The sequence below is a fragment of the Streptococcus mitis bv. 2 str. SK95 genome, from assembly GCF_000222705.1.
Classification (GTDB): domain Bacteria; phylum Bacillota; class Bacilli; order Lactobacillales; family Streptococcaceae; genus Streptococcus; species Streptococcus mitis_AY.
In genome coordinates, this window is the sequence record NZ_AFUB01000040.1 from 57,672 (window position 1) to 99,271 (window position 41,600).

General features: G+C 38.1%; 35 protein-coding genes and 2 pseudogenes (1 of these 37 only partly in view). 6 read left to right on the forward strand and 31 right to left on the reverse strand.

Annotation, left to right across the window (positions count from 1 at the left end; translation table 11 throughout):
- The 21 genes and pseudogenes from HMPREF9965_RS08315 to efeO form a co-directional block, all read right to left on the reverse strand.
- Nucleotides 1-1,572 carry the 5' portion of a lactose-specific PTS transporter subunit EIIC gene (locus HMPREF9965_RS08315; protein ID WP_001037316.1) on the reverse strand. The gene continues 123 nt to the left of window position 1, outside the view, so 1,572 of the gene's 1,695 nt are visible here — the first part of the coding sequence; the start codon lies at nt 1,570-1,572; its stop codon lies off the left edge, out of view.
- Entirely contained in the window at nt 1,572-1,889 is a 318-nt protein-coding gene (locus tag HMPREF9965_RS08320; RefSeq protein WP_001078334.1) for a PTS lactose/cellobiose transporter subunit IIA, read from the reverse strand. The genes HMPREF9965_RS08315 and HMPREF9965_RS08320 overlap by 1 nt, the downstream gene beginning before the upstream one ends.
- A 35-nt stretch (nt 1,890-1,924) precedes the next feature.
- A complete protein-coding gene (locus HMPREF9965_RS08325) occupies nt 1,925-2,761 on the reverse strand; it encodes a PRD domain-containing protein (protein WP_000285739.1) in 837 nt (278 codons plus the stop codon).
- Nucleotides 2,762-3,000: 239 nt separating this feature from the next.
- Entirely contained in the window at nt 3,001-3,981 is a 981-nt protein-coding gene (gene lacD / locus HMPREF9965_RS08330) for a tagatose-bisphosphate aldolase (protein ID WP_001219107.1), read from the reverse strand.
- A 1-nt stretch (nt 3,982) separates the two neighbouring features.
- Nucleotides 3,983-4,912 (reverse strand): tagatose-6-phosphate kinase, encoded by a 930-nt coding sequence (locus HMPREF9965_RS08335; protein WP_000604254.1) that lies wholly within the window; start codon nt 4,910-4,912, stop codon nt 3,983-3,985.
- A 10-nt stretch (nt 4,913-4,922) separates the two neighbouring features.
- Nucleotides 4,923-5,438, reverse strand: coding sequence for a galactose-6-phosphate isomerase subunit LacB (lacB, locus tag HMPREF9965_RS08340; RefSeq protein ID WP_001216904.1), 516 nt, complete (start codon nt 5,436-5,438; stop codon nt 4,923-4,925).
- 30 nt (nt 5,439-5,468) lie between these two features.
- A complete protein-coding gene (lacA, locus tag HMPREF9965_RS08345) occupies nt 5,469-5,894 on the reverse strand; it encodes a galactose-6-phosphate isomerase subunit LacA (RefSeq protein ID WP_000029278.1) in 426 nt (141 codons plus the stop codon).
- A 291-nt stretch (nt 5,895-6,185) separates the two neighbouring features.
- Complete coding sequence (locus HMPREF9965_RS12820; RefSeq protein WP_000234160.1) at nt 6,186-7,082, reverse strand: aldose 1-epimerase family protein; 897 nt, start codon at nt 7,080-7,082, stop codon at nt 6,186-6,188.
- Nucleotides 7,083-7,189: 107 nt separating this feature from the next.
- Nucleotides 7,190-8,665, reverse strand: coding sequence for a PTS galactitol transporter subunit IIC (locus HMPREF9965_RS08355; RefSeq protein ID WP_000382509.1), 1,476 nt, complete (start codon nt 8,663-8,665; stop codon nt 7,190-7,192).
- A gap of 44 nt (nt 8,666-8,709) precedes the next feature.
- Nucleotides 8,710-9,015: a PTS sugar transporter subunit IIB gene (locus tag HMPREF9965_RS08360; protein ID WP_000590563.1), complete on the reverse strand. Its 306-nt coding sequence runs from the start codon at nt 9,013-9,015 to the stop codon at nt 8,710-8,712.
- Nucleotides 9,016-9,052: 37 nt separating this feature from the next.
- Nucleotides 9,053-9,529: a PTS sugar transporter subunit IIA gene (locus HMPREF9965_RS08365; RefSeq protein WP_000522766.1), complete on the reverse strand. Its 477-nt coding sequence runs from the start codon at nt 9,527-9,529 to the stop codon at nt 9,053-9,055.
- A 217-nt stretch (nt 9,530-9,746) separates the two neighbouring features.
- Complete coding sequence (locus HMPREF9965_RS08370) at nt 9,747-10,436, reverse strand: sugar phosphate nucleotidyltransferase (RefSeq protein ID WP_000643953.1); 690 nt, start codon at nt 10,434-10,436, stop codon at nt 9,747-9,749.
- Between the two features lie 11 nt (nt 10,437-10,447).
- A complete protein-coding gene (locus tag HMPREF9965_RS08375) occupies nt 10,448-11,326 on the reverse strand; it encodes a DMT family transporter (RefSeq protein ID WP_000791834.1) in 879 nt (292 codons plus the stop codon).
- Between the two features lies 1 nt (nt 11,327).
- Entirely contained in the window at nt 11,328-12,185 is an 858-nt protein-coding gene (locus HMPREF9965_RS08380; protein WP_000413089.1) for a phosphotransferase family protein, read from the reverse strand.
- 16 nt (nt 12,186-12,201) lie between these two features.
- Nucleotides 12,202-13,224 carry a ribitol-5-phosphate dehydrogenase gene (locus HMPREF9965_RS08385; RefSeq protein WP_000609899.1) on the reverse strand — a complete coding sequence of 341 codons (1,023 nt, stop codon included), beginning with the start codon at nt 13,222-13,224 and terminating at the stop codon, nt 12,202-12,204.
- A gap of 4 nt (nt 13,225-13,228) precedes the next feature.
- The gene (locus HMPREF9965_RS08390; RefSeq protein WP_000638510.1) at nt 13,229-13,936 is read right to left on the reverse strand and encodes an IspD/TarI family cytidylyltransferase; all 708 of its coding nucleotides are present in this window, start codon (nt 13,934-13,936) and stop codon (nt 13,229-13,231) included.
- Between the two features lie 284 nt (nt 13,937-14,220).
- Entirely contained in the window at nt 14,221-14,391 is a 171-nt protein-coding gene (locus HMPREF9965_RS08395) for a twin-arginine translocase TatA/TatE family subunit (RefSeq protein WP_000512108.1), read from the reverse strand.
- Nucleotides 14,375-15,106: a twin-arginine translocase subunit TatC gene (gene tatC, locus HMPREF9965_RS08400; protein WP_000379848.1), complete on the reverse strand. Its 732-nt coding sequence runs from the start codon at nt 15,104-15,106 to the stop codon at nt 14,375-14,377. Before tatC ends, HMPREF9965_RS08395 begins: the two co-directional genes overlap by 17 nt.
- On the reverse strand, nt 15,107-16,795 hold the full coding sequence (locus HMPREF9965_RS08405; protein ID WP_000252113.1) for an FTR1 family iron permease: 1,689 nt from the start codon (nt 16,793-16,795) through the stop codon (nt 15,107-15,109).
- Nucleotides 16,770-17,984 (reverse strand): iron uptake transporter deferrochelatase/peroxidase subunit, encoded by a 1,215-nt coding sequence (gene efeB / locus HMPREF9965_RS08410; RefSeq protein ID WP_000161917.1) that lies wholly within the window; start codon nt 17,982-17,984, stop codon nt 16,770-16,772. The genes HMPREF9965_RS08405 and efeB overlap by 26 nt, the downstream gene beginning before the upstream one ends.
- 5 nt (nt 17,985-17,989) lie before the next feature.
- Nucleotides 17,990-18,739: pseudogene (gene efeO, locus HMPREF9965_RS08415) on the reverse strand (iron uptake system protein EfeO); the annotation flags it as partial.
- Nucleotides 18,740-19,097: 358 nt separating this feature from the next.
- Between efeO and HMPREF9965_RS08420 the strand changes: the two are divergent.
- Complete coding sequence (locus tag HMPREF9965_RS08420; protein WP_000137594.1) at nt 19,098-19,793, forward strand: VIT1/CCC1 transporter family protein; 696 nt, start codon at nt 19,098-19,100, stop codon at nt 19,791-19,793.
- A gap of 40 nt (nt 19,794-19,833) precedes the next feature.
- On the opposite strand, the gene HMPREF9965_RS08425 is transcribed toward HMPREF9965_RS08420, so the two are convergent.
- Nucleotides 19,834-21,822 carry an FtsX-like permease family protein gene (locus tag HMPREF9965_RS08425; protein ID WP_000489333.1) on the reverse strand — a complete coding sequence of 663 codons (1,989 nt, stop codon included), beginning with the start codon at nt 21,820-21,822 and terminating at the stop codon, nt 19,834-19,836.
- Nucleotide 21,823: 1 nt separating this feature from the next.
- Complete coding sequence (locus HMPREF9965_RS08430; protein WP_000173369.1) at nt 21,824-22,582, reverse strand: ABC transporter ATP-binding protein; 759 nt, start codon at nt 22,580-22,582, stop codon at nt 21,824-21,826.
- Nucleotides 22,583-23,026: 444 nt separating this feature from the next.
- Here HMPREF9965_RS08430 and HMPREF9965_RS08435 point away from each other — a divergent pair, with 444 nt between their 5' ends.
- On the forward strand, nt 23,027-25,021 hold the full coding sequence (locus HMPREF9965_RS08435) for a DUF1430 domain-containing protein (protein WP_000832035.1): 1,995 nt from the start codon (nt 23,027-23,029) through the stop codon (nt 25,019-25,021).
- A gap of 1 nt (nt 25,022) precedes the next feature.
- A complete protein-coding gene (locus HMPREF9965_RS08440) occupies nt 25,023-25,673 on the forward strand; it encodes an ABC transporter ATP-binding protein (RefSeq protein WP_000571611.1) in 651 nt (216 codons plus the stop codon).
- Nucleotides 25,674-25,777: 104 nt separating this feature from the next.
- Here the strand turns inward: HMPREF9965_RS08440 and HMPREF9965_RS08445 are convergent, their stop codons facing one another.
- From HMPREF9965_RS08445 to HMPREF9965_RS08460, 4 genes are all read right to left on the reverse strand, one after another.
- Complete coding sequence (locus tag HMPREF9965_RS08445) at nt 25,778-26,050, reverse strand: PspC domain-containing protein (protein WP_001092790.1); 273 nt, start codon at nt 26,048-26,050, stop codon at nt 25,778-25,780.
- A 59-nt stretch (nt 26,051-26,109) separates the two neighbouring features.
- Complete coding sequence (locus HMPREF9965_RS08450) at nt 26,110-26,553, reverse strand: SprT family protein (protein ID WP_001054540.1); 444 nt, start codon at nt 26,551-26,553, stop codon at nt 26,110-26,112.
- The gene (locus tag HMPREF9965_RS08455) at nt 26,540-28,669 is read right to left on the reverse strand and encodes a Tex family protein (protein ID WP_000359112.1); all 2,130 of its coding nucleotides are present in this window, start codon (nt 28,667-28,669) and stop codon (nt 26,540-26,542) included. Before HMPREF9965_RS08455 ends, HMPREF9965_RS08450 begins: the two co-directional genes overlap by 14 nt.
- Before the next feature lie 117 nt (nt 28,670-28,786).
- Entirely contained in the window at nt 28,787-32,968 is a 4,182-nt protein-coding gene (locus HMPREF9965_RS08460) for an NACHT domain-containing protein (protein ID WP_000790890.1), read from the reverse strand.
- Nucleotides 32,969-33,163: 195 nt separating this feature from the next.
- Here HMPREF9965_RS08460 and HMPREF9965_RS13365 point away from each other — a divergent pair, with 195 nt between their 5' ends.
- Genes HMPREF9965_RS13365 through HMPREF9965_RS08475 form a run of 3 tightly spaced genes read left to right on the forward strand, consistent with a single transcriptional unit; the run spans nt 33,164 to nt 35,016 of the window.
- A complete protein-coding gene (locus HMPREF9965_RS13365) occupies nt 33,164-33,295 on the forward strand; it encodes an SPJ_0845 family protein (protein WP_000268696.1) in 132 nt (43 codons plus the stop codon).
- Nucleotides 33,296-34,201, forward strand: a complete 906-nt coding sequence (locus HMPREF9965_RS08470; RefSeq protein WP_000151871.1) for a permease — start codon at nt 33,296-33,298, stop codon at nt 34,199-34,201. It begins immediately after the preceding gene.
- Nucleotides 34,198-35,016: a TIGR03943 family putative permease subunit gene (locus HMPREF9965_RS08475; protein WP_000617744.1), complete on the forward strand. Its 819-nt coding sequence runs from the start codon at nt 34,198-34,200 to the stop codon at nt 35,014-35,016. The genes HMPREF9965_RS08470 and HMPREF9965_RS08475 overlap by 4 nt, the downstream gene beginning before the upstream one ends.
- Before the next feature lie 670 nt (nt 35,017-35,686).
- Here HMPREF9965_RS08475 and HMPREF9965_RS08480 read toward each other — a convergent pair.
- From HMPREF9965_RS08480 to HMPREF9965_RS08495, 4 genes and pseudogenes are all read right to left on the reverse strand, one after another.
- Complete coding sequence (locus tag HMPREF9965_RS08480) at nt 35,687-36,298, reverse strand: tetratricopeptide repeat protein (protein WP_001070704.1); 612 nt, start codon at nt 36,296-36,298, stop codon at nt 35,687-35,689.
- Between the two features lie 17 nt (nt 36,299-36,315).
- A pseudogene (locus tag HMPREF9965_RS08485) lies at nt 36,316-37,365 on the reverse strand (hypothetical protein).
- 8 nt (nt 37,366-37,373) lie between these two features.
- A complete protein-coding gene (locus HMPREF9965_RS08490) occupies nt 37,374-38,147 on the reverse strand; it encodes a nucleotidyltransferase domain-containing protein (protein ID WP_001194458.1) in 774 nt (257 codons plus the stop codon).
- Between the two features lie 17 nt (nt 38,148-38,164).
- Nucleotides 38,165-41,515, reverse strand: coding sequence for a DEAD/DEAH box helicase family protein (locus HMPREF9965_RS08495; protein WP_000526357.1), 3,351 nt, complete (start codon nt 41,513-41,515; stop codon nt 38,165-38,167).
- Nucleotides 41,516-41,600 lie beyond the last annotated feature (85 nt).

Below are 41,600 nucleotides of genomic sequence, written 5' to 3' on the forward strand. Positions count from 1 at the left end.
GTCTTCAAAGTTTGAAGCAACTTGAGGAGCAAGGATAACCAGATCAAACTCAGGCAACATTTCACGGTGAGCTCCATAGCCACCAGCTGCTGCTTTAACAGGAACCTTGTACTCCGCAGCTGCCTTGTTTAGAGCATTTGCAAGGAGACCACTTGTACCTCCTCCTGCACAGAGAACGAGAACATTTGTTTCTTCTGTGATTGTGTTTTGCGCTGCTTCTACACCTGCTTTTTCAAGAATAGCATCTGCTTTGGCAGTATTGAAGTTTGCTGCTACTTTTTCTTTCAATTCATCATTGACTTTACCAGAACGCTCTTCTTCAAGGATTTGTTCATCATAGACTTTAAGGAATGGATAGTAAATGACAATGTCAACAACGATTAGAAGGGCAGCAAGAATGAACGATAGAACTTGGAAGTTTGTACCGAGAACAATACCGAGCGGACCTGGTGTTGTCCAAGGAAGGTTGGCTGTAAATGAGTTCATGCCAAGCGTCTCAATGAAGAATTTAAAGATCCATACGTTGGCAATTGGCGCAAAGATAAATGGAATAAAGAAAATCGGGTTCAATACAAGCGGTGCACCAAACAGAATTGGTTCATTTACACCAAAGAAAGTTGGAACTACTGAAGCACGTCCGATTGCACGGTTACGTTTTGATTTTGTTAACCACATGAACATGAATGGAACAACCAGTGTCGCACCCGTACCACCCATGGTAACGATAAACATTTGTGTACCTGAAGTAAGGATCTTGTCTGCATGCATCCCTTGTTGAAGAAGGTTTAAGTTGACTTCAGCATTTGCATAGGTAATAGCTGCGATTGCTGGCTCGACGATTGAAGGACCGTGGATACCAACAAACCAGAAGAAGGCAAAGGCACCAAAGATAATGGTAATACCTAGATAACCATCAGCAGCAGAGAATAATGGTGCAAAGAATTTACCGATTGATTCAGCTACGCTTGCACCAACAAAATGACGAGCTAGTAAATCAAGAGCATAAAGAGAAACCACTGATAGAGTGAATGGAATCACATCTTTAAAGACTTGTGAGATATTTGGTGGAACTTCGTCAGGCATACGAATAGTGACGTTGTTCTTAACACAAACCTTATAGATGGCTACAGTAACAAAGGCAGCAAGGAAGGCTGAAAGCAAACCTTTTGTCCCCAAGAATCCAGTAGCTAGGCCATTTTCGATAGGATCAGCTGCCAACATCAACAAACCAACAATTGCTGCCAACAATGTTGACATATAGTTGACTTGGTTGGTTTTTTCCATGCTACGGTTAACTGAGTCGGTCAATGACTTAGCTGTTGTACCAGCTACCAAGAGAGCTAGAATCCCCATTGAATAGCTATAAGGTTTCATGAGGAGATTAACAACATCATCAGACCATTTAAAACCCCATGAGTTTGGTACAAAGGCAATCAAGATAAAGATACTTGAGAAGAGAATAACTGGCATTCCAGCAATGAAACCATCACGAATAGCACGAAGGTAGATATTACGAGACAGTTTTTCAAAGAAAGGTTTCCCTTTCTCGATAAAAGCAATTAGTTTGTTCATTACTTAACTCCTCTCTTGTAAAGTTCGATTAAATGGTGCATCAAATCTTTGAGCAAGATAGTTGTCATCAAGTGGTCTTGGCCATGCATCATGGTTACACTATAGGCCAAATCTTCACCAGCTGCTTCCTTAGTCAAAAGGCTTGTTTGCGCGTGGTGAGCCTCTGCAATGCAAGAACCAGCTTCCTCGACTAAGCTATCTGCTTTCGCAAAATCGCTAGCCTCAGCAGCCTTCAAGGCTTCCAATAGTTTTGAACGAGCATCGCCAGCATAGGCTACGATTTCAAAACCTAACAATGTTACTTCTTCTCTATTCATGATAGAATGCTCCTTATGTATTTTTAATTAAATTTTTATGACAATAAACGTTGGATATGTAGAACTAGATAAACTCGTTCACTTTTATACAAATCAAGACCCGTATGTTGCGTAATCACATCATAGATCTTGGAACCGACCTCAAATGCCTTTGGATAGGATTGTTTGATATGATCTTCCATATCCAGAAGAGATTGATTATCATCTCTGGAACGGTCTAAATAATCCAAAAAATAGTTGAGATGAATCATAAAGCGATCATAGAAATGATTATTCTCTTTAGTTCGCTGAATAGCGTAACTTTTCATCACTTCTTCAACATTCCTGAGAATTTCTTTTCTCTTATCTATCGACTCCACAACTTCCACTTCATTCTCTCCTTCGGCATTGATGAAATGATAAGCAATCCGAATAATTTCATCCTCAGGGAAATGATCCGCTAGCTTCTGACGGTAAATTTCAAATGCTTCATTTGCGATTTGAAAAGCAACAGGATACTTGGCAGAAATATCTGGCAGATTGCTATCCTTGTACCTTCCTTGTGTTAGAGCTTGGTAAGAACAGTAAATATGATCTGTCAAGGTTACGTAGAGATACTCTTGAATCGGATAATGATATTTCTTTGATAGCTTATCAATGATTTCATAAGTCACTGTGATAAAATCAAGCGGAACATCTTTGAGGAGAGCCATAAAGTTTTCTCTGGACTCTTCTGTCTTCATCCGAAAGATTTTCTCAACCTGATTTTCAGCAATCAAATCCCCCTTCTTCTTTCCAAATGTAATCCCTTTACCAATTACAATCACCTCTTCTCCTTTATCATTTCTGACAAGTGAAACATTGTGATTCATTGGATTTAGAATTCGATACATGGCAACCTCCTTTTGTATCTTAAAGGTATATGAGTATAAAAAATGACCACAAATGAACTAGAAAATCTATCGATTTCTAATCCACCTGTGATCATGCCTAATATTACTTAGTAACACTCACCTTGTATTAACTTGTGATTTAAGTATAGCACAAGTAAGTTTTTTTGTAAACCTTTACATTAAACTTTTTTAAAAATTTTTATTTAGATCAATGTTCCTAAGATTAGGAGGGGGAAAACTTATACACGTTCAGTCCATGAAGTCGCTGTTGTTTGAAGAACCTTGTTGAGTTCGTCAATGTTCTCAAACCCTGTTGTACGCAACCATTCACGAGCTGCTGCTTCACCGTCTTTGATGTAGGCTTCAACTGATCCAGCCCATGTAGCACGGCCACAAAGAACTCCATTGAAGTTTGCGCCTGATTCGTGGGCAAAGACAAGTGTTTCTTGGAAGAGTTTTGCTGACACTCCTGCACTCAAGTAGATGTATGGCAAGTTAGTTGCTTCATCTTGCGCTTTGAAGAAGGCTGCTGCTTCTTCACGTGTATGAACGATTTCACCATCACCAAATCCTTCAACGTATTTAACATTGACTGGAACTTCCACTTTCAAAACATCGATGTTGAAGCGTGGGTCTGAGAAGACCTTCATGGCACCGATAACCTTGTGTGGTTTCACTTTTGCGTATTCTACAGAGCCAGCGTCAGCGATTTTTTCATCATAAGCCAAGATTTCAAGGAAGAATGGAATATCTTCCGCCACACACTCAGAACCGATGCGTTCGATGTAGGCTTGTTTTTCTTGGTTGAGTTCGTCAGCGCTGTCTACGTCATAGTAAAGCAAGAATTTGACAGCGTCAGCGCCTTGTTCCTTGATGCGTTTTGCAGACCAAACATCCAAACAGTCAGGCAAGCGTTTGGTGCTTGTTGTGTCGTAGCCAGTTTTCTCATAAGCAAGGAGAAGACCAGCATTGGCATCAAGCGCTTTTGTAGCTGGAAGTCCATACTCAGGGTCAAGAAGCATAGATGAAGCGTATTTTGTCAATTCATCTGCAACCAAGACTTTGAGTTCTTCCATTTGAGCAACAGTTGGCTCTTCCGTTTGGTATTGAGCCATAAGGCGTTTCAAAGCACCACGTTGGTCAAAGGCAAGAGCTGAGATAATACCATTTTCATCTGAAAGTTTTTCTAAGCATGCACGTTTTTGTTCTGTTAAAGCCATTTTATACCTCTTTTACTATTAATTGATCATATAGAGCTTGATAGTTGGCCATGTTGACATGACCAGTCATTTTTTCTTGAGCATTGAGCATACCAAGGACATTTGCCTTGATAAGAAGTTCTTGATCAGTTTCCTTATGAAGAAGGCCTGATGAAATACCTGCAACAGTAGAATCACCAGATCCGACAGGATTGACTACCTGAATTCTAGGAATATCTACCTTGTAGAAAGTGTCATCATGTTTTGCAAAAGCACCATTTGCACCAAGTGAAACGATTATCCACTCAATACCTGCAAATAGAGGCTCTTGAAGAACTTCCTTTAATTCATCTAAATCCTCAGAAACTTCTCTGCCTAGAAGCTGAGACAATTCTTCGTTATTTGGTTTAATTACTGTTGGTTTGTGCGGTGATTCAAGGACAGCCTGAAGAGCTGCACCTGAGCAGTCCAGAACAACTGGTTTGCCTGCTTGATTAGCAAGTTCTACCAAGTTTGCATAGTAGTCAACTGGAAGGCCAGCTGGAAGACTACCTGAGATGGCTACTACTTCTACAGTGTCAAGAAGATTTCCGAAATGAGCCAAGAAATCTTGCCCTTCTTGTTCCAATACTTCAGGTCCTTTTTCAAGGATTTCTGTTTGGTTATCTCCGTGCAGAATAGCGATACAGTTACGAGTCTCTCCTTGAATTGAGAAGAAATCTTTCGTTACTTTATCATCGATATGTTCTACCAAAAATTCACCAAGTTTGCCACCGACCAAACCAGTAGCAGCAACAGAATCACCAAATTCTGAAAGAACTCGCGTAACATTGAGCCCTTTACCACCAGCTGTCTTGGTCACGTCCACCACACGGTTGACAGTATCAATTTTCAATTCATCCAAAGGATAAGAAATATCAATGGATGGATTCATTGTGACTGTTAAAATCATGCGTTACCTCTTAGTCGTGGTATTCACCGCGATCCCATTTTTCAAGGAATTCTGTAAAGAAGTTTGCATCTGCTTGATGAGCATTGTGAGTTTCAACGTGCTCAATTTTCGCAATCAATTTTTTATTTTCTTCTGACGGTTTGTATTCAGCATTGATGAAAGCTTCAATGATATCGCACATAAGCAATTCACCAGTGATTTTACCACCAAAACCAATAACGTTGGCGTTCAATTGTTCTTTAGCATAAAGAGCTGTTGTCATATCACGAACTAAGGCAGAACGGACACCAGGAACTTTATTTACAGCGTTGTTGATACCAACACCAGTACCACAGATACATACCCCAAGATCAGCTTGACCGCTTGTAACAGCTTCACCAACTTTTTTACCAAAAATTGGGTAGTGTGTACGAGCATGATCGTAAGTACCAAAGTCAATGACTTCATGTCCTTTTGATTTCAAAAATTCTGAAACCGCCATTTTTTCATCTGTTACGATGTGGTCACATCCAATTGCAATTCTCATTTTTAATTTACCTTTCTTACTGTAATCTAATTAGCACATTTTGTTCAACATATCAACCCGAATTTGGTGACGACCACCGTCGTATTTACCGTTAACAAAACCTTTAGCAATATTTTTAGCCAATTCATTACCGACAAGTTGTGCACCCATAGTAATCATACGTGAGTTGTTGTGGCCACGAGTCATATAAGCTGAACGTTCGTCAGAAACTTCTGCAGCAACCATTCCTTTGATCTTAGTTGCGACCATGAATGGACCAGCTCCATAAGCATCAATCACGATACCAAGATTTTGTTCTTCTTTGTTTACTTCTGCAGCAACAGCAAGAGTCACATCAACAAAGTCTTGACCTTCAGCTGTAACATCCACAACGTGGAAGTTTTCTTTTTCCAAGAAGTCTTTCACAACTTCTTTCAATCTCAAACCTGCAGCATCTGCACCAATAACAATAGACATATTGTTTACTCCTTTTTATTATTCTAGGCCAGTAAAGACTTTTATAACTAGCAGTTTACCTACAAAAGACTTTCTAGCAGTTTATTGACAAATTTGATTGAATGAGATGAATAACACCTTATCCAAGTCTAGGAAATCAATTTCCTAGAAACAAACTTTCTCCGCGAAAGAGAATATAACAAGTGATTATTTGTTTGTTGCAAACATCATTTGTTGTTTACAAACATAATATACTCCTATTTTCAGAAAAAGTCAACAGTAAATGTTTGTTTTTGTGTTTTATTTTTTAATCTAAAAGATTTCAATATCAAAACAAATTTGATCCACTTGACCGGGTTCCAAGAGACGAACGTTTTTCTTATCTTCTAAATGATCTCCTTCTTCAAGAGATGTTGACAAGCCAGACCATGGTTCAAACGCAATGAAAGATCCCTTATTCAAAGTTGACCAAATGATGAGATTTGAGAACTCTTGGAAGTGTACTTTTAATCCCTTCTCATGCTTGCGCGAACGAAGCGAAATTGTTCTGGATTGCAACTCATCCAAAGTCACTGCATCAACACTAAACAGATCGTAACTGAGGTCCACTTCCTTTTGTGAATCCAACCATGGACTTCTATCTTGGAAGTCTAACATTCCCGTTTCTGGGAAAGGACGTGGAACAGAGCAAGTCTCTTCTTTTTCAAACTCTAAATAGTAGTCTTCATAGACTTCGTCATCAAGTAGAGGACAATTAAATCCTGGATGTCCTCCTATAAAGAATGGCATTACTTTATTGTTTTCTTTATTAAAGACTTTGTATTGAGTACGAACAGTCTTGCCAGTCACTAGATAAGTGATTTCAAGGCGGAAATGATAAGGATAGTTTTGATAAGTATTCTCATCATCTTCGATAGCAAAGGTTACACTGTTTTCTGTTTGATCAACTAATTCAAATTCTTTTTTACGGACTAAACCATGACGCGGAATGCTTCCTTTCGTCTCCGTTCCATCTTCGTGGCTATAGAAGGCTGTATCCTCTCTCAAAGAGCCACAGATTGGAAAAAGTACTGGAGCTTGCCCACTCCAATAGGTGGCATCTCCTTGCCACAGATACTCAATGCCTTCTCGATCCTTGAGCGACGACAAGGCGCCACCTAAGGTTTTAAACTGGACCGTTAACTGATCTGATTTGATTTCAATTACCATAATGTTCTCCAACTATTTTTAGATTTTTATATAAAAAACTAGGTTGCCACTCCCAATGTAGGAAATTAACAACCTAGTTTTCACAATTTACATTTTATAGGAGCGAATTATTTAGCATTTGCTGCGTATTCTTCGTTACGTTTGATCATTTGTTTTCTATACCAAGCAAAGATACCTACATAGAATACAAGGAAGGCTGCTGCACCAAGGATTGCTTTGATATCACCTGTTGTAGCATTACCAATTGCCCAACCAAATAGTTTTTCGATTGGTCCTTCAAGAGTTGAGTGAGTGATCAATTGAGTTTGGCTCACACCTTCTGGGAAAGCACCTACACCTTTCGCAAGTTCAGTTGCAAATGGAGCGATAAGAGTACCTGAAAGAAGGAAAAGTGGCAACAAGAGTGTTCCGAAGATGATCATACGGAGCAATTTACCACGTGTAACAACCAAGAGAGCTGGAGTCACACCCATAGCAATGATACCAGCAAGTGGCAAGATACCATTACCGACATTAGAAAGAAGCACAGCTTCTACTAGCATGATTGGAGCAAGTACGTTGGCACAAGCCCAGATTTCAGCACGACCAGCGATGAAAGGCCAGTCAAGACCGATGTTGAATTTACGCCCTTGAAGACGTTTAGTAGCAACGTTTGTAATACCTTGTGAAAGTGGTTCCACGGCTGCGATGAACCAAGATCCGATAAGTGAGAAGAGCTCCAAGCAGACACCGGCAGTCAAACCAAGGCTCAACCAACCTTTAATAACAAGTTCCCATTTATCAGCTCCTTCTACACCTGCAACTGGGTGTGGAGTTCCCATCAAACCAATAACGATACCAAGAATGAAACCGATGAAGAATTTAGATCCCCAGAAACCGATTTTCTTGTTCAATTTTGCAGCGTCAAAGTCGTATTTATCAAGACCTGGTAATACTTTATCAAAGATCTTATCCAAGACCATGATAACTGGGTTCATCATGTAGTTCATGTGAGTTGAAGTCATTGGTGATGAACTTGGTGCATTAAGAAGGTCGTCGAATGTTGGTTTCATCAAGTCAGAGTTGATGATTTTCAAAACACCTACAAGGACAACTGCTGCAGTTGCGATGAAAAGTGAAACCCCTTGGCTAACACCATTGTTGTCTGCGTACCATTTGATCAGAAGACCAGTGATTGACAAGTGCCAGATATCGAAGATATCGACATCAAGTGTGTCCGTTTTCTTCATTGCAAGCATCACAACGTTGACAATCAACATCACAAGCAAGAAGTAAAGTGTCCATGCAGAACCCCAAGTGATCGTAGCAAGTGGTGCCCAACCAACGTCAGTGATGTTCAATTGAATACCAGTGTTTTCAACGAATTTCGCAAGAGATGCTGAGAAAGCTCCGTTGAGCATACCGATGATAGCACCGATACCAGTAAGAGCGATGGCAAGTTTGATACCACCTTCAAGCGCTTTGGAGAATTTCACTCCAAAAAGTAGAGCCAATACTGTCAAGATGATCAGCATGATGATAGGACCACCCATTTCCAAGACTGGCTTGAAAATCTTATTGGCTAGTTCGATAATGACATCCATAATAGTTCCTCCCTTTATTTTTATGGAATCTTACAAAATAATAATTAGCTTAGTCCGTGTTCTTTGATAGCTGCCTCAATATTGTCAAATACAGGAGCACTCATTGCTGGAATACGGAACAAGATTGGTCCAGCTTCAATAACTGGAATACCTGGTTCAAAGCCAAGATCTGTTGCAGCGATTGGTGTAAAGATATCGTAGCCTTTCATAAGGTCTTCATTCACATCTTTTACCATAACTGCATCACAGTGAACATCGTAACCACGATTTGAAAGCTCTTCTTCAAGAGCACTTTTAATTTGGTGACTTGAGTTAACACCTGCACCGCAGGCAGCGAGAATTTTGATCATTTGGATTTCCTCCGATTTATTATTTATAATGTACGATTTAAGCTGTTGCTTCAGAGATATAGGCATACAAGGCTTCTGGTTCAGAAATATTTGATAAATCTTCTAGGTGAGCATTTCCTGTAAAGAAGTCCATCAACTGAGCAAGAATGTTGGTTTGACTCGAACTTGAATTGTTAATGATAAAGAAGAGTAGAGATACTTCCACTTCCTTATCAGGAGCAATCATATTGTGAAAAGTTACTGGTTTTTCTAATCGAACAACCACCACTTTCTCGGCTAGATTATGAACAATATCTGTATGAGGAATCGCTACGTTTGGCAAGTCCTTTCCCAGAAATTCCATATCTAAGCCAGTCGGAAATGACTTTTCACGCGTGATCAAGGCTTCACGATAAGTTGGAGTCACGATTTCTCGTTCTTCCAATAAGGTTGCTACCTGATCAAAGAGTTGTTCTTGATTATCCGCTTCTAAGCAAAACACCAGGTTTTTGTCAAAGAAATGACCTAATCCCATAACAGTTTCCCTTCTTTCAATTAACTTTTACGTTATAAGTATAACACTATATGAAATCGTTGTCAATACTTTTTGTTTTATTTTGTTTCTTTTTTGTTGATTGTGTTTTGTTAATTAATTATAATCATTATCAAACAATCTTTTTAAATTCTATTTTCGTGCATTTCAAACAAAAAAAGACCAAAATGGGTCTTTTTGTTACTAATTCTAATGTTATTTAGTTAATGGAAGATAAAATTTCTTCTAGCTTTTGATAGTCCTTAACACTATCGATTTCATAGATGCTGTTGCCTTCTAATTCTTCGACATACACATCTAATTCTTTGATATTATCCTTAACCATATTGTCCCAATAGAGATCAACAAATTCGCCGCTTGCATAGGCTTTGTCAATAAAGCCAACAATCTTTTCTGCAGTTGGAGCATCCCAGAATGATACGCCGCTCAGAATACGACCAGCCTTGCTATCAACGATGATGTCTTGAACTTTATAGTCATCACCATAAACCAAGAACCATTCATTTTCACAGTCTTCACGATAAACACTGAAATAGGTAGAACGTTCAAGATTATTTCTAAACATATTTTTGAAAAGATAATTATCCGCATCAATAACATAGCTGTTAGCTAAATCTTCTTTTACAAGGTAAAGTGAGTAAAAGTTGTTGTAATCAGCATACTTGTCGTTGAAGACTAAACGAACACCATATTTTTCTTTTAGGTAGTCAAATTGTTCTTTGAGGTAGCCAACAACGATAATAATCTCATCAATTCCTCTCTCTTTCAAAAACTCGATTTGGTATTCTACCAAAGGTTTTTGGTTGACCTTAACCAAGGCTTTGGGGGTATTTTCAGTCATAGGACGCAGACGAGTTCCCAACCCCGCTGCCAAGATAATTGCTTTCACGCTATTCTCCTTTATTCTTTAATAATAATATAAACACCAGCCATGACAACAAGCGATGTAATAATGGTCACCATATCGAGTGGTGTTCCTAAAAGCATTGCTGAGAACAATACTGTCCAAACGACATAGCTTACGTTCAAACCAGTTGCTTTTGCTGGTTGTAGCCGATTGATAGCAATATAGTAAGCTAAGTAAGAAATCATATTACATGCTGCAAAGACAATCAAGAGACCTAGTAATTGTCCGTCTGCCACTTCTGCAAATGAATGATGAGAAAAGAGGACAATGACAAGATATGACAAGAATGAGGTTACTTGGCGGATTAATAGTGCTTCAATTTCACTTAATTCACTTTCCATGGCGTAGGAACTAAGAACACTCTCACTTCCCCAAGCGATGGCACAAACTAATGCACAAAGAATTCCGATATAAAAAGAATTAACTTGCTCAACTTTGTATGTCTGGGCAATAATACCAGCGATAATCAACAGAATACCAAACACAGTATTCCTAGATACCTTGTGTTTCAAAATGAAAAATGCTAGTAAAACAGAAACTGCTGGATAGATAGCTGATACTGAAGATGCAAGAGAACTACCGATATACTTAACCGCATAAAGATTGGCCTGCATTCCTATTGGTCCAGCTAGCAAGGCTCCGATAATAACACTGACATTCCGAATATTTAGAAAGATTGACAAGCGAACTTTTCCTTCTCTAATCAAGAGAAAAGCTAATAAAATAAAGATACTCAAGAAGTCATGTGCCGCTGCCACCACAAAGGGGGAAAGATTTGTAAAAATTGAAAAGATATAAGCACTGATTGTCAGTCCTAGCCCCCAGAAGATCCCTGAGAGCAGACCGAAAGAAACACCATTTTTATTCTTCATCCTAACCCCCATAATAGGTCAAACCGTCAACAGCTCTTTGGTAACGACTCACACCATAATCTCCAAAGTCAGCGCCTTGAGCTTCTTTGTACACTGTCCACAAACTCCAGATAGTATCTTGCAAAATTTTATAGATTCGAATCTTTTCACGAGATACTGGAGTTTTGTCACTCTCATAGTAGGTTAGGAAATCTTCTTCTTCCTGATTTGTAAATCCAGACTCCAAAAAGAGAGCTGCCAAATCCCACATCGGATCATTCATGGAAGAGTATTCCCAGTCGATCAAATACATGCGTCCTTGGGGTGACTCGATAAAGTTTTCTGGTACCAAATCAATATGACAAGACTTTCTGTCAACACCTAAGTCAGCCAATTTTTTCTCTAGTGAAAATACATCTTTTCTTACAGCTTCATAATTGGCGTAAGGGATATTCCCATCAATCAGGGCTTCGTATTTTTTGATTTCTTCAAAAGGTGCAAATTCCCCTCTTAGTTCTTTACCTGATGCATGAATGGTCTGTAGAATCGGGGCAATCTTTTCAAACTTGGACTTGATTGATGTTGAATCAAGAGTTACTGCTGATTCGATGTACTCATTGACCTTAATTCCTGACTCAATATCAAAAAGATAATTCTTGACATCAAGATTCAAATCTTTCAACAATTCAAGATTGTATTTTTCATCTTGACGGTTGATGAGCTTTTCAGTTCCTTTTCCGAAAAATTTAACGATATAGGGTTTGGAGGTTGTTTTAACCAAATAATTCTGATTCGTCATGCCACCCAGTTGTTCAACACTGAGGACTTCCTCTTCTTCAGATAGCAAAGAAGAAATTTTTTCTTTGATGAGTTTCTCCACAAATAACCTCCATCTTCTACACTTCCCACTTAAATACTGTTTTAAAAGCAGTATTTAGGTCGGTGGCAAAGACACGGTGAATGTCCTTGATTTCTCTAACTGGTTCTTCGATATAAAGGATATTCTTCAGACGATTAGCAAACTTTTTGACTTCCATCATCTGAATTGCATTTTCAAAATCAATTCGTCCTGAGCGAGACGAACCAACCAAGAGCAAGCCTTTTTCTAGGGCATCTCGTGTATTGATATTGACCTTGTATTCGCTGACTCCCATCATGAGGATCGTTCCTTGTGGGTAAATATAACGAATCAAGTCATTGATAGCTGGACCTGTACCATCACCACCACAACATTCAAATCCATGATCAAAGGTCAGATCCTCGGGAATATTATCCGTGATGTAGCACTCTTTTGCAAAAGAGAAGAGTTCCAGTTTTTCCCAATGGCGACCAATCACGATAATCTCTGCTTCTGGTAGAGTGTAATTGATAATATTGGCAACCACAAAAGCCAAACTACCATCTCCGATAACTGCGATACGCTCTCGTTTGCTGTGGGCGAGATTCAAGAAACGATCCATAGCATGCATACCCACACTCACAAACTCGGTAATGGCTGCAACTGTGTCCTCAATGTCATTATAAGACACAACACGATCTTTTGGAAGAGAGACAAATTCTCTCATAAAGCCATCATAACCACTAGATAGGAAGTAGGTTCCTGTCATGTAGTTCTCGTAGAACTCCTTGTCACTCTGCATAGGCGGTTGATTTGGGACCATAACTACCTTTTGACCGATTTCATAGGTCCCAGTTGGATCTGAAATAACAGTTCCACAAGACTCGTGAATCATAGCCATAGGAAGTTTTTTAGCCAATATCTTTGGATCACGCTTCCCTTGATAGTAACGTTGATCCGCATGACAAACTGCCATATAATTTGGACGAATCAGGATATGATTCTCCTGATCAATGTCCTCTTCTTGGTATTTTACATTGATAAACTTGGGTTTGGTCAGTTGATAAATTTGATTAATCATAGCCTTAGTCTTTCTCAATCATGCTTTTCGCGATTTTCAAGTCGGTCACAGTTGTGATTTTAAGGTTTGAATATTCCCCTTTAGCTAGGGCAACGTCTTTCCCTTTGATAACAAAAATCTTACATGCATCCGTCAGGATTTCCTTTTCTTTATCAGATAGGGAACCATACAAATCCATGAAATCCTTGCAGCGGAAGGTTTGAGGTGTTTGACCCTGATAGAGGTGAGCACGATTTGGAATATCCGTGATAAACTGGCCGTTAGTGCTTTCAACAATGGTATCAACCGCTTCTACTACTGTGTCAACCGCATCATGATTTTGGGCGAGTTTGATATTGTCCTGAATCATGCGAAGCGTGATAAATGGACGAACAGAGTCGTGGGTAATCACGATATCTTCTGGAGTAATTGGACGGTAGGCGTCAATGGCTTCTATAATCTTCTCGATACTGCTATTGCGATCAGCACCACCCTTGGTAATGATGATACGATCCTTGTGAAGAGAAAGATACTTGTCAACCAAGTCCTCAGCGTGTGATACCCAATCTCCATGAACTCCAACTACAATTTTTTCAATACTTGGCTCCAAGACAAATTTTTCAATTGTGTGGATCAAAATAGGACGATCACCCAACTCCAAGAATTGTTTTGGTAAATTACTGATTCCCATGCGTGTGCCAGTTCCTCCGGCTAGAATTCCTGCATAGATCATATATATTCTCCTTTGTTTATTCTTAAAAACTCATTACTATCTATTATATCACAATCTGCCCTTATCATGAAGAAAAGACCGAAAACTATCTATTTGAGAAATAAAATTAGATTTTCCTCTATATTTTTTTACTCAACATTCGGTTAATATATAGTCCTTTAGAATATAATATAAACCTTAAAATTATTTTTAAGAATACAATAAAAAGCTAGGAAATTGCTCACCTAGACCTAGACAGCTACAGTTCCTAACTTTCTTGTTTTTATTTATGATTATGGAATAAATTACTTTTCCTGATCTTGGTCACCAGCTCCTTTAACTGCCTTTTTAAACTCAGACAGCATTTTACCGATTGATTCACCAAGTTCTGGTAATCGTTTTGGTCCAAAGATTAAGAGTGCACCTAGAACGATGATAATCAATCCTGGAGCACCGATATCACGTAAGATTCCCATTCTTTTCTCCTTTCATTTTTTTCTTTACAATACTCTTGCTAATTGCAATACTAAGCTCATAGAGCGAGATTAAAGGAACAGTCATAGCTAGATCGCTGATAAAATCAGCAGGTGTCAAGATAACAGCTAGTACCAATAAAATAAAGTATGCATAACAGCGATAGGTAACTAAGAACCTTGGTTCAATCAAGCCAATCGACGTTAAAAAAGCGACGATGACAGGCAATTCAAAGATGAAACCCAAGGGTAGGGTTGTTTGAAAAACAAAGGCTAAGTAGTTCTGAGCCGTTAATTGAGTTTCAAATAATCCTTCCCCAAGACCTAAAAGCACTTGAAGTAAGGCTGGTGTCACAAAGTAGAATCCAAAGGCTAGTCCAAGTAGAAAGCAAATAAAACTAGCTGGAATATAGGCAAAGATTGCTCTTGCTTCTTCTGTTTTCAATCCTGGTTTGATAAAACTCCAAATCTGATAGACTGTAAAAGGTAGCGTAATGGTAAAGGACATCAGACTCGCCAAGCGCAAATAAATCCACAGAATGTCATTTGGACCTAGTACAATCAACTTTTGATTAAAGGACTGAGTCAGATAATAATAAAGTTGATCAGCAAACAATAAAGCTCCGCAGAAAACTATAGAAAAGCAGGCTATAACAGCAATGAATCTCTTTCTAAATTCTACCAGATGTTCAACGATTGTCAATTCTTTTGTATCCATCTACTTTTCACCCTGTCTCAATGTGACAACCAAAACAATTATCAAAAAGACTAGCTGACTTCCTAAACCTTCCCAACTTGGATAGATGCCCAAGAGGTCGATAGTAGGAAAACTTGATAGCAGGTGATTGGGTGCCATATTTGTCAGCTGGAGAGCATGTACACTAACTCCAAGCATCTTGAAGGCAAGAGCATAAATCATCCACGTCAGTAGGAAGAAGACCTTATGAGGTAGGAAGAATTGACTCGCCTTGTTCATCAGAAATGCAATAATCAGCAAGACTAACAAAGCTAGAGAAATACCTAGAATAAACTCAAAACGAGATATTCTCGGTAAAATACCTACGTAAAATAGAATGGTCTCTGCCCCTTCACGGAAAACAGCTAGAAAACTAAGAGCAAACATGGAAATGAATGAACCTGTCTTGGTCACAGTTTTCATTTGATTATCCATAAAATCATTCCATTTTTTGACCGAGGATTTACTGTGAAGCCAGATACCAATCAAAATCATCATAACGACTGCGAAAATACCAACAGCTCCTTCGATGATTTCTCGATTGGTCCCTGATGTTACTGCAGGAAAGGCAATTTGTAGTATAAATGCAATCACTAGACTCGCAGCTATTCCTGATAGTGCTCCACCGTATACCCACTTGAGTCCTTTGCGCATCTTGGCTGCTTTTAAAGTTGTGACTAGGGCCATGACGATTAAGAGGGCCTCTACTCCTTCTCGTAGGAGAATGAGCATGGCATCAAAAGCGTTGTAGCTTGCGCTAGTGTCAATTTGAAATAAATCCGAAATCAGTTTTTCTAATTTTTCTTGATATTCCTTCTCACTACCCTTGACCATGATTACAGGACTTTCGCTTTCGACTCGGGTGTAGAGGGAAGGATTGGTCGTACTAACAGAACCTTCAACAGTCGGCCATATAGTAATAAACTCTTTCATGGTAGCCGTCCCTGCCGTCGGGTTACCAGCTTTAAATTCTTCCAAGGCTTTTTTGAGAAGCTCAATGCCATCTTTAAGACTTAGATTGGAGGAACTTGTCGCCACTTCTTTGCCAGCTACGAAATTATCAATGGCAGTTTTTAAGTCATTAAAAGAAGACTGGATAGCATCATAATCTGTCGGCTCCATTTCAATACTACTGCGTAAGAAAGAGATAGCAGTTTCTACTTGACCGTAATGAGTTGTACTGTTGTCGCGGACGACACTTTCATTGAGTATCCAAGTTGAATTCATCTTTTTATAGGCTTCTCGGACTTGCTCTATGTTTTTGGAAGAAATTGCCTTATCCAAAGTCTCAAAACGTGGTCTTAAGCGACTGACAAGTTTTTCCTTCTCCGCATTTAGATCTATTGGATTTTGTTCTTTCTCAAAAGCTAGAAGGGCAGAAGAGATTTGTGTCAGATTTTCTTCACTGATCTCCCCTGACAGAGCAAGTTTCTCCTTGACAACCTTTCCAGCATTCGAATCAGCATGTTCTACTGTTTCAAAATCCGTCGCCATTTCTCTAACTAGGACCTTGGCTTCTGCCTGATTTCCATTTTTTATAGCCTGAGAAGCATCCGTAATCTTTACAAAATAAGAACTCAGACTTTCCTTCGCACCAACAGGAGACATAGCTAACAAGAGAAAAGACAAAGTAACAAAACAAATACTAGTCTTCCAATAATTTCTGACCAATATAGCCTCCTTTCTCTACTCCACCAAAGCAAGCAAAAAGACCACTACCGATGTGGGTTACATACTCATTCATCTTGTCTGTAGATCCGAGGTTGGTTTGAACCTTGACAAAATGATCTGGATCCTTTTGGAAAGAGATAAAGAGTAAACCCGTGTCAAATTGTCCAGTCTTATCATCAATGCCATCCGAGTATGAATAAGATCGTCGTAAGAGTGGCTTCTCTACCTCTTTGGCTAATCGAACATGCGAATCATCTGGTAAAAGACTCAAATCTACTTCATCAAACTCATTCTTCTTCCCAAAAGGGGCGCCACTTTCCTTATAACGACCAAAGGTATTTTCTTGCTCTTCAAGATTGGTTCGATCCCAGGTATCGAGAAACATCTGGATGCGACGAACGGCCATATAGGAGCCGTTTTCCATCCAATCCTTGCTGTCGGCCCAGACAACACGATCAAAATCCTTTTCTTTGGTCACATTGGCTGTTCCATCTTTGAAACCAAAAAGGTTGCGTGGTGTCTCCATACGATCCCCAATAGCAGCAAATCCAGATTGGCTCCAATGGAGGGTAACTGCATTTCTCCCTTTACGAATGAGGTTTCGAATAGCATGAAAAGCAACTTGCTCGTCATCTGCACAGGCTTGGATAACAATATCTCCCCCAGTATATTTTTCACGCAGTTGCTCCTTTGGAAAGGGTGGAAAATCCCTAAAAAGTTGAGGACGCTTGTGCTCCAAATTCATCTTTTTTAGGAAACTAGCAGACACACCAAAAGTTAGCGTTAAACGATGAGGATTTAGACCCACTGTTTCTCCAGTGTCACTAGGTGGCAAGAGAGCATTCTGACCATCTTTTTTAACCAATTCCCCCTCGACCAACTTGGCACTATAATCCGTCCAATCCTTGAACAACTGGATAATCTTATCTTTATCTGTCGTATGCAAATCTAGGACAACAAAATAGATATTCTTCTGCATAGGGGTCGTGATACCCGCTTGGTGTTTCCCATAAAAGTCAATTTTTTCATTACCGTACGAGATTTTTTCCTGTTTGTCTAGCTTAGGCGCTAAAAAAGCGGAGGCACCAGAGAGACCAAGTGCTAGACCAGCACCTCCAATACCCGCTTTTTTTAGAAATTCTCGACGGTCCATTTTTTTCTCAAAAAAATTTTCGTCTTTCTTAGTCATACTGCTTATTCTCCATCAAGAAATTTGCCCATTTGTGATAGAGGTTCACCAAGTTTCGTCACGGCTTCAGCCAATTCTTTGGTGTCTTCTTTTGTTAAGTCTGTATAGAGTTTGTAGTGTTCCTTGTCTGTCATATGTTTGTCCAACAAGCTATTAACAGATTTGAAATCAGCTTCTAATTCTTTAACTAGGTCAGCATCTGATTTTTCTAGTAAAGGTTTAAAGAGTTGAAATATCTTTTCAGCTCCCTCGATATTAGCGCGGAAGTCGTACAAATCTGTATGAGAGTAGATTTCCTCTTCACCAGTAATCTTACTTGTTGCTACTTCATTGAGCAAGTCAACTGCCCCTGTCAACATAATCTTGTGATCTACTTCAACAGTCGCTACCTTAGCCTTCAACTCTTTGATATCGTTGACAAGCTGATCACCGTAACTTTCGGTTCCCTTAGTTGTGTTTTCTTCCCAAAGGATACGCTCGATACGGTGGAAACCTGACCAACCTTCCTCGGTCTTATTTTCATCCACATAGTCTGCTAGACGAAAGTCAATCTTAACATCAGATTCACCAAAACTCTCAGCGATTGGTTCTGAACGTTCATAAGTCATACGAACAAGTGGATAAGCTTTCTTGGCTTCCTCCAATTTTCCGTCTTTTAAAAGCTGGACAAAGCCTTCTGTATCCGTTAAGAGTTTGTCAATTTGTCCTTGAACAAAAGTCTTATAATCTGCGGTTGCCTTATCAAGCAATTTTTGTTTGTCATCTGATAAAGCTTGTCACCTTAGAGGAATCACTTGTCTCGGTTGATTTTTCAAAACGGACTGCACATGCTGTCAATAGCAAAGCAGAAGATAAAAGGACAACACCTAGTTTTTTCATTATTTACTCCTATTGATTCAGGAAGCCTGAATTTATTTTACGTTCCATTATAACATCCTTTCCTTAGTTTTTTAACAAATTGTCAGAAAATTTAATATTTGAGAATTTGAAGTAGCATTTTCTGGTAAAATTAGAAAGGGCTTAAAAATTAGAATCGTAGAACTTTTTTCAGATAGTTTAAAAAGATTGTTTTCCCCTCCTCTTTTCTCTATAATGGAAAGAAAGGAGATGACTATGACAGAATTGAAACATGAAATTGATGCAAACTTTGCAGGACGACTCAATATCCTGCGCGCTGGTGTTCTCGGTGCCAATGATGGGATTATTTCCATTGCTGGAGTCGTTATCGGTGTTGCTAGTGCGACGAACAATATCTGGATTATCTTTTTATCAGGATTGGCCGCTATTCTCGCTGGTGCTTTTTCTATGGCAGGTGGCGAATATGTCTCTGTATCCACTCAAAAAGACACGGAAGAAGCCGCTGTTGCCAGAGAACAGTTGCTCTTGGATAAGGACATCGAATCTGCAAAACAATCCCTCTATGCTGCTTATCTTCAAAACGGTGAATGTGAAACTTCCGCTCAACTCTTGACCAACAAGGCCTTTTTAAAAAATCCCCTCAAAGCCCTTGTCGAGGAAAAATACGGTATCGAGTACGAAGAGTTTACCAACCCTTGGCATGCTGCTATCTCTAGCTTTATCGCCTTTGTACTTGGAAGTCTTCCTCCTATGCTTTCGATCACCGTCTTTCCAAGTGACTATCGTATTCCAGCAACTGTTCTTATCGTAGCCCTTTCCCTTCTTATTACGGGCTATACCAGTGCTAAATTAGGAAAAGCTCCTACGAAAACTGCTATGATCCGTAACCTCTGTATCGGACTTCTCACCATGGGTGTAACCTTCCTCTTGGGACAACTCTTTAGTATCTAAGATAAAAGAAATACCTCGACAAATATCGAGGTATCTTTTTTTACATTTGCACAATCTTGCGATAGCTTCTAGAGGTAATCATAAAGATTAAAACGTAGACAATGAGGAAGATGGCACAAATGGAAAGTGTAACGGTCAACATCATGGTCGCATCTAACACCCCAATGACTTTTAGGATGAGACTAAGCATATGATAGGCAAAGGCAAGATGTAGGAAAGCAAAGAGCAATGGGAGGAAGAAAACAGTTAGGACCTGTTTATTAATGGTTTGCTTGATTTGCTTTTGATCGAGACCGACTTTTTGCAAAATGATGAAACGTTCACGGTCTTCATAGCCCTCAGAGATTTGTTTGTAGTAGATGACAAGAACTGTTCCCACCATAAAGATGATAGAGAGGAAGATACCGATGAAGAAGACACCTCCATAGAGGGCACTGATTTGTGCACTGCTATCAGCCAGATTGCTTCCGTATACATAGCTTCCCTCTTTGTTTAATTCTCTATTAAAGTTATTAAGGAATTTTGAAAAATCATCAGCGAGTTTAAGCTGTTCTTCCTCACTAGCTGTTACATTCATACCACCATAAAGTTGATCAAAGAGAGAGGAATCCGGATATTGATCAATAAAGGCTTGCAGATTAGGCACAACAAGATAATTGTAGTCAGATGTGAGGATGTTAAACTGATTTGGCACATGTTCCAGAACGAAATCATTTTTAATTTCTTCTTTAACAGTGTAAGTCTGGTCATTTAGAGTGAGTTCTTTCTGCCCTTGAAGTGCCTTACTCTTGGTAAACAACCCAACTTCATTACCTGAAAGGGAGAGTTTTTGACCAGTCATGATTTCATAGTCTTTTTGGTCAAAGACCATGAAAATGGTTTTCGGTTGGACAAAGTTATTCCCCTTTTTAAAGATACGGAGTTTGGTTCCATCTTGACTCTCGATGCCAAAATTACTGTGACGAAAGACTTCTTTTTTGGTGATAGTCAATCCCTTATCGCTAGCATACTGACTCAAAAGTTTATCTAAATCTTCTTTTTCAACATTTCGCCCTGAAATTCCAAAATCATGTGGATTCATGAATTTCTTGAAGGTTTCTGAAGCCTTGAAGATACTAGTTGCAGCAGACATGGTCACCAAGACCATGGTTGAAAGAATGGCAATCGTCGCAAGACCAACCGCATTTTTCTTCATACGGAAGATGAGATTGGATACGGAAATCATGTTGTTGGGTTGATAATAGTAACGTTTGTTTTTCTTCAAGATTTGTAGGAATACTGTAATCCCTGCATTAAACAAGAGATAGGTACCAAGGATTACCAGCAAGACCGCTACAAAGAAAATTAGAACAGCATTAAGTGGATTTTCAACTGTGACTGCTAGGTAGTAGCCAGCTCCCATACTAATCAAACCTAGAATAGTTTGAAGACTTAAGAAACGTCCTTTTTTCTCACCACTGGCTTTTTCACGAGAGAGCTGAAGGGCATTCATGCGTGCGATGCGAAAGGCATTGATAAAAATTAGACCTAGGAAGATAGCTCCAAAGACGATGAGAACTAGGATGAAGACAATTGGTTGGAAAGTCGAAACGAGCTCCACTTTCATTTTCATCAGCTTCAGAAGAAGGGCAAAGATTAGCTTATCAAAGAGAGCTCCTAGGCCGAGACCAGCTGTCAAGGTTAAGGAACCAAAAATAAGAAGCTCCTTAAAAACCATACTGATCAAATGGCGCTTTTCAAGCCCCAGCATACCATATACACCCAGCTCCTTGGAGCGGTTCTTCATGACAAAACTATTGGCATAAAGTACAATAATTCCAGAAGCGATGGTAACAACTACCATACCGAGGGCAAGCGTCATAGAGATAGTTTCTCCCCCTCGGATCTTGCCAATATTAGGGTTGAGTGACAAGGAGTAAAAGAGATAAGTAATGGTCACAGCTAAGAGAACAGCTAAAGCAAAGGGATAGTAGAGTTTGCGGTTTTTGATTAAGTTGGACGCCGCTAACTTATTGGTCAATCGGAACATACTAATTCACCTCGCTTGCCATGACAGTCAAGGTATCAGAGATTTCTTGGAACATCTGACGCTCTGTCTTGTCTCCACGGTAGATTTGGTTGTAGAGGATGCCGTCCTTGATAAAGAGAACGCGCTTGGCCCTGCTGGCTGCCGCGGTTGAGTGAGTTACCATAAGAATGGTTTGACCGCGCTCATTGATTTCATCAAATACATCGAGAAGAGCTGCAGATGACTTGGAGTCAAGGGCTCCTGTTGGCTCATCTGCAAGGAGAATCTCAGGTTCAGTGATGATGGCGCGTGCTACTGCAACCCGCTGTTTTTGACCACCAGAGATCTCGTAAGGGTACTTCTCTTGCAATTGGTTGATACCCAAATTTTCAGCTGTTACCACCAATTTCTTCATCATCTCCGTGATGGGTTTTCGTGATAAAACTAGCGGAAGCAAGATATTGTCCTTAACAGACAGGGTATCTAGCAAGTTAAAATCTTGGAAGACAAATCCCAACTTCTCACGACGGAAACTGGAAGCCTGTGAATTTTTAATGGTTGCTGTGTCGGTTCCATTCAGGTAAACCTGCCCACGAGTTGGTTTATCCAGCATAGCTAGGATATTGAGCAAGGTTGATTTACCAGAACCAGACTCACCCATGATGGCAACGTAGTCACCCTTTTCCACGGTAAAGTGAATGTCTTTGAGGGCCTCTACTTGGTTGCCTTGGAAACGAGTTTTATAGATTTTTTGAACGTGTTTTACATCTAAAAGTGTCATGATCTTCTCCTTCTTAATATCCCATCAATTGAAACTGTGCTTGCATCATAGCGCATCCCAGTTGAACACGCTCGATATCTTTTTGACTTGGTTTTCTTGTTTTCTTTTGTAAGATTCTTTTCATGGTTTTGCTCCTTTGTTCTTTATGAGTCTAGTTTATCGCAAAAAAAGGCGGCTTGCCATAACCTAACCTTACAAAAGAGACTTTAATCTTACATTTTTGTAAGATTGAGGAATTTTTTTGAAAATAGCTACTATAAGAAGTCATGGTATTGCTTGTTTTATTCTTAAAATAATAGTAAAATTAAATTATGAAAAGGCTTTCTTTGACATCTTGTAAAAGATTTAGCTTTCTGATAATTATTTTTAAAAGTGCTAAACTATCATTCGTATCACTGCTATAAGGAGGGAGGTCCAGCCCCCCTCTTTTAGAAAGAGGTTCCTATGAAACGTGTTTTTCTCTTTATCAGCAATCTTCTTTTAACTTTCTTTCTCATTGCCACTCTATCCTTTTGGAAAGACTCTCTTCCACAAATCCTGTTCCCGGGTGCAGCAGTATTAAGTGGGCAAGCAGATTATTCTACCGTTAAAGAAGAATTAAATAGTCTTGCAAAAGAACATAATAGTCTTATCGCAAGAACCATTTGGGAAGTAGATAGTGATGGAAAATCACAAACTTACTACGAAGTTTTTGGAGATGGGAAACTCCCAGACTGGATGCCTCCAGCAAGTCAAGAAAGCATTCACAAGAGCGATCTTCTCAACAACTACAATATTATCAGCGGATCCCTAACTAGTCAAGAATTGGCCACTCATCTGAAAGAACTTGGACTAGAAAAAGCGAATGCATTTGAAAATGACAGAGTATCCTTCGTACTGGCCATGTTTACCCAACCTGATCAGCTCATCAGTATGTTAATCTTTTTGCTGACTTTCTTAGCTTTAATTGTTATCGGTCAGATTCAATCTCTTTCTCAGTCAGGGATTAGATTGATTTCTGGAGAGCGGCTGAGCCATCTCTTCTTTCGTTCTCTCGCAAGAGACGGACTTGATATCCTTCTTTTTGGTCTACCTGCTTTGCTGATAGCATGTATCTTGCTCATTTCCCTAGGATATCCTTATGACGTTCAAACTTTTTTAGGAATACTTTTTATTCTTTACAATAGCCTACTTTTTTTACTTAGCCTCCTAATTGCCCTTCTTTTTACCATTTCTTTGAAAAAAGTTCATCTCCTCTCTATCATCAAAGGAAAATTACCAATCAAGTCAATCCTACGCATTCTCTACTTTGGTCAGGTACTTGCCATTCTACTGGTTATTGTAGGATTTGGACGTATGTCTACTTACTATCATATACTTGAGAAAAATGAGGCTGGACAAGCTACTTGGGAACAACGCTCTAATGTTGTTACTCTTCAAACAGGGCGTTCCAGTCAGATGAAAAATTTAGATGAACTGCAGACAAATGCTGATAAATGGTTTGACTTTATTCAGCATGCTATAGATAATGAGAATGCCTTCCTTATTAAACATAATCTAGTTGAGCAAGCTCCTAAGCAAGCTACCTCAAATCATAATGAAACTGAAAATAACCCTTATGGTGTGGAAGGAAAAAATATTCTCTACGTCACGCCCAGCTACTTCAAAAAGGAAGGTATGGACTTATCATCAGAAATCTTTCAAAAAATCAGCACCCTCAAAGATGGACAGATTCTTGCCATACTCCCAGAAGAACTACAAAAAAATGAAAAAGATATAAAATCAACCTTGCAACAAGAGTTAACCAACCGATTATACAGTAGCGAGTCTAATCAAACTGTCGAAGTTAGTATAGCTTATACCAATCAAAAAAATGATGTATTTCTCTATAATACCGCCCATATTGCTTATGATCAATGGTTATCAAATCCCATCTTTCTTGTGCTTTCTCCTAAAGCACTTGGCAAGGCTTCCTCCATCTTCTGGTTTACAAATCTAGAATATCTCTATTTTACAGACCTCCACCAAACACAAGAACTTTTGAAACACTATCAACTTGATCATATGGTCTCAAGGCTATCGCCTGCTAGGGAAACCTATCTCCAGTTAAATCAAAAAATTAAAATCGAAATTTTTAGTAACTTAGCGAGTGCTATGTTTGCTATTTTGACTTCAATTTTGCTGTTTACAAGTTTAAATCTGCTCTATTTTGAAGCCCTTCGCAAAACCATATTCTTGAAAAAAATAGCAGGCTATTATTTCTTTGAATTACACAATAGATATATCACTTCTCAAATAGCAGCTCTCTTCATTGGAAGTAGTATAGCACTATATATCTCTAAGAATTTATGGATTACGCTGTTTCTATTTCTCAGCTTTTCAAGTTTAGCTATTCTTCTATTAAAAATTTGTGATAAAAAGGAAACTAAAACCTATGCTAGCATCATCAAAGGAGGATAGTATGATTGAATTACAACATATTTGGAAACAATTTGGTTCTCGTATTATTTTTTCAGACTTGAATCTGAATTTTCAAAGTGGTATAGTGTATGCTTTGATAGGAGACAGTGGTTGTGGAAAAACCACTTTGCTCAATATGCTTGCAAAACTAGAGACTTTCGACAAAGGAGAAATCGTTTACAAAGGAAAGTCTTTGACTTCACTAAAAAATGAGGAATTCTATCGTAACGAGCTAGGTTATCTCTTCCAGAACTTCGGACTATTAGAAAGTCAGACCATTCGAGAAAATCTTGAGCTGGGACTGATTGGCAAAAAACAGAACAAGAAACAAGAAAAAGAGAGACTTCTTCTTCAAGCACTACAAGCTGTCAGACTAGATTATCTAAGTCTCAACCAAAAAATCTATGAATTATCTGGTGGTGAAGCTCAACGCGTAGCGCTTGCTAAGATTATCCTGAAAAATCCTCCTTTAATTTTAGCCGATGAGCCTACCGCCTCGCTAGATCCAAAAAATTCCAAGGAAATTATGGAAATTCTCCTTGAACTTCGTAATGCTAATAGAACAATTATCATCGCAACTCACAATCCTAGTATCTGGAAAATGGCTGATCAGGTAATTCATCTCTCTCAAGATGGAAAAGAATATACTTAAATACCAAAATCCCTTGTGGCTAAATAACCACAAGGGATTTTCAGTCATTTATGCTGCTTCTTTTAAGTAACATAGTGCAAATAATAAATACTTCCTATTAAATCTCACCAAAACCAGCCATCATTGTCTTCAATAGCTTGGGCTTCCTTGCGTTTGCGTGGTCCTGTTCCGTACATTTCAGCTTCAATCTCTTCCTTAGTTGGCAAGATAGAGGCAAGGATGATGTAAATAATCACACCGATTCCAAAATTTGCCACAGTAAAAATGGCGAAGAGAAAGCGTACTAGGGTTACATCAAGTTTCCACTTGTCTGATAGACCAGCTAAAACTCCTGACACCATACGATTTCGTCTCATTTTATAAAATTTTGTATTCATGATTGTTTCCTCTTTCGGTATTCTTACAAATAGTATAGCATAAAACGGGACCAAGAACATCAGTCCTTAGGCCGATTTAAGACAACGAGTTTACCTCGGCAGATGCCACAGCGATAGCGTTTTGTGTCAATCCTTCTCTTGCGTTGATAGATTTGCTGGCAAGATTGGCACTGATAGACTAGGTAACTATCCTGACTTTTCAAAGGTGGTACAAAGCGCAGTCCATCCACTTCTTTCAATAGTTCCTTAAATTCTCGGTCCTTATGGCGATAACCCTTTTTCTGAAAATAAAGGTGATAGTGACAGAGTTCATGGCGCACGATTTTGCGAAAGACTTCCAAACCTAGTTCATTATAAACCTTGGGATTAAAATCCAAATGCCCATCCTTTGGAAAAAATCGTCCACCTGTCGTTCGCAAACGAGAATTCCACTGGGCTTGGTGGGTGAAAGGTCTACCAAAGTCTTCGAGGGAAACAGACTGAACATACTCAGTTAGATTCATCTGGAGCGAGAAGCGACAGGTTGACTTTTTCACGTTCAGTATCGATTTTCTTAACCCAGACCGTTACCAAATCTCCCACTGACACCACTTGACTGGGGTGTTTGATAAATTTGCGACTCATATGAGAAATATGAATCAAGCCGTCCTCGTGAATCCCGATATCAACGAAGGCACCGAAGTCAACGACATTACGTACCACACCTTCCAGCTTCTGGCCGACTTTCAAGTCTTTGATATCCAGTACATCTTGACGGAGTACAGGAGCATCAAAGGAATCACGGAAATCTCTACCTGGTTTGAGAAGGTCGGCAATGATATCTTTAAGGGTTTCTGGTCCAAGGTCAAGTTCTTGCGCCACTTCCTTGACTGAAAGGGACTTGAGTTTGCTTTGGGCTTCTTCATTCAAGTCCTTGATATCCAAGCGTTTGAAGAGTTCCTTGACAGCAGCGTAATTTTCTGGGTGAACTCCTGTATTATCAAGGATATTGCTGCTTTCTGGGATACGGAGGAAGCCAGCTGCCTGTTCAAAGGCCTTGGCACCCAGACGGGGAACCTTTTTAATTTGGGCGCGTGAAGTGATTTTCCCTTCTTCCTCACGGTATTTGACAATATTTTCAGAAATAGTTTTATTGAGTCCAGCTACATGGGAGAGAAGAGCTGGGCTGGCTGTATTGACATTGACACCAACTTGGTTGACAACGGTATCGACGACAAAGTCCAGACTCTCAGACAGTTTCTTCTGACTGACATCGTGCTGGTATTGACCGACACCAATTGACTTAGGATCAATTTTAACCAATTCAGCAAGGGGATCTTGCAAACGACGGGCGATAGAGATAGCAGAGCGTTTTTCAACGGTTAATTCTGGAAACTCCTGACGAGCAAGTTCACTAGCAGAATAGACAGAAGCTCCACTTTCATTGACAATAACATAGCTGACTTCTGGAAACTCTTTCAGAACTTCCGCCACAAAGGCTTCACTTTCCCGACTGGCCGTTCCATTTCCGATAGCAATAATTTCTACGCCATACTGACCAATCAAGTCGGCTAAGTCTCGCTTGGCTTCTTCGATTTGATGAGCTGAAGCTGGTTTAACAGGATAAATGACTTGGGTCGTCAGCATTTTTCCTGTTGTATCAACGACAGCCAGCTTGGCACCTGTACGAAAGGCAGGGTCAAATCCTAGAACCACGCGCCCTTTCAGCGGAGCAACCAAGAGGAGATTGCGCAGATTGTCAGAAAAGAGTTGGATAGCCCCTTCTTCTGCCTTCTCAGTCAATTCTGTCCGAATGCGTCGTTCGATAGCAGGCAAGACCTTTTTCTTAACTGACTGTTGAACCACTTCATCTATATAGGCATTTTTCACCTTGAAACGAGCAGCAAAGAAAGATAAGATACGGTCCGTCGCATGTTCAAAGCCAACCTTCAAAATACCTAGTTTTTCCCCACGATTGAGGGCCAAGGTACGATAGCCCTGCATGTTGCCAACTGTCTCTGAAAAATCATAATAAATCTGAAAAACTTGTTTTTCATCAAGACTTTCATCCTTGACTTGCGAAGTAAGTTTAGAGTGTCTCAGCACCTCCTGATAAGTCATAGCACGTAAATTGACATCTTCCGATAAGGATTCGACCAAGATATCAACTGCTCCAGCCAAGGCTTCTTGACTAGTCGCAAATCCTTCACAGACAAAGTTCTCAGCCTCTTTCTCTAAGTCAGTTACGTTTTGCAAAATTAAGCGAGCGAGAGGGAAGAGTCCAGCTTCACGGGCAATGGTTGCCTTGGTCCGACGCTTTTCCTTATATGGAAGATAAAGTTCTTCAACGTCTGCTAATTTTTCAGCTGCCAAAATAGCTGCTTCCAATTCCTTAGTTAGCTTGCCTTGTTCTTGAATCTTAGCTAAGACAGCTTCTTTACGGTCGTTGAGATTTGTCAGACTTTTATCCAGGTCGATAATGGCCTTAATCGCCACCTCATCCAAACTACCAGTCATGTCCTTTCGGTAACGCGCGATGAAAGGAATAGTCGCCCCTTCAGCCGTCAAACTTAGAACGGTATCAATTTGCTTTAAGGTTACTCCCAAATCTTGGGAGATTTTTTCATATTTTTTATCCATAAATCTATTATACCATAAGGGAAACAATAGAGTCTCTTCTCTAAAAACGGTTTTTATATTTACTTGATTAATCTTCTATAATATCTATATTTTAGTCTTCCATTTTTAATGCAAAACTTAAAAACTTTTATCAACTAGCCCAATATCATGCTGAATTAAATTTTTTTCCATCCAAAACAATCCTCTCCATCTACTATAATATTGGTCTCGAGGAGATTTGGTAAAGTATTGTTTTTCTCCAATAAAATTCCAAAATACACTTAAATCATTTTCTTTTAAAAATTGATCAAGATAATCTTTTCGTATGATCAATCCATTTATAGTATTTGTTAGTTCACCATCAAAAGCTACTAAGTCTCCCTCTTGACTAAAATAATATCCATCATACTTCTTCTGAACTAAATGTAATTTGCCAATCAACTCTGGACAAGGAATATCAAATGATATAGTTTCTTTTTTAGAAGCATCATATTCTTCTTCCCAGCAAAAATGAATATGGGCAGGCAAAAGCTTGGCAAGTGTCTTTTTTACTTTAACAGTAAAATACTCTTCTTTTTCAACTAGTTCAACCTCTTCGCCAGATTGAATGAAATCAAGAACTTTTTGACGTTTAATTTCTTCCTCACCAGTTTCTACATTATAGTTGAACCAAGAATCTTCTACAATTTCTTTCACACCTGGTGACCATGGGAACTCTCTGTTATATATCTGATATAGAGAGGTTACTTCAGACTGTATTCCATTTTTGAACATCTCACTTTTTTCAAAATTAGATTTTAAAGAATCGAATTCACCGTTTTTTACAAAATATGCACCAATAATTCTCCACGTTCTCTGATGACCTTCACAAAACCATGAAAATGTATCAGAAGCTTCATCTTTTTGGTTTTTAATTTCTTTATGTTGATAAAGCAATGTCCATTCTGTCCCATCATTATCTTTATAAGTTAAAGGCATATCAAACAAACTTGTTTTGTGTAAAATCCACTCATTAATTTGTTGATTATTAACTCCTGTATCTTCGATAAAGTTTTCATTATATTCAATAGTGAATTTCGGAAGTGATTCTAAAGGAAGCATGAAATGACAATTTAAAGTAGGATCAAAATCTCTAACATATGGTTCCCAAGCACCTTTATATTCCTCATCAGATGAGTTACTCCAACCCTTTAACTTATGAAAGTCTGAAACCCTTGCTAGAATATTATAAAATGCAATCCATTGGTATTTCTTTCCAATTCTCTCAATAGTGTGATTTCTTCCTCTATCAAGAGGGTGCCCGCATGAAATGTCATATTCAGTGAACAATTCATCTGAATATCCTAACTCATCTCGAATATATTGCATTGCATAATGATATAGATTCTCAATGTCAACGTTCTTGAACCGATTTAGTGCTGATTGGAAAGTATATCTTCCAAAATCACCGTACATACCGACACCTTCTGGTCTCATAGAAGTATCTATTCTGTCAAAGCCTCCTCTTTTACTATCCAAGCTACTATAGGTGCTAGGAGTAACAATAGGAATCGGCTTAGAATTGTAAGGAGGAATTATATTTAAACGGTCTATTTTGGCACTATTTTTAGGAAATTCAAATAAATATCTTTCAATAATCAATCTTGCATAATCCCTCAGTAAAATATCTGGATAGTTGAATTCTTTATCAAATATACTTGAATAGATAAACTCTGCTAAAGATTGAAACTCATTTTCATATGGAATTTCTTTTTTCGTACAGGCACCAAGAACAATGCCATATAATCTTTGAATAATGTAAGGGTCATTAACTGTTTCAAATTTTTGTAATAGATATTCACTAAACTCAAAATTATTCTTCAAAATTTCAATCATTGCTTTTGATGTTATATCACGTAACCTTCTATTTGAAGAAGCTAGCAACCATGTGAACAATATTAAAAGCAACTTAATTTTCTCTTTCGAAAGGGAATCAATTTTATTACCTTCATCAAAAAGGCAAATCAATTGAAAAACTCTCTCATATTCATTTGTTAAATTATTGATAAATGGTAGCCAAAGACTATCGCGTTTATTTAACTGCTTAGGAAAAAGAATTTCATGTAAGTACTCCGAATTTATAGGACTGTTTTCTTTAATCGCATTTTCGATTAAAACATTGAAAACATCTTGATAATTTGTAGGGTAATTATTTGCAATATTTCTAAAAAGCTCTCTACTTACTGTATCTACTGGTCGCCAAGAAAAGCTCTTTAAATATCTGTTGGCTAAATCATAACAATCATATTCGTTAGAAATCTTTTCAATCAACTTTATACAGTCTTCATCATATTCTTCAAAATAGAAACAAGATACAAAGAGAAAAGTATCTATGTTTTTGTTATTTTGAATCTCTCCATTTTCGATTTTCAATAGCTCTTTTTCAAGATAAGAATCTAATTCTTCCTTATCAAACGAAAACTCCATAATCTTTTGAGCTTTAAGATAATCCTCTAATAGATTATACCCAAAGGAATACACTTCTTTATCTTGACGTACATTGCCAATCATTAAACCTGATTTAAGCAGAAAAGAAAGAAAGTATGATTTATTTTGAATGCCGTAATATGACCAAAATTTCATTTGAAATAGTTCTTCCTCGATAAGATAATTATTGCTATTACTAAGTTGACATTCGGCAATTTCTAATAATAATTTTTTTAATATTTTACCCGAATCCGGAATACCTAAGGCTTTCTGAATTTCTTCATCAATTAAAGTAATAAAACGATCAAACATTTGAAAAAGATTTAATTCTTCTCCATTATACGTTTTACAGAATAGAGTTAAAAACAGCGGATTCGTCATCTCATAGTTTAATAACTCAGATGGCGAAAATGGAATATTGTGAAAATTTAGAAATTCTTTAATTGCTACTACAGAATCATCTTGAAAACCATGATGCGTAATTCTTAAAAGTTCCCCACTTTTTAGTCGTTCTATCATATTTTCTTCAAAAACGAGTTTTTCATATCCTGTTCTCACAGATAGTACAAGTTTAATATGTTTTCGCCTGCATATTTCTGAAATAATCGTTGATAATCCATTCTTCCACACACTTCGATTTGGAGTCTCATTAATTGCATCAATAAAAATATATATGTGCTGATTCTCAATCTCCCCCAGAATATCTAACATATCTAAGAATTCACGGAATCCATAATCAAATTCAAATTTCTCCATAATTTGTTTAGAAATATCACTACTAGATAGATAGTGATGTCCTAACAAAAGAAGTGCATATCCATCCTCACTCATTGTTTCCTTTACAGAATTTGCAAGTAATTGAGTTTTACCCATACCTGCTTCTCCAGTGACAACAAGAATTTTATCGCTGATGAGTGCCTCCTCTTTGTTTGAACTTCCAATCCAGTTTAGATACCCTATCAATCTATCTATATCACGTACTTGATTGAATATTCTATTCCGATTTTCCGAAGATAAATCACTAGTTGACTCTATTTTATTATCTAGATTTTCCCTATTAATACTCAATTTTTCAAGTTCGAACTCTAAACTACGATTAATTTTATCATTCCACTCTAAATAATTCTCTATATTATCAACCGTTACATCTTCTAAACTGTCAATAAATTTCTTAATTTTAAAAATTATCTCACTTCCTCTTAAGCTAAAGAGCGTATCTAACTCTTTGAGGAATTCTATTTTTTTACCATTAATTTTATCAACAGCTTTTTGATTTCTAGTAAAAAGATGAATTTTTTCATCTGTTCCAGTCTCAACATTAAACATTGGGTTATACCTCATACCTAATGAATCAAATGATAATTGATTATAATTTTCAAACCAATCCTTTGTTATCATATGATTCTCAAAAAAGAAGGATTGTAAATCGGTATACTGCGTAACTTGAGTTAGAATTTCATTATTGCTAATAACCCTTAGTTCAATATCAGCATTTTTCAAAGCTTCTACAATTCTTTTATAACTTGAACTTGTTAATGTTAAATCCTTATTACAGTAGAGATAGAAGACATCAAGTTGTTCAGCATATTTTTCTATAGTTTTGTTTACTGATTTTTGAATTTGAGAATAATCTACTCTATTAAAAAAATATTTTGCCTGGAAAGAAATTATTTTATTCACTTTAGGACTATAAATAGGTGAAACTTCAATGCCTGGATGATTTGGGCTTGAAGTTAAAACGCAGGTGTTATCTAAAAATTGTCTTTTAAATAGTATCCTACATAATTGTTCAAAAGTATCTGTTACATCACTATGTATAGATTCAAAATTACTCCAAGCTATCTTATTTTTCATTGAAAAACCATCCTAAATATATTTTATCAGATATGCTAATTTTAGCATAAATAATATTAAAATCCTATGAGTCATATAAATTTAATTTAAAATACTATCTATTTTGATATAATCAGAAATATGCACGAGTTTAATACCTCCATTTCCGTAAAATAATAGTATAATAGAGGTAGAATGTAGAAAAGAGGTGGGCCCATGGCTGTTAAATTCACAAAAACCGATGACTTGGACAAGATGTTTGAGGAATTCGCCAAACTTCCTGACTTAACACAAGTCACTTTCCCAGATGACAAAGACAAAAAAGAAAAAGTTGAGAAGAAAAAATAGATGACGATTTTTCAATCTCTTCCTCCTAGCATCTTACAAGCAGGGGCTATTTTTCTCTCCATCATGATTGAAGCCCTTCCTTTTGTCTTGATTGGGAGTCTCATTTCGGGATTGATTGAGGTCTATATCACACCTGACAAGGTCTATGAGTTTCTCCCTCGCAATCGTTGGGGGAGGATCTTTTTTGGTACCTTCATTGGCTTTCTCTTTCCATCCTGCGAGTGTGGAATCGTTCCCATCATCAATCGTTTTCTGGAAAAGAAAGTGCCCAGCTACACGGCCGTTCCCTTTCTGGTGACTGCTCCCATCATCAATCCTATCGTTCTTTTCGCTACATATTCTGCCTTTGGCAATTCGATAAAAATCACCTTCCTACGAGCGTTGGGAGCTATTGTGATTGCTTTGGTTCTGGGGATTTTCCTAGGATTTTTCTGGAAGGAACCCATTCAAAAAGAGAATTCTATTACTTGTCATGAACATAACTTTTCACACTTGAGTCCCGCTAGAAAAGTATTTCAGGTCTTTATACAAACTGTTGATGAGTTTTTCGATATGGGCCGTTACTTGGTCTTTGGTTGTCTCTTTGCGGCTATCATGCAGGTCTATGTCCCGACTCGGATCCTGACCTCTATCAGTGCAAGTCCAGTCCTTGCGATTCTTTTGCTCATGCTTCTTGCCTTTCTCCTCTCTCTTTGTAGCGAGGCAGACGCCTTTATCGGTGCTTCTCTCCTCTCGAGCTTCGGCCTAGCACCAGTCCTTGCCTTTCTGGTCATTGGCCCCATGCTTGATATCAAAAATCTCCTCATGATGAAACACTATCTCAAAGCGCGCTTCATCTGGCAATTTATGGGCATCGTGACAGTTCTTGTTTTGCTTTATTCTTACATGATGGGGGTGATGCTATGATCCGATTTTTCATTTTACTGGGTTATTTTGCCCTGACACTGTATCTGCAGCTATCTGGCAAACTCAGCCACTACATCAACCTCCACTATTCCTATCTAGTCTATATTTCCATGATCCTTTCTCTTCTGTTGGCTCTGGTCCAATTCTACATCTGGATCAAGAAAATCAATTCTCACAGCCATTTGAAAAGTCGTCGAGCTAGACGAATCAGCATCCTTTTACTGTCACTACCTCTGTTGATTGGAGTTGCCTTTCCGACAGTAAGTTTGGACTCGAGAACCGTATCTGCTAAGGGATATCATTTCCCACTTGCTGAGGGAATCGACACAGCCATTCAGGCAAGCGAAGGAACATCCAGTCAATACCTCAAACCCGATACCAGCACCTATTTTTCCAAATCTGCTTATGAAAAGGAAATGAGGGCTACAGCTGATAAATACCTCTCCCAGCCAACCATTCAAGTCACTGATGAAAACTATATGGAGGTCATGGAAGTTCTCTATGACTACCCTCAAGAGTTTGAAGGAAAGAAAATCGAGTTTACAGGCTTTGTTTATAACGATCCTAGCCATCCAGATAGCCAGTTCCTCTTCCGCTTTGGGATTATCCACTGTATCGCAGACTCTGGTGTATATGGACTCTTAACAAAGGGGAACTCACGCCAGTATCCTGACAATACCTGGATTACCGCTAGGGGAACCCTGACACTCCACTACCATAAAGAACTCAAACAAAAACTCCCAACACTAGAAGTTGAGAGTTTCACAAAAGTAGACAAACCAGAAAATCCATATGTATATCGCGTGTTTCAATAAAAAGTGACCCAACAACAGACAAATTACTTTTTAAAGTAGCTTGTCTTTTTTGTTCTCCTAGCTCAACAAAATCAACACACAACCTTTCAAACAATAGAAAAAGTCCCAAGAAATAAGATTTCTCGAGACCATAAAAATGTTAATAAGATAGGGTTGACAATCATCACATATCATAGCTTAACTGCAATAGAGTTGTGATAGAAAACGTTAATTTACTAGAAAAAATAAAACTCATATTAAACTGAATATTCAGTTTCTTACTGGCATAAAGCTATTTGAGTTTAATTTAACAACCACTAACCTCTATTAACGCCACCAAATGCTGAACCAAAAACGGAAGTAGAATCCTAAGAACATAATGTGCACCTCCTTTTGAAAAACGTTTTTCCATCTCAACTATATTATATATTTTCTTGTGGAGAATTGCAAATTTTTTCAGTCAAATTCCTAGCTTTTTTCAAAAAAATATGATAAAAGACAAAATTTTATATTAAAAATAGTTATTGACTTTCGGTTTCTGTAAGATGAAGACATAATATAAATGCACTAAGTCCCATAACTGGATTTTTTCAGTCAAACTTCATAGCTTCCAGTTGTTGAAATTATAAACTAGCCTCTTTTCTGCGCCATGAATCTCCGCTTTTTACTGTTTTTCTTCAGCTCAGTTGGACTACTTCTCATTTTGTAACAAAGCTCTTACCTCGTCTGCTCCAATTTTATCCTCAGCTTTTTCAAAGAGTTGAATAGATTGATAAAAATAATCTCGTGATTTGACTGAATCTTGCTTCAGATAAATCTCTCCCATCCCCCTATAGGCACAGGCTTGGGCAATGAAATCCTCGGTTGTCAAAGCAAAATCTAGGGATTCTCGCATATAGCTTTCTGCCTCTTCTAGATTTCCCAACTTTAAACGAAGGTAGCCTTGTTCATAGTTGTTAACAGAAAATTTCAAAGCATCATTGGGAAAATATTTTTTTATAATTTGCATTTCCTGATCGATATAGAGTAGAGCTTTTTGAAAATGACCCATTTCACGATAAATCATGGCTAACTGATGATAGCCTATATGTTCATTTTCTGGGTCACTTTTAGTTCGTGCTAAGTCAATATAAGACTGGTAGATCCTTAAGCACTCCTTATAATTTTGCTCTTCAAGATAGATATAGCCCATCAAATTTAATACACTAAAATCCGTGCAAGTTTCCAATGAAAAATTAGCTTCAACTAATTTTTTAGCCTCTTCAATCTTGCCCTCAAACAATAAATCCCATGCTTGATTCATACATATCCTCCTGCATCTTATGTTGTATAGAAATCGATTGATAAGTCGCTATTAGACTCGTATTTTTTCCAAGATAAACTGAATCCATAATAATCTTCAAATTCAGGGTGCCAGTCATAATAAAGTGGGATACGACTATATTTTCTTGCAACAACTTCGTCTTCAAATTCTGGAGACTCCCCTGCAGTAATACCAAATTGAAGACCATTTAGTTCCCAGCTATTGCCCCAAACATTTTCATCCGAGAGAACATCGATCCATCTAGAAGCATCAAGATCAAAATCTGCACATAATTCCAGTTCATAGAATTTTCTACAGTTAATCTCTGAAGGCTTAATATAAAGGGCACCATCCACTTGGTACTATTTATCTTTGACTTGAATCTGTGTGATTTTCATTGGAATCGGAACTCCATTTAACTCTAACCAGAAATAGCCTAAAGAGGTTTTGATACTATAATATGGCTGATTAGCAGGTTTAGCGTTTTTAGAGCAAGCATCAAGAATTCTTCCAAGCATAATTAAATTTCTACAAACGGTTTTCGAAGTGTGTGGGTCGAAATGTGAATACCTACGGGTGACTCGTTTTAACTTTTCAACGGGAAAAGTGATATCCTTTGGTAGGGCATGATACTTCTGTACGACTAAAGCAGTTTTTTCAGTATTTTCCTTCCCCGCTGGAACGACTACAGCGTGCCCAATATGGATATTTGGGTCATCGCAGATATAAGTATAGCCATTCCCTCCCTCCTGAAACTCAACAACAACGAGATTTAGCTCTTGATTCGGATCAAAGAGAGGCTCAACCTGTTCTGCTTCTTGGCGCTCATAAAAAGTAAAGCAATCTCTACCCCCGTCTTCGCCAAAAACCATGAAACTGCCACATTCAGGGCACTTCCACATATAAAAGGATGCTTCAGAAATATCATCATAAGAAATTTTATTATGGTCGTCAGCTTTATTCATGATTTCTTCAAACAACTCATCCGAATAAACTGAATAAGCATTTGGATCGGGCGCTCGGTGGTCGTTCATTGCTTGCCCGCATCTACATGTCCATTTACCCATAAATAACCTCAGTCGTGGCCTAATTCTTCAAGGAAAAATTGATTTAGAGCTTTCCAGTCTTTCTTGACGTCAGTAACATTTTGGATGTATACATCCAACTCTTGGATATTATCTAAAATATAATCTTGAATTGGCTTTATAGGCTCAATTTGCATACCTTCAGGACTGTTTATCTTAATGTCAAGCAATCTTGAAACATGCTTCTTCATTTGAGACGGCAGCAATTCTTTCACCAAATCATCAAATAAAATCGGAGGGATTGAATGGTATTTTTCGATCCAACGACAAGCCAAAATAGGACGAAGCGCGTAGAAATACTTTTTAGGTTTGACCTTGTCTCCTGAAAGATACTTATTCATTTGAGTTCTAGCAGTGTTCAAGTAATGGTGAAGCATTTTTTTCTCTGAAAAATACTGGTTGGCAAGAGGACGTATGCGCTCGATAAAATCCGTTTGTTGATAAACAATTGGTGACTGTAACCATTCAAACAGTGTTGGATTTGACTTATAAAGGAGTTTTAAAGTCTTATCTAAATCCCAGCCACTCACATCCCAAGTATCGTCAATTGGTAACTCGATAACATCACGCTGTTCATTTAAACGGAGATAGAAATCTCGCTTGTGTTTGTAGATAAACCGTACATCAAAGTCACTATCAGGAGACTCAAAGCCCCATGCACGACTACCAGACTCGATAGCCCACAAAACTGTGATACCATAATCACGCTCAATTTCTGCTAATTTTTCAGGTACCAGAACATTCATTTCTTCTTGCGTTTGCATTTATAACCTCTTATTATTTACGCTGCTTCTCCAGCTCGATCATTGATGAGTTCAATTGTTTGGACAATATTACGAAGTATAGGGAGTTGGTGTTGAAAGAGTAGTTGAACCGAACCATACGATTTAAACGGCTCTTGTGTTAAAACTTTAGTCTCCAAACAACCATTTTCTACAATGTAATCTACAATCAATTTCACAAAGGAAATCTGCTTGGCATTGAGACTCTCATCCGATAAAAATTTAGAAAAGACTTGATTGGCAGACTCTCTATCCAAACCAATAATCTCACGAACCAATCTAGGAATTGCCTTATTTTCATAATGTTGTTGGTAATCTGACTTGCTACCTAATTTTTCCCATAACAATGTTTCAAGTGCAAGTAAATCCTGAGAGGTCAATTTTTCATTATGGTATAACTTAGAAATTGCTTCATCATCTAGATGAGTTCTCAAATAATGTTCAACTTTTTCATTATAAGATCGTAGGTCATTGACTTGTAAATATGGCTTAGTATCATGGACAGTGGAAAGAATGTGATCATCAAAATTGACATAATATACAGTGCGTTCCGGTTTATCCAGAAACTGTAGTAAATCTCGAAGCGCAAGGCGTATTTTTTCCAACTCAGATAAACTAACTTCTTCCCAAAATTCAGGTTCTTGTACTTTCCTGATAATTTCAGCCTGTGCAAAAACTTGTGGTATATTGCCAACCCTAGCAAGGGCTTTAGCTGTTTTCATAACTTGAGATATATGGACAGTTGCTGGCTTAGCCAACAGTTGTCCTAACTGTATCTGAAACAACCATAAATCAAATCGTCTCGCCATCTCGTCTTCTTTATTTTCTTCAAATAGAATCGGAGAAAGATCTTTCTGGATTGTTTCACTTGTGACGGTCGTTAGATTTTGCCAATTTTCCAACTTTCTGTAAGTATAAACTGTATCTAAGACCATACGAACCCTAAAGTCTAACTCATTTAAGCTCACCATACGTCCATGAAGTTCTGAGACGAGTTGTTGACGGTATTCTCTAGCAAACTGATCATCTTGATAACGAAGCTCCTGCAGTTCACGAATCAAGTCCACCTTGGTGTTAAACAAACGTTGAGTCAGAGAAACAATGTGACGACCATCTCCTTCTCTTGGATCAGCTTTGAAATATTCAAAATTATCACCATAATCGAATACCAAGAAATTTTCCTTATCCTGCTCAGGGCCGAATAAATCTTTACAAAGACGGGTTCCACGGCCAATCATCTGCCAAAACTTAGTTTTAGAACGCACTTTCTTGAAAAAGATTAAATTAACAACCTCTGGTACATCAATACCTGTATCCAACATATCAACAGAAATTGCAATTTGAGGGTATTTCTCCTTAATTTTAAAATCATCAATTAAGGTTTGATAATGCTTAATGCTATAATCAATCACTTGAGCATAATCGCTTCCTTTTTCAGGATAGCGTTCGTTAAAAATATCTCTGATGTATTCAGCGTGTCGATGGTTTTTAGCAAAGATAATGGTTTTACCAATTTCGTCACCTGAAGCTGTCTGAATCCCTCTTGTCATTAGTTCATCTAGAACAATTTTAACTGTTTTTCTATTGAAAATAGAGGTATTAAAATCCTCAGGATCAATATCTTTCTCAGAACTACCATCTTCAAATTGACTATCAAAATATTCTTTTTCGTCTTGAGATAAATCATCGTAATGTAGACCATCCGTAGGTAGTTTCAACTTCGTTTCAATCGAATGATAAGCTACTAAATAGCCATCTTTGACAGCCTCTTCCAGATCGTATGCGTATGTTGGAACACCATTCTCCAAGTTAAAGAAACCGTAAGTATTTTTATCTAAATCTTGACGCGGAGTGGCAGTTAATCCTACGATCCTCGCATCAAAATAATCAAAAATTGATTTGTATTTCTGATAAATAGAACGGTGAGATTCGTCAATTATGATGAGATCAAAGTGCCCAACAGTGAAGGGGCGTTGATTTACTTCTTCTTGATCACTAATCGCTCCTATCATAGTCGGATAGGTTGAAAAAACCATTCGACTAGATCGAGCACCATCTTTATCCTCTAAGAAATTGCAAACTGAAAGATCTGGAAGTAATTTCCTAAACGAGTCATAAGCTTGCTTAACTAGGGAAGTTCTATCAGCCAAAAAAAGAACATTTTTTACCCAGTTATGACGCGAAAGGATATCAACTAGAGAAACCGCTGTACGGGTTTTCCCAGAACCAGTTGCCATAACCAAGAGTGCCTGTCTACGATTATTGGAGAATGCTTCACAGACACTTGTAATCGCATGTTTCTGATAATGACGCCCAGAAATGTCGTCCCTAATTTTGCTAGAAATATCCTCGAGTGGTTTTTGCAAGTGACGTCTGTCCATCAACAGTTGCAACTCCTCTTGAGAGTAGAACCCTGCAATCTGACGACGATTAACACCATCAAGTATGTAGTGCTTTAGACCGTTGGTAATAAAGCAAATTGGCCGATAGCCGATTTGTTTCTCAAGAGCTTCAGCATATTCCTTGACCTGCACCTCCCCTACTTCTGGATTCACAGATGCCTTTTTGGCCTCAACAATTGCTAAAATTTTACCATTTTTGCCATAAAGAACATAGTCACAGTATCCAGTTCCTGTACCATGCTTCAGACCATGAACGTCTACCTCAACACGACAGTTTTCTTCAAATGTCCAACCCGCTAAACGGAGATCAATATCAATAAAGAGTTTTCTTGTCTCTGCTTCAGATAGTTGATCGATATGGAAAGATACATCTTGCCGTAGAGCTGCTGTTTCACGTTTTTCAGTATAAGTCTCTTGAGCAGCCAAGGACTGACTAGCCATCTGTTCATCGAAATCAGGAAGATCTGGCAAACTGTTTTGTAATTTCGCCATAGATTGTGGCGTTTCTCGAAACTTGATGTTTGCTGAAAGTGGCAATAACTGCTCGTCAAAATAACGCTCCACAAACTCGTTACTGTAGCAATAATCAATAAAATTGACAAACTGATACAAATGATGCAAAGCCAAAATCGCTTCTCGTTCCTTAATTTCTCCACCATGTGCAGCATGATTTCCCCATCGAATTAAAAGAACAATCTGCCTATGGAGCTCAGGATCCACAATCTCTCTAAAATCATCATCCCATACCAAAGAAGATAAGGTAGCACGATAGGGAGCTTCTAAATATGAATCGTGACTATATATCCAATGAACAGCCTGCTCCAAAGCACGACGCGCCATAAAAGCAGTAGCCACAGTAGATGTCGCAATCATATTCTCAGCTTCTATACAAGGCTTTGAAAATAACTCGTACTCTGTATTTTTTAAAAGAAAGCTAAAATTTCCCATTTTTCTCTCACTTTGAATAAATAGATAGCTATATTATACTAGATTTCAAGCTATTTCTCCACAGTTTTATAACTATCCCACAAGC

What these genes read in the sequence shown, in the direction of transcription:
- HMPREF9965_RS08320 (WP_001078334.1), bottom strand. Translation starts at nt 1,889, where the DNA reads ATGAATAGAGAAGAAGTAACATTGTTAGGTTTTGAAATCGTAGCCTAT.
- HMPREF9965_RS08325 (WP_000285739.1), bottom strand. Translation starts at nt 2,761, where the DNA reads ATGTATCGAATTCTAAATCCAATGAATCACAATGTTTCACTTGTCAGA.
- lacD (WP_001219107.1), bottom strand. Translation starts at nt 3,981, where the DNA reads ATGGCTTTAACAGAACAAAAACGTGCATGCTTAGAAAAACTTTCAGAT.
- HMPREF9965_RS08335 (WP_000604254.1), bottom strand. Translation starts at nt 4,912, where the DNA reads ATGATTTTAACAGTCACAATGAATCCATCCATTGATATTTCTTATCCT.
- lacB (WP_001216904.1), bottom strand. Translation starts at nt 5,438, where the DNA reads ATGAGAATTGCAATTGGATGTGACCACATCGTAACAGATGAAAAAATG.
- lacA (WP_000029278.1), bottom strand. Translation starts at nt 5,894, where the DNA reads ATGTCTATTGTTATTGGTGCAGATGCTGCAGGTTTGAGATTGAAAGAA.
- HMPREF9965_RS12820 (WP_000234160.1), bottom strand. Translation starts at nt 7,082, where the DNA reads ATGGTAATTGAAATCAAATCAGATCAGTTAACGGTCCAGTTTAAAACC.
- HMPREF9965_RS08355 (WP_000382509.1), bottom strand. Translation starts at nt 8,665, where the DNA reads ATGGATGTCATTATCGAACTAGCCAATAAGATTTTCAAGCCAGTCTTG.
- HMPREF9965_RS08360 (WP_000590563.1), bottom strand. Translation starts at nt 9,015, where the DNA reads ATGATCAAAATTCTCGCTGCCTGCGGTGCAGGTGTTAACTCAAGTCAC.
- HMPREF9965_RS08365 (WP_000522766.1), bottom strand. Translation starts at nt 9,529, where the DNA reads ATGGGATTAGGTCATTTCTTTGACAAAAACCTGGTGTTTTGCTTAGAA.
- HMPREF9965_RS08375 (WP_000791834.1), bottom strand. Translation starts at nt 11,326, where the DNA reads ATGAAGAATAAAAATGGTGTTTCTTTCGGTCTGCTCTCAGGGATCTTC.
- HMPREF9965_RS08385 (WP_000609899.1), bottom strand. Translation starts at nt 13,224, where the DNA reads ATGATTAATCAAATTTATCAACTGACCAAACCCAAGTTTATCAATGTA.
- HMPREF9965_RS08390 (WP_000638510.1), bottom strand. Translation starts at nt 13,936, where the DNA reads ATGATCTATGCAGGAATTCTAGCCGGAGGAACTGGCACACGCATGGGA.
- HMPREF9965_RS08395 (WP_000512108.1), bottom strand. Translation starts at nt 14,391, where the DNA reads ATGGGAATCTTACGTGATATCGGTGCTCCAGGATTGATTATCATCGTT.
- tatC (WP_000379848.1), bottom strand. Translation starts at nt 15,106, where the DNA reads ATGGATACAAAAGAATTGACAATCGTTGAACATCTGGTAGAATTTAGA.
- efeB (WP_000161917.1), bottom strand. Translation starts at nt 17,984, where the DNA reads ATGACTAAGAAAGACGAAAATTTTTTTGAGAAAAAAATGGACCGTCGA.
- HMPREF9965_RS08420 (WP_000137594.1), top strand. Translation starts at nt 19,098, where the DNA reads ATGACAGAATTGAAACATGAAATTGATGCAAACTTTGCAGGACGACTC.
- HMPREF9965_RS08425 (WP_000489333.1), bottom strand. Translation starts at nt 21,822, where the DNA reads ATGTTCCGATTGACCAATAAGTTAGCGGCGTCCAACTTAATCAAAAAC.
- HMPREF9965_RS08430 (WP_000173369.1), bottom strand. Translation starts at nt 22,582, where the DNA reads ATGACACTTTTAGATGTAAAACACGTTCAAAAAATCTATAAAACTCGT.
- HMPREF9965_RS08435 (WP_000832035.1), top strand. Translation starts at nt 23,027, where the DNA reads ATGAAACGTGTTTTTCTCTTTATCAGCAATCTTCTTTTAACTTTCTTT.
- HMPREF9965_RS08440 (WP_000571611.1), top strand. Translation starts at nt 25,023, where the DNA reads ATGATTGAATTACAACATATTTGGAAACAATTTGGTTCTCGTATTATT.
- HMPREF9965_RS08445 (WP_001092790.1), bottom strand. Translation starts at nt 26,050, where the DNA reads ATGAATACAAAATTTTATAAAATGAGACGAAATCGTATGGTGTCAGGA.
- HMPREF9965_RS08450 (WP_001054540.1), bottom strand. Translation starts at nt 26,553, where the DNA reads ATGAATCTAACTGAGTATGTTCAGTCTGTTTCCCTCGAAGACTTTGGT.
- HMPREF9965_RS08455 (WP_000359112.1), bottom strand. Translation starts at nt 28,669, where the DNA reads ATGGATAAAAAATATGAAAAAATCTCCCAAGATTTGGGAGTAACCTTA.
- HMPREF9965_RS08460 (WP_000790890.1), bottom strand. Translation starts at nt 32,968, where the DNA reads ATGAAAAATAAGATAGCTTGGAGTAATTTTGAATCTATACATAGTGAT.
- HMPREF9965_RS13365 (WP_000268696.1), top strand. Translation starts at nt 33,164, where the DNA reads ATGGCTGTTAAATTCACAAAAACCGATGACTTGGACAAGATGTTTGAG.
- HMPREF9965_RS08470 (WP_000151871.1), top strand. Translation starts at nt 33,296, where the DNA reads ATGACGATTTTTCAATCTCTTCCTCCTAGCATCTTACAAGCAGGGGCT.
- HMPREF9965_RS08475 (WP_000617744.1), top strand. Translation starts at nt 34,198, where the DNA reads ATGATCCGATTTTTCATTTTACTGGGTTATTTTGCCCTGACACTGTAT.
- HMPREF9965_RS08480 (WP_001070704.1), bottom strand. Translation starts at nt 36,298, where the DNA reads ATGAATCAAGCATGGGATTTATTGTTTGAGGGCAAGATTGAAGAGGCT.
- HMPREF9965_RS08490 (WP_001194458.1), bottom strand. Translation starts at nt 38,147, where the DNA reads ATGCAAACGCAAGAAGAAATGAATGTTCTGGTACCTGAAAAATTAGCA.
- HMPREF9965_RS08495 (WP_000526357.1), bottom strand. Translation starts at nt 41,515, where the DNA reads ATGGGAAATTTTAGCTTTCTTTTAAAAAATACAGAGTACGAGTTATTT.